We start from the raw sequence: 57,671 nt of genomic DNA on the forward strand, positions 1-57,671 counted from the left end.
AGTTCTCCGATATCCGTTACGACTTCGCACTCGCCGGTGGTGCCACCATGGACGCCGGCTGCTACGCGATACACATGTTGCGGACGCTCGGTGGATCTACGCCGAAAGTCGTGGCGGCCCAGGCCAAACTGCGCGCCGCGGAGGTGGACCGCGCGATGACCGCCACGCTGCACTTCGCGGACGGCCACACAGGTTCGATGCACTGTTCGATGTGGTCGGCCTCGCTGCTGCGGGTGAGCGCCACGGTGATCGGCGACCGTGGACAGCTTCGGATGATCAATCCGGTGCTGCCCCACCTTTTTCACCGGCTCACCATCCGGTCCGCCGAAGGCGTACGGACCGAACGCTTCCCGCGGCGCACGTCGTATGCCTACCAACTCGACGCGTTCGCCGCGGCGGTCCTGCACGGCGAACCCATCAAGACACCGCCACAGGACGCGATCGAGAACATGGCGGTGATCGACGACATCTATCGCGCCGCCGGTCTGTCGCCACGCCGTCCGGCGTGAACGCGGGACGGCGCATCAACGGACGGCAATCTGGCTGGGGAGATCGGCGTTTGCGAGCCAGCACCGTACGGTGCGACTGAACAGTTCAGGATGCCTCAGCGGCCAGTCGTGGCGCATACCCACGGCGACAGCGTTGACTCCGCGCGGCATCGTGCGGGCGAGTTCGGCGGCACTGCGGTGAGCGGGCCAGTATTCATCGGCTCCGGTGATGAACAGCGCTGGCACCGGCGATTTTTCGAGACCCTTCGGCACCGTGAAGCCGGCTGACTCGGAGACGATGTGGGCGGCATCCTCGCTGAGGGCCAACCGCATGTCCTCGCGGTAGTCCGCCGCCCTGGTCGCCGCGAGCTCCGGTGGATGGGCATTCCACAGCTGGGAGAGCAGCCGCCGGGACCAGGCCATGCGGGCCAGGGCGCCCACGAACCGCTGAGAGGGACCCACCCACGGAAAGCTGTTGACGAAGGTCCCGCACAGCACCGCGCTGGCGAACAGCGCCGGTTCCCTCGCCAGTAGGTCGATCCCCACCTGAGCCCCGAGGGAGTATCCGACGAGGTGCAGGCCTCCCGCGCCGAATCCAGACCGGATCGACGTCGCGACGGCCTGTGCGGCACGATCGATCCGGAACGGCCCCAGCGCAACGCTTTTCCCGAACTGTGGCAGGTCCGGGGCAACGCAGCGATACCCGGGCAATCTGTCGATCACCGGCTCCCAGGACCAACCGCTCAGCCGTCCGCCGTGGAGGAACACGACGGTGGGGGCCTGCAGCGGACCTGTCTCGCGTACGAACAGATCCATATCGGCGATGGTACGTCCGCTTCACGGAGAGTGTGATCTCCCTTGCACTTTGGCGTCGACAAAGATCGGCCGACAGCGCCGGCGAACTGCTAGCGTCACACCCATGCCTGACAGCTTGGGGCCGGTGCGCATCGGTGTTCTCGGCGCATCCAGCTACGCACCGACCACGATGCTCAACCCTGCCAAGGACAACCCGGATGTCGTGGTCGCGGCGGTCGGCGCCCGCGACGACGAGAGCGCCGAGGCCTTCGCCGCCACGCACGGAATCGCCCGTGCCCACGGCAGCTACGAGGCGCTGATCGACGATCCCGAACTGGACGCGATCTATGTGTTGGTGCCCACCAGCATGCACGGGCGGTGGACGCGCGCTGCACTGGACGCGGATAAGCACGTGCTCTGCGAGAAGCCTTTCACCGCCAACGGTGATGAGGCCCGGGAAGTGGCCGAACTCGCCGCGACGTCGGACCGGGTGGTGATGGAGGCGATCCAGTTCCGCCATCACCCGTTGACGCTGCGGGTCGAGGAGATCCTCGCCTCAGGGGAGTTGGGCAGACTCGAACGCGTCGACATCACGCTGTGTGTGATGCTCTTGCCGTTCAGCGCCAACTGCTACAACTACTCGATGGCCGGCGGAGCCATGATGGATGCCGGCAGCTATGTGGCCAACATGGCGAGAACCTTCGGCGGCTCGACGCCCAAAGTGGTCTCCGCCGAGGCGAAGTTGCGTGACCCCCGGGTGGACGCGGCGATGACCGCCGAGGTGCAGTACGCCGAAGGGCACACCGGCAGGCTCAAGTGTGCGCTGTGGTCGTCGGACCTGTTCCGGGCGCGCGCCAAGATCATCGGTGAGCACGGCGAGATCAACGTGCTCAGCCCGGCCGCACCGCACCTCCTGCCCCGGCTGTCGATCCGATCGAACGGGCGCAAACGGGTGGAGTGGTTTCCGCGGCGCGCGACCTACGCCTATCAGCTGGATGCGTTCGCATCCGCGGTGCTGCGTGGCGGACCGATTCGGAATACGCCGCAGGAGGCGGTGGAGAACATGAGTCTGATCGACGACATCTACCGCGCGGCAGGGCTTCCCGTGCGCCAACCCAGCTGATCGCGGGCGACGGGGCGATCAGTTCGCGAAGTGGGCGTCGTCGATGTGCGCAGCCACGCGCAGTGCGTTGGCGGCGACGGTCAGGCTCGGGTTGAGGCCCGCGCTGGACGGGAAGAACGACGTGTCGACGACGTAGAGGTTGTCGACCTCGTGCGCCCTGTTCTGGGCGTCGAGAACACTCGTAGCGGGGTCGGTTCCGAAGCGGCATGTCCCGCACACGTGACCCAGATTGGCGTTGTCTCTGCCGTTGCCCAGGCGACGGGTGCGAAACGGTGCGACCATGTCGGCGAACAGACGCATGAACGCCTTGTGCCGTTCGATCTCGCCGGCGTGCAGGCGGTAGTGGATGCGCATCCGCTGGCGCCCGTCGGAACCGGGGCTCGGACTCGGTGTGACCCGATTGTCGAGATAGGGAAGGTCCTCCATCATCGCGGCCAGCACCAGGCCGCCGGTGAAGAAGCGGTTGTACACCTGACGCACCATCGGCGACATCGCGCGCAGCAGGCGGCCCCGCGCGCCCGGCCGGTTGACAAGCCACTCCATCGGCGGTATCGCGCCGAATGACTGTACTGTGCCGTACTTCTGGCCGTCGAAGAGATAGAAGTCGTTGAGCCCGATCTCCTTGTTGGCGGCGGTGATGGCCGAGTCGGCGTGTGGCCAGATCTCTACGGGATCGAGCAGGTGCCGCATCAGATTGCGCCCCACGTAGTCCGAGCCGTTGGCCAGGCCGCGCGGCCAGTCACCCGACCGGGAATTGAGCAGCAGAGTCGGCGTGGCCAGCGCCCCTGCCGCGAGCACCACCAGCCGCGCCTTCAGGGTCAGGATCTCGCCGCGGTGCTCGCAGATCACCGACTGCACCCGCCGGTGATCGGCGTCCAGGCGCAGGACTCGGCACTCGGTCAACAGCGCGGCACCGTATTCGGTGACGGCGGGCAGCACGCAGTTGCCCGCGGCGTCGTTCTTACATCCGCGGTCGCAGAGATAGGTCTGGCACGTCGTGCAGCCGTCGGTGTAATCGCAAGCCATCGGAAGGTGGTACGGGTGCAGACCCCGATCCCTCAGATGGTCGACCAGGGGTTGGTTATCGGACGAAAACGGGGGTGCGGCGGGTAAACCCACGGATGCGGCCTCAGGCCGGAGGGGATCGGCCTGACCGCGCACTCCGAGCAGTCTCTCGGCCTGTGCGTACCACGGCGCCATCTCGTGGTAGTCGATCGGCCACGACTCGGGCACCGAGGAGTCGCCGGGGTCGGCGAAGTTCTGCCGCGGTGTGAAGTCCGCGGCGAAGAATCGCTCGCACACCATGCCGTAGAGCGCCGAGGATCCGCCGGTGCCGCTGCCGATGAACGGTGTGAAGCGTTTCGTGAAACGACCGCTGATGTCCTCGACCTCGTCGGTGGTGCGGCCGGACCGGGCCAGCGCGTCGTAGTACGCGGTCGGCGTCCGGGCGGCCTCGGGTTCCGCGAGCTCGGCGACGGCCCCGCGGATCGTTCCCGGTGTTCCGGGCAGAGTGGATCGCCCCTTCTCCACGAAGAGCACCTTGCGCCCCGAGCGTGCCAGCCGATGTCCCAGAACGCCGCCACCCATCCCTGCGCCGATGACGATGACGTCCCACGCCACGCGTTCTGCGGCATGAGCGTCCAGATCGCCGTCAGCCAAGTCGTACTCCTCCGGGTATCGGCCCGAAATGGTGTACCACCTGGGCGATTCGGGATCGTATCAACGTTGCCGCGGCCACATCGCCCGAACGCTTACTCATGCGTCAAAATGAAGCGATAATGGCCGGACTCCGTCGGGCGCTGCGACGAACGAAAGGCCGGCAAGTCCAGATGAACTCCCCGAAGAACCTTGTGCTGTCCAGCTACGGCGGTCGCGGGGACATCGAACCCGCGGTCGTCGTCGGCCGCGAACTCCTGCGTCGCGGTCACGATGTGCTGATCGCGGTTCCGCCCAACCTGGTGGGCTTCGCCGAGGCGGCGGGCCTGCCGGCCGTCGGCTACGGCCTGGACTCCGGCCCGATCCTCGAACTGCAGCGCGAATACTTCACCTGCTACTCCCGGACACCGTGGAAGCTCCGGGAGATCAGCCGGATGGCGCGCGAGACCGAACAGTTCGCGGCCGAATGCTGGGCGGAGATGACCAGGACGCTGCACCGGGTGTCCGCGCGCGCCGACGTCCTGCTCACCGGCCTGATCTTCGAGCAGCCCGCCGCCAATGTCGCAGAAGCGCACGATATTCCGTTGGCAGTGCTGCAGTACTTCCCGTGCCGGCCACACGGGCAGCTGCTGCCGTTCCTGCCTGCTCCGCTGAGTCGGCTGCTGATGGCGGGAAACGACTGGGCGGCCTGGCGGGGCACACGCCGCGCCGAGGACGCGCAGCGCCGCGAGATCGGATTGGCCCCCGCGCGCGCCTCTGCGCCGCGGCGTATCGCAGACCGTGGTTCACTGCAGATTCAGGCCTATGACGTGCTGTGTTTCCCCGGGCTGGAAACCGAGTGGGACACGTGGAATCGGCAGCACCCCCCGAAGCGGCCGTTCGTCGGCGCGCTGGCGATGGCGTCACCCACCGAGGCGGACGACGACGTCGCCGGGTGGATCGCGGACGGGACGCCGCCGATCTTCTTCGGGTTCGGCAGCGTTCCGCTGGGCTCGCCCGCCGACACGATCACGATGATCGCCGAAGCGTGCCGGCAGTTGGGGCATCGCGCCGTAATCGGGGCCGGTGGAACCGATTTCGGCGCGTTGCCGCAGTTCGACCACGTCAAGGTGGTGGGCCAGGTCAACTACGCGACGATCTTCCCGCTCTGCCGGGCGGTGGTGCACCACGGAGGTTCGGGGACGCTGGCCGCCTGCCTGCGTGCGGGTGTGCCCCAACTGGTCCTGTGGACACTGCCGGATCAGCCGTTCTTCGCCGCACAGTTGAAGCGCCTGAAGGTAGGGGCCGGCCGGAGATTCTCGACCACGACCCCGAGGACGCTGGTGGCCGACCTGCGCCGGATCCTCGCCCCCGACTACCTGCAGCGGGCCCGCGAGCTCGCTGCGCGGATGACGACGCCTGCGCAGAGCGCCGCCGCGGCGGCTGATCACGTCGAGGACTTCGCGAAGCTGGCGAGCACACTCTGACGATCTCGGTGCCCGGGGGACGTACCCCCGGGTTTGCCGAGCCGCGCCGCAGGCTCAGTTCCGGATCATGAACCCGTTGGTTGCGAACGTGAATCCGAATTTGTCCTCGCGTTCTGCGTCGTGCGTGTAATCGTCCGGGAACTCCTGTTCGTATGCCTTGATGGCCTCAAAAGGTCCCGGTCCCCACCCGGGCAGAACAGGATGGCCGTTGACGCAGGAATCCTCGACAAGCAGATAGTCACCGGCCGAAAGCAAAGGGCGCAGCAACTTCATTTCCGCCAGCACATGATCTTTCGAATGATCGCTGTCCAGAATGGCGAAAATGCGGCCCGGATATTCCTCTTTGAGTTTCTTGATCTGCTCGGCGATCGCCGGTTCGATCGACGACGACTCGACGAACAGGATGTCGGGGTCGCTCTTGGCCACGGGGTCGAGACGCTGGTGGCTGATGTCCACCGAGAGCACCTTGAACGGTATTCCCACACGCTGCATGACGTGGGCGAAGAACAACGCGGATCCACCGCGGTTGGAACCGAATTCGATGATCAGCGAAGGCTTCAGGTCGAACAGGATTTCCTGGTAGTTCCACATGTCGGCGACCGACTTCCAGCATTCGATGCCGAGCCAGGTCGTCTTGTTCCACACGAAGGTGTTGTAGTACCACTTGTGGTACTCCTCGCCTTCGGTCCCTTTGGGTTGGTAGAGAAATATGGACACCGCGGAATTCGTCACACGGCGCAGTGATTTGAGCGTATTCACCGCGATTCGCCCGAGGGCTTTCATGTCCATTTCGCCGGGCTTGTAGGCGGGTCCCTCACGCCTCAATGCCAGGTTCGTGCGACCGGGAGCCTGCTCTTCATTTTTTTGACGCCATTGCACGGGCGCAGAGTAGCAGCACGAGTCTGCGCCGGCGGCCGTCTGAGCGAACTCGATCAGACGAAGAACGTGCGGCGGCCCGGTCCGTTCCTCGCCGCGCGCAGCGCGGGCCGGGATCTTCGCCAAAAATCTGATTCCAAGACCATTGACGCCTACGTTAGTTAGACTGCCGCCGGTAGCCGAACCTCGCGGAGGGGCTGAAGGGCACCGAACGGCACCGAACGGCACTGGAAGGCACCGGAAAGGCTTGGTACCGCATGGCTAGGGGCGCGTTCGGACGCAGCGACGCCGAGATCGATCTGTTGGTGCGCGGCATGCGGTCGGGGATCGCCGTCGTCGGTTTCGGCTATATCGGCACCGTGATCGGTGCCGTGCTCGCCGACCGAGGTTGGCCGGTGACCGGAATCGATGTCCGGCAGAGTGTCGTCGACGACATCAACATGGGCAGGACTGCGGTCGCCGAGCCCGGGCTCAGCGAGATGGTGGCCAACGCCGTGCGGATGGGCCGGTTGCGCGCCACAACGGATTTCAGCGCGATCGCCGACAACGATTTCGTCATCGTGAACGTCGGCACCCCGCTGGGCCCCGACTACGAACCCATCGTCGACGACATCAAGGCAGCGGCGCGCGCCCTTGGTGAGCACCTGCAGCCCGGCCACGTGGTGATCCTCAAGAGCACAGTGCCCCCGGACACCACCGAGACTCTCGTCCGTCCGATCCTCGAAGAAACCTCAGGTTTGCGCGCCGGTGTCGACTTCGGCCTCGCGTTCTGCCCCGAGCGGCTCGCCGAAGGCCAGGCGATCCATGAGCTGACCTCGATACCGGTGGTCGTCGGCGCGGTGGACGAGTGCAGTGCCCGCGCCTGCGCCACGTTGTGGCGGCACGCCCTCGGGGTGGAATCTGTCATCGTCGAGGACCCGCGTACCGCCGAGATGGTCAAGCTCGCCGACAACGTCTGGGTTGATCTGAACGTCGCCCTGGCCAACGAACTCGCGAAAATCTGCGACAAGCTCGGGATGGATGCCCTTCAGGTCATCGACGCGGCCAACACCATGCCCAAGGGGAGCGGCCCGGTCAACATCCTGCGTCCGAGCATGGGGGTCGGGGGGTATTGCCTGACCAAAGATCCGTGGTTCGTCAACCACCTGGGACAGTCGCTCGGGCTGGACCTGTCGATCCCGCGTACCTCCCGGACCGTCAACGACACCATGCCCGGCTATTCCTACAGCCTGCTCGAACAGCTTCTCGCCGACCAGGGCAAGACCGTGGCGCAGAGCAGGGTCGCGGTGTTGGGAATCGCGTTCAAGAACAACACCGGCGACTGCCGGCTCACACCGACGAAGTACATCGTCTCGCTGCTCGAGGAGTCGGGCTGCGAACTCTCGATCCACGATCCGTGGGTGGCCGACGAGGAAGCGCTGTCGGTGACCAGCATTCCGATGACCGCTGACATCGAGTCGACGGTCAAGGATGCCGACGCGCTGGTGGTCCTTGCCGGACACCGTGAGTTCCACCGCATTCCGTTGACGCGGCTCGCGGAGCTGACCACACCGAAGTGTGTGTTCCTCGACGGGCGCAACAGCTTCGACCCAGCGGCGGTGCGCGCGGCCGGTTTCATCTACAAGGGGATCGGCCGCTGACGCGGCACCCTCTGCGAACGGAAAGAGAAAGCATGTCCAACGTCGTCGTCACGGGCGGCTACGGTTTCGTCGGTACCCACCTGGTCACCGCGTTGCTCAAGCGCGGAGACTCGGTCACGGTCTTCGACTACGCGAAGAACACCCGCGACACCAGCCTCGGCTTCGACGGGCATCCCGGCTTCCGGTTCGTCCAGGGGGATGTGACCGATCCGCAGGCACTCGCCGCGGCGATCACACCTGATGTCGACACGGTGTTCCACCTGGCCTCGGTGGTCGGCGTCAACAAGTACGTCGAGAACCCGTTACGGGTCGTCGATGTCAGCGTGATCGGCACCCGCAACGTCCTTGAGCTGTGCCACAAGCACGGCGCCAGGCTGGTCTTCACCAGCACCTCCGAGGTGTTCGGGAAGAATCCCAACACACCATGGGCCGAGGACGACGATCGTGTACTCGGCTCCACCAGAACCGCCCGGTGGAGCTACAGCACCAGCAAGGCGATGGCCGAGCACATGGTGTTCGGCATGCACGACGCCTACGGGTTGCCGGTGACCGTCGTGCGCTTCTTCAACGTGTATGGGCCGCGCCAGAATCCGATCTTCGTGATCTCCAAGAGCATCCACCGGATCCTCAACGGCCGTGAACCGTTGCTCTACGACTCTGGCGACCAGACCAGGTGTTTCACCTACGTCGACGATGCGATCGCCGGCACACTGCTGGCCGCCGACAGCGATGCGGCGATCGGCGAGGTCTTCAACATCGGCAGCATGACCGAGACCACGATGCGTGACGCCGTCGATCTGGCGATCAAGATCGCCAATGTGGATTCGGTGTCGAGCACCGCGGCCTTCGACACCGTGAAAAGCTACGGTGCGCGCTACGAGGACATCCCGCGCCGCGTCCCCGATTCCACGAAGGCACAGCGCGTCCTCGGTTGGCGGCTGCAGGTCGACCTCGAGGAAGGACTCCGCAGGACCATCGACTGGGCGCGCGCCAATCCGTGGTACCTCGAGGAATCCGGCGCGGACACCACCTGACTCCAGCGGACATGGGTTTGACATTTGAGGGGGGACTTCCGACTTCGTCCGCCACGTATAGGCGCATTCGGTACCGGACGCAGGTGCTGTGTCGGCAGCCTTCGCCTGCGTCGCCGCGTGGCCGGGGAGTGAAGGGGACGACGTCTTCGCGATGAAAGTATTGCTGGCAAGCTGGGGGAGTCGCGGCGAGATCGAGCCGGTGGCAGCTGTTGCCCGTGAGCTGACGTACCGCGGGCACGATGTGCAGATCGCGGTTCCGCCGGATCTGGTCGAGTTCACGGCGTCTGCGGGCCTAAATGCGGTCGCATACGGGCCGCACTGGCATCCGTTCAGTGACGCGTACCGCGACTACTGGTCGTCGTTCTTCCGCCAGCCGTGGCGAATTCCGAAGTTGGGCCGGATGTGGCGAGAGGTTTCGGATCCTCTGATGAAGGCCCGGCCACAGATCAGTGACCGGCTCTGCGCGCTCGCGCAGGGAGCCGACCTGCTCCTCACCGGGATGAACTTCGAAGAGACAGCGGCCAACGTCGCCGAGTATCACGGCATTCCGCTGGCGACCTTGCACTGGTTCCCATTTCGTCCCAACAGGTATCTGATGCCGTTCCTGCCGTCGACGCTGGGCGCACCCGCGATGATGACGTTCGAATGGCTGTCCTATCTGGGGGCGAAACGAACCGAGGATGCCCAGCGACGCCGACTGGGGCTGACGAAGGTCAACACCCCTTGGCAGTCGCGCATCGCCAGGCGCGGGTCCTTGGAGATCCAAGGCTATGACGAGGCGTGCTTTTCGGGGCTGGCCGACGAATGGTCACAGTGGAACGCACAACGCCCCCCGCGCAGACCGTTCGTCGGGACGCTCGCGCTTGAGCTCGCCACCGATTCCGACGAAGAGGTCCTGTCGTGGATCGCGGCGGGCGCTCCGCCCATCTTCTTCGGGTTCGGCAGCATGCCCCTGACGTCGCCCGCCGACACGATCCAGATGATCGCGACGACGTGCTCGCGACTGGGTCAGCGTGCCCTGATCGGCACCGCGGGTGGCGATTACGGTGACCTACCTCAGTTCGAGCATGTGAAGGTCGTCGGTGTGGTGAACTTCGCAGCCATTTTCCCGGTCTGCCGCGCTGTGGTGCACCACGGCGGGGCGGGTACCACCGCCGCGAGCCTGCGCGCGGGGGTACCGGCGCTGATCTTGTCGATGGACCTCAACCAGGCGCTTTGGGGCAGGCAGATGAAGAAGCTCGGCGTGGGCGCCACGAGGTTGTTCTCGAACACCACCGAGGAGTCGCTGCTCAAAGACCTGCGCCGCATCCTGGCCCCCAAGTATGCGAAAGCGGCCCGCGATGTCGCGTCCCAGATGACCAAGCCCAACGAGAGCGCGGTGGTCGCGGCCGATCTCGTCGAGGAGTATGTCCGCGCGAAATCGGTCGGCTCATCATGACGGCTGCCTCGGTTCTGCCGCCGCGCTCTGTTCTGCGGAGTGCATACGACAAGCGAAAGGCCTCTGACGGGTCATGAAGTTCGTACTCGCAAGTTGGGGAAGCCGCGGGGAAGTGGAGCCGTGTGCCGCGGTCGGGCGCGAGCTGGTGCGCCGGGGTCACGAGGTTCGCATGGCTGTTCCGCCAGATCTGGTGAGCTACGCCGCGGCGGCGGTGCCCGACACCGTGGGGTTCGGCTCAGATCTGCAATCGATGATGGACGCCTACCGCGATTTCTGGACGGGATTCTTTCGGCGGCCCTGGCAGATCCGCGAGATGAACAAGCTGCTGCACGAGATGTGGCAACCCCTCAACGAGAGTTGGGGCGAGATGAGCAGGACGTTGACCACGCTGACCGACGGCGCTGATCTGCTGCTCACAAGCAACGTCGGCTTCGAGGTGCAGGCCGCCAATGTCGCCGAATACCAGCGGATCCCGCTGGCGACACTCCACTGGTACCCGATGCGGCCCAACGGACAGTTGGCACCATTCCTGCCCGCGCCGCTGGCACGCTCGGCCATGGCCACCTACGACTGGCTGTCCCGCGGCGGGTGGGCGAGAAAGGTCGAGGCCGAACAACGCCGTGAACTTGGGTTGCCCAGAGCGGGCGGTCCGTGGCCACAGCGGGTTGTCGACCGGGATCCGCTGGAGATCCAGGCCTACGACGAGGTGTGCTTCCCCGGTCTGGCCGACGAGTGGTCGAAGTGGCGTACCCAGCGTCCGTTCGTCGGTGCGTTGACCCTCGAACTGGACACCGACGCCGACGACGAGGTCGCGTCCTGGATCGGTGCGGGCACTCCGCCGATCTTCTTCGGCTTCGGCAGCATGCCGGTGGAATCGCCCTCGGAGACGTTGGCGATGATCGCGTCCGCGTGTGCGCGACTCGGGGAGCGCGCTCTGGTATGCGCCGGATGGGACGACTTCGGGAGCATCGACCAGTACGACCACGTCAAGGTGGTGGGGGTGGTGAATTTCGCGGCGATCTTCCCACTGTGTCGCGCCGTCGTGCACCACGGGGGTTCAGGGACGACGGCGTTGGGGTTGCGCGCCGGGGTCCCGACACTGATCCTGTCGACCGACGCGAACCAGGCTTTGTGGGGCTCGCAGATCAAGAGACTCAAAGTCGGTACCGGACGGCGATTCTCGGGTGCCGACGAGGAGACGTTGGTCTCCGACCTGCGGACGATCCTGCAACCCCGATACCGCACCCGCGTCCGCGAGCTCTCCACTCAGATGACCAAACCCGCCGAGGGGGCAGCACTGGCGGCCGCCCTGGTCGAGGACTTCGCACGATCGAAAACGGTGGGGGTTCGATGAGATTCGTTTTGGCAAGCTGGGGTAGCCGCGGTGAGGTCGAACCGTGTGCAGCCGTTGGGCGTGAACTGCTGCGGCGCGGTCATGAGGTGCAGATGGCGGTCCCCCCCGACCTCGTCGGGTTCACCGAGTCCGCCGGCATCCCCGCCGTCGCGTACGGCCCTGTCTTGCAGGACATCATGGATGCCTACCGTGACTTCTGGACGTGCTTGTTCCGTAGTCCCTGGCGGCTGCGTGAGTTGGGGCGGTTGGCGGGCGAGATCTCCACCCCGCGGAACAGCTGGGCCGAGATGAGCACGACTCTGACATCTCTGACCAAGGATGCCGACCTACTCTTCACCAGTAATCTGGCATTCGAGCGGCTCGCCTCCAATGTCGCCGAGCACCATGACATTCCGCTGGCCACTTTGCACTGGTTTCCCACTCGCGCCAACGGCCAGGTGGTGCCGTCGATCCCGGCGCCGGTGCTGCGTTCTGCACTCTCCGTCTACGAGTGGTTGTCGCGGGGCGGCTCCGAGCGAAAGGTCGACGCCGCGCAACGCCGGGCGCTGGGCTTGCCGAAGGCCCAGGGGCCGTGGCCCTGGTGGATCGCCGCCCGGGGAGGGCTGGAGATCCAGGCCTACGACGAAGCCTGTTTCCCAGGCCTGGCCGCCGAATGGGCGAAATGGGGTGACAGGAGGCCGTTCATCGGCACGTTGACCATGGAACTGCCCACCGACGTCGACGAGGAGGTGGCGTCGTGGATCTCCGCCGGGACACCACCGATTTTCTTCGGGTTCGGGAGCATGCCGATCAAGTCTCCGGCGGACACCATCGCGATGATCGCCGGCGCATGTGCACAACTCGGTGAGCGGGCGCTGGTCGGCACCGCCGGTGTCGACTTCGAGGACGTTCCGGCCTACGAGCACGTCAAGGTCGTGGGCGCGGTGAATTACGCGTCGGTTTTCCCGGCGTGCCGGGCCGTCGTACACCACGGCGGCACGGGCACTACCGCGTTGGGTCTGCGTGCTGGGGTGCCGACGTTGATCCTGTCGACGGACATGCATCAGACGTTGTGGGGAGCCCAACTGAAGCGACTGAAAGTGGGCGCAAATCGGCGCTTTTCCGGGACGAACGAGAAAACCTTGACCGACGACCTGCGCACGATCCTCGCCCCGCAGTACAAGGTGAATGTCCTCGAACTGTCCAAGCAGCTGGCTACGCCCGCCGAGAGCGTGACCAGTGCCGCTGACCTCCTGGAAGAGTTCGCTGACCGCTACCTGCGGACCAGATAGCCTCGGGGGGCCCAGGTCCACCCGAACTTTTCCTCGCGCTCCTGATCGTGGATGTAATCGTTCGGGAACTCGGCCTCGTACGCCTCGATGGCTTCGTACGGACCAGGACCCCAGCCGGGTGCGACCGGATGCCCGTTGAGCACCGAGTCTTCGACGACCAGGTAGTCCCCGGCTGACAACAGTGGTCGCAAGGCCTTCATCTCGGCCAATACATGGTCCTTGCTGTGGTCGCTGTCGAGGATCGCGAAGATCTTGCCCGGGTATTCCTTTTTCAGCGCGCGGATTCGGTCCGCGACCGCGTCGGCAGTAGAGGACGACTCCATGAAGATGACGTCGGGATCCTGTTGTGCTTCCGGCTTCAACCGGGCGTGATCGATGTCTACCGACAGAATCTTGAACGGCTGACCGATCTCCCGCATCACGCTGGCGAAGAAGCGCGCAGAACCGCCGCAGAATGTGCCGAACTCGATGACCAGAGCGGGCTTCTGGGCGTGCAGGATCTCCTGGTAGTTCCACATGTCGCTGACCGACTTATAGCACTCGATACCCATCCAGGTGGTCTCGTGCCAGACCAGCTTGTTGAAATACCACTTGTTGTACTCGTCCGGCTCCGAACCCGTGGAGTCATAAAGGTACAGCGAATACAGTTCCGGGTTGTAGTAGATCACCCGGAGGCGGTGCACCTTCTTGGATATCTCCCGGAACGGCTTCGTTACCCGAGCCACGACAGCACCGGAAATGCGCCGAGCCGCACTCCTGACATCGGTTTCGGCCGACGGCAGCGGCTCCACGTATTCCTTGCTCTGCGAGGTCATTCCAGCATCCTAACTGCGGCGAGGATGGACATATCCCCGTACATCGATATGGAACTAACTGTCGACAAGCGACGCGCTGTCGGCGATCTCCGGCCGTCCGTCGATCCAGTTCAGAAGGGCACGCAGCCCGTCCTCGAGGAACCATTTTGGGCGCCAGTCGAGTTCGGTTGTGGCCGGTGCGATGTCACACCGCGCAGCACGGACATCTCCGTCGCGGAACTTGCCGACCACGGTCGGATCTGGTGCGCCGCAGAGTGCGGCGGTCATCGCGGCGAGTTCGTGGATAGTGGTCGGTACCCCGGATCCGATGTCGACGCGGCGTGTCAGGGTCGCGGGACGCCGGACCGCCGCGAACAGGGCATCGACGACGTCGTCGATGAATACGAAATCGCGCAGTATCCGACCGTCTTCGTACACTTCGAGGGGAAGGCGGCGACGCGACATGCGTGCGAACAACGCCACGATCCCCGTGTACGAATTGGTCAGGGATTGTCCGGGGCCATAGACGTTCTGCAGTCGCAGCACGCTCACGTTGCTGTCGTGTGCCGCCGCCCATGCGGTGAGGATGTGTTCCTGCGCGAGCTTGGTCGACGCGTAGACGTTGGTCGGTCGCGGCTCAGTCCGTCCCGCTGAGCTCGAAATCGGCTCAGCCGCTTTGCCTGTCGGACCTTTCGGATCCCAGATGCCCGCGAGCAGTTGTGCGTGGCTGCGTGGCGGGGGGTAGAAGATATGCCCGTCGGACTCCCATGCCCCTTCGCCGTAGACGGCACGCGAGGACGCCAGTACGAATTGCTCGGGTACATGCTCGGCACGGCTAAGGGCGTCGAGGAGCTGAGTGGTACCGACGACGTTCACCGATCCGTGCCGGGTGGCTTCAGAAAGCGACTGTGCCGTACCTGTTTCCGCGGCCAGGTGGACGATCTGCGATGGCTGGATCAGCCGCAGGACGGCATCCCAGTCTGGGGCATGGGTGACGTCACCGGTGAAGAAGCGCACGGCCGATGGCAAGTCGACGGTCGAATTTCGGCTGTGTACCTGCGGGTGTAGGACGTCCATGACCGCCACGTCGTAGCCGGCATCGACGAGTCGGCGGGCGAGGGCAGAGCCGATGAAACCCGCGCCACCTGTGATAAGCACCGATGTCGTCAACTGTCATCCCTCCAGTTGGTGCGCACGATCAGCTGCGCAGCTAGGCGCAACCCCTCGATCCTTCTCGACACTGCGCGTGCGAACCCCGGCGTCGCGAGCAGAAATTAGCACATCCGTCAGTATCTGAGGGCGACTGGACCAAAAGTCCGGCTCGACGCCCTAGTCTGCTAGCCGAGAGCTTGGAGGAGAACGGTGAGCGTAGTCGACGGACACACAGCGGACCGCACGAGCAAGCGGCCCGTTGATCGGACCACGCTTCATCGCGTGTGGCACGGGCTGCTCGCGGTGATCGTGCTCGCGATCGCCGCGCTGTGCTATTTCTTCCCGATCCTGCTGGCCGTCCTCGGCGGGCTTGTCCTGCTGCTCGGCTGTGCCCGGCTGATCTACCGGGGCCGGGACCGCTACATCCCCAACCTTTATGCCCGTGACACCCGGGTCTACGACGATGACTACCGCGGCTTCATCGCTGAGACGATGGCAAGTCTGCGGCGGTGTAAGACACCGGACCACGTGCTGCTGCGTGAGGCGGCGCAACTGCCGGCCCCGTCCGGCGCGAACCCCGAGGAACTGCTGCTCGATCTGGGCGTGTGGATCGGATGGTCGACCCGACTGGCCGCGGACGCCAGCGGCAGGCCGGTCTACGGATTCGACACATTCGAGGGTCTGGTCGAGGACTGGCAGGTCGACGACCAACTCGTCATCAAGCGCGGAACCTTCTCGCTGGCCGAGCCTCTCGCGCAACGGTTCATCGCCGATACCGGCGTGACCCTGCAGGACGGTCTGCCGCCGGCATTGGGCCGCAAGGTCGAGTTCATCAAGGGGATGACCTACGACACGCTGGCGCCGTTCCTGGCCGAGCACCCAAATGCTCCGATCGCGTTGTTCCACATGGATCTCGACACCTACGAGAGCTGCCTGCACGCACTGGAGACCTGCAAGGACCGCTTCGTCGAAGGGTCGGTCCTGGTCTTCGACGAGTACCTGGTGACCAACGGTGAGATGCGGGCGTTCTACGAATTCCAGCGCAAGTACGGGCTGCAGTGGCGTTATCGCGCGTGGGGCCTGGAGATCTGGGAGATGAACGTCGAGATGGTCAGATCTCGCTGGAAGCGTTTCGCGTACTACCTGATCCTGATCACCGGGTACTGGACGCTCGGCGACGGGCGGTACGTGTGGGCGTTCTTCGACAAGCGGTTCTGGCGGTTCTGGCTGGGCGCTCCGCTCGGCGACATCGCGTTCATGCTCGGCGCCGCGGGTCAGCGCAAGTCCGTGAGCCTGGAGATCACCGGGCTCGGTGGGCTCGGCGCGGAAGGCCGATAGTCCACGGCGTCAGCGGTTCTCGCCGATCCAGGTGGTGGTGAAATCCATCACCGACGGGATGTTGCGGGCGAGGTCGGTGCCGATGGCCTTCTCCAGGTTGGCGCCCATCAGCGGGATCTTGACCTCGACGCGGCCGTCGAACCGTAGCGCGGAACCGGTGGCGGTCGGCTCGAGCCTCGTGGTGGCGTTGCACGATCCCAACCCGCCGGAGACCGACACCGCGATGCGGCCCGCGACCACCCGTTCCGTCGGTGTCCACGTCTCCTCGTAGCGCATCGTGACGTCACCGGGCAGGAGTCTGGCCACCATCCCCGGCAGCAGCTGACGGCCGACGTCGAGGGTGTAGCGCACCACGATCGACCCGTCATCGCCGACATCGAGATCGTCGAGGGTTGTCACGGCCTCGCTGGTGGCGAGCCGGTCACGCCAGTAGTCCTCGCTCCCGAACGCGGCGTGGATCTGGTCGACCGCAGCCGTGGAGTCCGCTGAACCGGTGAACGCTCGTGCCATCGGTACCTCTCCTTGAGTTGGGCAGTTGAAGTTGGACGCTTCTGAGTTGGATACAGTTGGCGTGTTTTATGAACAGGATCGTCAATTTACGGGCAGGATCGTCGCGTGAACATCAATAACGGGCTGGTGATGTTGGCAGACGCGCTGCCGGGCATGAATCGGATCAGGGCTGTGCAGCGCGCGCTCCACGGCCGCGAAAATCCGGTGTACCTGGAGATCGGCGTGTCGCGGGGCCAGGCGTTCCAGAAGATCAGCGCCGATGTGAAGATCGCGGTCGACCCCGCGTTCCGGCTGACCCGGCGCACCCGTGAACTCGCCGATGCGAAGGGCCGCGAGACCCATTACTTCGAGACCACCAGCGACGACTTCTTCGAGACCCAGGCCGACTTCCTCGAACGGCATCCCGTGGACGTCGCGCTGATCGACGGCCTGCACACCTACGAACAGGTGGTGCGTGACGTCGAATACACGGTGCGCCACCTGCGTGAGGACGGCGTCATCTTCCTGCACGACTGCAATCCACCGTTCGAACTGGCCGGCAGGCGCGCGGAGTCCTGGGAGGAGTTCATCGCCCAGCAGAAGGGGCCGCTGGTCATCGGCCTGTGGAACGGCGACGTGTGGAAGGCGATCGTCCACCTGCGCAGCACCCGTCCCGATCTGATGGTCGGTGTGCTCAAGTGCGACCAGGGCGTCGGCTTCGTCCGCAAGGGGACTCCGGAATCGACCCTGTCCTACACACCCGAGCAGGTCGCGGCGCTGACCTACGACGACCTCAAGGCCGACCGGAAACGCCTGCTCAACCTCAAGCCGCCGCGGTACGTCGACGAGTTCCTCGCTGCCGCCGCGTCGTCGACATAGGGCCGGCCACGCGATGAGATTCGTGCTGGCGACCTGGGGTAGCCGCGGGGACATCGAGCCCTCGGCAGCCGTCGGTCGCGAGTTGGTGCGCCGCGGCCACGACGTGACGATGGCGGTGCCGCCCGATCTGGTCGGTTTCACCGAGTCGGCCGGGATCGAGACGGTCGGGTTCGGCCCGAAGGCCGAGAGCATCCTCGATGCGCACCGCGATTTCTGGACCTGCTTCTTCAGCACTCCCTGGCGGTTGCGGCGGATGTTCCGGTCACGCGTCGAGATCGCCGGACCGCTGCTGGAGGGCTGGCAGGAGATGAGTGACACCCTGGTGAAGTTGGCGGACGGGGCCGACCTGATCTTCACCGGGATCAACTTCGAGGACGCCGCAGCCAATGTCGCTGAGCATTACGACATTCCGCTGGCCACCCTGCATTATTTCCCGCTGCGCCCGAACAGCCGGATCCTGTCATCCCTGCCCGCGCCGCTGGCGAAGGCCGCGGTGCGGGCGTTCTGGTGGCTGTCGTGGCGGGTGACCAAGAAGGTCGAGGACACCCAGCGCAGCGCGCTGGGGCTGCCGCAATCGACCGGATCGGCGCCGCGGCGTATCACCGAACGCGGATCACTGGAGATCCAGGCCTACGACGAGGCCTGCTTCCCCGGTCTGGCCGAGGAGTGGGCTGACCCGGATGGGCGTCCGGCCCGCAACAGACCGTTCGTCGGGACACTGACGCTGGGGTTGGCGACAGACGCCGACGCGGACGTCGTGTCGTGGATCGACGCGGGGACGCCGCCGATCTACTTCGGCTTCGGCAGCATCCCTGTCGAATCGCCCGCCGACACCGTGGCGATGATCAGTTCGGCATGCGCGCGGCTTGGCGAACGAGCACTGATCGGGGCAGCAGGCAGCGATTTCAGCAAAGTCCCCGTCGCGGACCACGTCAAGGTGGTGAGCACTCTCAACTATCCGGCGATCTTTCCCAGGTGCCGCGCATTGGTCCATCACGGCGGATCGAGTACCACCCCGATCGGCATGCGCGCCGGTGTCCCGCAATTGATTCTCTTCTGGGATATGGTGCACGCGGTCTACGGCGGGGCGGTCAAGCGGCTGAAGGTCGGTACCGCCCGCCGGTTCTCGACCGCGACCGAGGAAACCTTGGTGGCGGATCTGCGCGCGATCCTCGCCCCCGACTACGTCGCACGTGCCCGCGAGCTCGCCACCAAGATCACCGAACCCGCCAAAAGCGCAGCTTCGGCCGCTGATCTGCTGGAGATGGCGGTCCGGACCCAGCGTGTCGAGTAGCGCCGTCGGGCGTGGCGGCGCGGATTAGCTCGCGGGTGAAGAAAATCTTCGAGAACGTGAATATTTGGCAGCCGCACCGCTACCATCCGTAGCGGAAGTGAGCGATAGAACGCGCTGACAGACCCGATTCCGCAGCCGCCGCGGCAATGGCCCCACCAGCGCCGCGGCGTAGACGACCGATACGGAAAGCGAATTAGCTGAAACCAGCCGAATGTGCGCAATTGCCGGTGACAACGGTCACAGTCAGTGACAGGGGTCACAGGCGGCAGTAAAGTTGGCAAACTGTTACTGGTACGTCAATAACGAGTATGGAGACGCGTTGAGCACCAATCCGTTCGACGACGAGCAGGGCAGCTTCTTCGTCCTGGTCAACGACGAAGGGCAGCACAGCCTGTGGCCCACCTTCGCCGACGTTCCCGCCGGCTGGCGGGTGACGCACGGCGCGGCCGGCCGCGTCGAGTGCCTGGAGTACATCGAACAGAACTGGACAGACATCCGGCCCAAGACTCTGCGTGAACGGCTGGCAGCGGGCGGAGTGTCCGATAAGTAGAGCGGGTGGCTCGGGGAGACCGATGGAGAGTAACGATCGCGCATTTCCGCTGACGCGCGCACAACTGGACATCTGGCTCGAGCAGGAAATGGGCCACTTCGGCGCGGAGTGGCAGTTCGGGCTGATGGTGCGGATCGAGGGGCCGGTCGAGATCGACGCGCTCCAGTGGGCGATCACCCGGGTCATCCAGGAAGCCGAACCGGTCAGGGTGGCGATCTTCGAAGACGACGGTCGCGTCCTGCAGAAGGTGGTCGACCATCCGGACGTCGAACTCGAGTACCACGATCTCAGCGCGTCGCCGGACCCGGACCTCGCGGCTCGCGAACTGGCGCTGACGATGCAACGCACCCAGTTGCCGTTCGACGGCCCGCTGTTCAGGTTCGCGCTGCTGGAAACGGGATTCGACGAGTACTACCTGTTCGGCTGCTTCCACCACATCGTGACCGACGGCGCCGGCCTCGGCCTGATCGGGAACCGGATCGCCACCGTCTATTCGGCGATCGTCGCCGGTGAACCCGTCCCAGCCGCATTCTTCGGCACTCTGGCCGACCTCGTGGACTGTGAGGCCGAATACGAGTCATCCAGCGACTACCGCGCCGACGAGGCGTACTGGTCGGCCCATCTGCCGTCGGCCGGCCAACCCGGCCAGCTGTCCGAGGCCCGCACCGACGCTGACCCGAATGTGCTGTCCACCCCGGTCCAGTTGGACCCCAACGTGATTCGTCGGACCCAGGAACTGGCCGACAGGTGGGACATGCCACGCGCCTCGGTGCTGACCGCCGCGTGCGCGCTGATGATCCCCGGGCGCGGCGCCGCCGACTCCGAGGTCGTACTCGACTTCCCGGTGAGCCGGCGGGTGCGCCCGGAGTCGAAGACCCTCCCCGGCATGGTGGCCGGTGTGGCGCCCCTGGTGTTGACGGTCTCGGCGGCGGCGTCGGTCACCGAGTTCTGTGCGCACACCGCCGCACAGATCCGTGACGCGCTGGCGCACCAGCGTTTTCCGGTACATGCCCTGGAGCGCAAGTCCGGCGGCGCCGACCAGCGATCGAGCCGGGTGGTACTCGACTTCCTTCCGCACGCGTTCTCGCTGGACTTCGGCGGAGTCGCCGCGTCGGCGTCGATGACGAACTCCGGCTTCGTCGGCGGCTTCGGCATGATCTTCTCCGGCACCGGCGACGACGTCTTTCTCAGCACGCTGGGAGCGGGCGAACTATTCCCGGACTCCGACATCGCCGGGCTCGCGCGCCGGTTGGAGCGGGTGCTGATCGCGATGGCCGCCGATCCGGAGCGGCCTCTGTCGTCCATCGACGTCCTCGACGAGTCCGAGCGCACCCGGCTGCAGCAATGGGGCAACCGCGCCGCACTGATCCGCCCCGCCGCGGATCCCACCTCGATCGCCGAACTGTTCGAGGCCCAAGTCACCCGCACGCCCGACGCCGTCGCGGTCACTTTCGACGGATCGTCGCTGACCTATCGCGAACTCGATCAGCGCGCCGGGCATGTCGCCCGGGTGCTGGCCGGTCGCGGGGTGGCCCCCGGGCAACGCGTCGGGCTGTTGATACCGCGTTCGCTCGACGCGGTCGTCGCGATGCTGGCCGTCGTGAAGACCGGGGCGGCCTACGTGCCGATCGATCCGGCGGTCCCGGCTGCCCGTCGCGAGTACGTGCTCGAGGACTCCGCACCCGCGGCCGTGCTCACCACCGCCGAACTCGCCGATCAGCTGACCGGACAACAGGTTCTCGTGCTCGACATCGCGGCCGTCACGAACGATCCGGCCGGCATCCCGGATGTCGTGCTGCCGCAACCACACCCGGACGACACCGCCTACCTGATCTACACCTCCGGCACCACCGGGAAGCCGAAGGGCGTGGCGATCCCACACCGCAACGTGAGCCGTCTGCTGGCCACCCTCGACGCGGACATGGGCCTGGCCGGGCATGTCTGGTCGCAGTGCCACTCGCTGGCCTTCGACTTCTCCGTCTGGGAGATCTGGGGAGCCCTGCTGTTCGGTGGCCGCGTGGTCGTCGTGCCCGACACGGTGGTGCGCTCGCCGGAGGACCTGCACGCGCTGCTCGTGGCCGAACGGGTCACCGTGCTCAGCCAGACCCCGTCCGCGTTCTACGCGCTGCAGGCCGCCGATGCGCTGGCGCCCGACGTCGGTCGCGAACTCGCGCTTGAGGCCGTGGTGTTCGGCGGCGAGGCGCTCGAACCGCACCGGCTCACGTCGTGGTTGGAGGCGCATCCGGATTCGCCGCGGCTGATCAACATGTACGGCATCACCGAGACAACGGTGCATGCGTCGTTCCGGGAGATCTTCGCCGGCGATGTCGCGGGCTCCGTGAGTCCGATCGGCGTGCCGCTGGCACATCTGGGCTTCTTCGTGCTCGATGGTTGGCTGCAGCCGGTGCCGCCCGGGGTGGTCGGGGAGCTCTATGTCGCCGGTGCCGGCCTGGCCGACGGCTATGTCGGCCGCGCCGGGCTGAGCGCGACGCGGTTCGTCGCGTGTCCGTTCGGGGCGCCCGGGGAGCGGATGTACCGCACCGGCGACCTGATGTGCTGGGGTGCCGACGGCGAACTGCGTTACATGGGCCGCTCCGATCTGCAGGTCAAGATCCGCGGGCACCGCATCGAACTCGGCGAGGTCCAAGCCGCGCTGGCCGCGCTCGACGGGGTCGGGCAGGCCGAGGTGATCGCGCGCGAGGACCGGCCAGGTGACAAACGGCTCGTCGGGTACGTCACGAGTTCGTCAGCCGCGTCCTCGGTGGCCCTCGATCCGGCGGACCTGCGTGCCCAGCTGGCGGAGCGGCTGCCCGCCTACATGGTGCCCGCCGCCGTCGTGGTGATCGACGCCATCCCGCTGACCGTCAACGGCAAGCTCGACACCCGCGCGCTGCCCGCCCCCGAGTACCGCGACACCGAGCGCTACCAGGCCCCGGCCGATGCCGTCGAGGAGATCCTGGCAGGCATCTACGCCCAGGTGCTCGGTCTCCAGCAGGTCGGCGTGGACGAGTCGTTCTTCGAGTTGGGCGGCGACAGCATCCTGTCGATGCAGGTGGTCGCCCGCGCGCGGGCCGCGGGCGTATTGTGCCGTCCGCGTGACGTTTTCGCCGAACAGACCGTCGCCCGGCTCGCCCGGGTGGCCCGGGTGGTCGACAGCGGCGCCGAAACGATCGACGACGGTGTCGGCCCTGTCCTGGCCACGCCGATCATGCGCTGGCTGGCGCAGTCCCCGGGCCCGGTCGACCAGTTCAACCAGACCGTCGTGGTCCAGGCGCCCGCCGGCGTCACCGAAGCCGACGTCGCGGTGCTGCTTCAGGCGTTGCAGCACCGGCACCCGATGCTGCGGCTGCAGGCCACCGGCGGCGACGGCCAGTGGACCCTCGAGGTGCCTGAGGCCGGTGCGGCGCAGGGGCATTCATGCCTGACCACGGTCGAGGCGCTGACCGCCGACGCGGTCGATGCCGCTCGGGCGCAGCTCGATCCGGCCGCCGGACGGATGATCAGCGCTCTGTGGGTGCCCACCACCGGGCAGCTCGCCGTGATCGCCCACCATCTGGTGGTAGACGGCGTGTCGTGGCGAATCCTGTTGGAGGACCTGAACCTCGCCTGGACCCAACATCGATCCGGGCAGCAGGTGGCACTACCGGAACCCGGTACGTCGTTCGCGCGGTGGGCCGAGCTGCTCGCCGAGTACGCGCACCGGCCCGATGTGGTCGCCGAGGCCGGTATGTGGCGCCGGATCGCCGCCGTTCCGGCAGAACTTCCGCCGCCGGACCGAGATTCGGACACCTACGCCACCGCGGGCACGCTGTCGGCCGAACTGGACGCCGACACGACAGCCATGCTGCTCGGCGAGGTTCCGTCGGCATTCCACACCGGGGTCAACGACATCCTGCTGATCGCGTTCGGCCTGGCCTACGCCGAGTTCTTCGGCGCACTGGGCGCGGTACCGGCACCGGTGTGCATCGACGTCGAGGGCCACGGTCGGGATGAGGAACTCGGCGGCGACGGCGCCGAACCCGACGACGCGGTCGACCTGTCGCGTACGGTCGGCTGGTTCACCGCGAAGTACCCGGTCGCGATGGAACTGGGCGGGCTGAGCTGGCCCGAGGTGGTCGGCGGTGACGCGCGGCTGGGTGCCGCGGTCAAGGCCGCGAAGGAACAGCTGCGTAGCATCCCCGACGGGCTGACCTACGGGGTGCTGCGTTACCTGAATCCCGACGTCGACCTGGACGCCGCGGATCCGCCCGTCGCATTCAACTACCTTGGCCGCCAAGGCGCCTCGGGCCGTCACGACGTCGGTGACGAATGGCGGATCCAGCAGGACGGCTGGGCGGTCACCGAGGCGGCGGCGGCGATACCGATGCCACTGCCGCACACCCTGGAGCTCAATGCCGCGACCGTCGACACCGGTGACGGGCCGCGGCTGCGCGCGGGCTGGACGTGGGCGGCCTCGGTGCTCAACCAGGCCCAGGTGGGCCGGTTGAACCAGCTGTGGTTCGACGCCCTGGCCGGGATCTGCGCGCACGTGCGCGGTGGCGGAGGCGGTCTGACACCGTCGGACATCGCGGTCGGCCTGACCCAGGCGCAGATCGACGAGCTTGCACGGCAATATGCGGATCGCTGACGTACTGCCCCTGACACCTTTGCAGCAGGGGCTGCTGTTCCTTGCCGGCACCGCCGAGACCGGCGACGACGTCTACGCCGTCCAGCTGTACATCACGCTGCGCGGCCCGCTCGACCGCGAACGGTTGCGTGACGCGGTGCAGTCCGTCGCGATCCGGCACCCCAACCTGGCAGCGAGGTTCTCGCAGAAGTTCGCCGAACCCGTCCAGATCATCCCGGCCGATCCCGACGTGCCTTGGCAGTTCGTCGATCTCGCCGAGACCGACGCGCGAGACAGGGACGCGCGGATCGACCGGCTGTGCACCGAGGAGCGGATCGCGGTGTGCGATCTGGCCGACGAGCCGGTGTTCCGCGCCGCGCTGATCCGCACCGCGCCCGACGAGCACCGTTTCGTGCTGACCAACCATCACATCGTGCTCGACGGCTGGTCATTGCCGATCTTGTTGGGGGAGTTGTTCGCCGGCTACTACGGCAGGCGACTGCCTCCCGCGGTGCCCTACCGGCGGTTCGTCGGCTGGCTGGCCGGCCGCGACCTCGACGCGGCCCGCGCGGCCTGGGCCCGGGTGCTGTCCGGATTCGAGACACCGACGCTGGTCGGCCCCCCGGGACAGGTTCAGCAGGGGCCGCGTGAGGTGGCCACGTTCGAGGCCTCCGAACAGCTCACCGCGGCCCTGGGCGAGCTGGCCCGGTCGTGTCACACCACCGTCAGCACGGTGCTGCAGGGTGCGTGGGCACGGGTGCTCGTCGCGCTGACCGGTTGCGCCGATGTCGCATTCGGCACCACCGTGTCCGGACGTCCCGACGAGATCTTCGGCGCGGACGCCATCGTCGGGTTGTTGATCAACACGGTTCCGGTGCGGGCCACTGTCACCGCGTCGACCACGACCGCCGATCTGCTGAACCAACTGCAGGACGCGTACACGGCCACCCTCGACCATCAGCATCTGGCGCTCAACGAGATTCACCGGCTCACCGGCCAGGACCACCTGTTCGACACCTTCTTCGTCTACGAGAACTATCCCGTCGACGCCGCGACGCTGCCCAGCGACGACGGCCTGGCCGTCGCCGACTTCGCCCACCGCGAGTACAACCACTACCCGCTGGCGGTGCAGGCGCTGCCCGGAGAACGTCTGCGGCTTCGCGTCGAGTACGACACCGAGGTGTTCGGTGCGGCTGACGTCGCGACGGTGATGGACCGGCTGCTGCGGGTGCTGTCGGCGATGGCCACCGATCCTGCGCGGCCGCTGGCGACGGTCGACATCCTCGATGACACCGAACTGTCGCGTCTGGACCAGTGGAGTAACCGCGCCGCACTGACGTGCGGTACCGCCGACCCAGCGACGATTCCCGCGCTGTTCGCCGCCCAGGTGAGCCGTGTCCCGGACGCCCCGGCGCTGACGTGGGGTCAGCAGACGTGGACGTACCGGGAACTGGACGAACTCACGGAGCGTTTCGCCGGCGCGCTCGCGGGCAGAGGCATCGGCCCAGGGCAGCGGGTGGCGCTGCTGTTGCCCCGCTGCGCCGATGCGATCGTGTCGATTCTCGCGGTCCTGAAGACCGGTGCGGCGTACGTGCCGGTGGACCCCGCGGCGCCGGCGGCCCGGATGCAGCTCATCCTCGACGACGCGGAGCCGATCGCCGCGATCACCAACGCCGAGTTGGCCCCCCGGTTGGCCGACCGGGCGATGTTGATCGTCGATGCCGACGAGATCCATTCGCCGACAACGCAATCAGGTGAGATACCGGCCGGCCCGGCACCCGATGACATCGCGTACCTGATCTACACCTCGGGCACCACCGGCGTGCCGAAGGGGGTGGCCATCGTCCACGACAACGTGGCCCAGTTGCTCGGCGCGTTGGAGCCGCACCTCGACATGACCGGGCAGGTGTGGTCCCTGTGGCACTCGCTGGCGTTCGACGTGTCGGTGTGCGAGATGTGGGGAGCGCTCCTCTACGGCGGCCGGCTGGTCGTGGTGCCCGAGTCGGTGGCGCGGGTGCCCGAGGAGTTCCACGCGCTGCTGGCGGCCGAACAGGTCACCGTGCTCAGCCAGACCCCGTCGGGTTTCTACGCGCTGCAGACCGCCGACGCGCTGGCCCCCGACCTCGGCAGCCGGCTCGCCCTCGACGCGGTCATCTTCGCCGGCGAAGCCCTTGAGCCGCAACGGCTCCGGACCTGGCTGGAGCGCCATCCGGACAGACCGCGACTGCTGAACTTGTACGGCACCACCGAGACCACGGTGCACGCGTCGTTCCGCGAGATCTTCGCCGACGACGCCGAGGCCGATGTCAGCCCCGTCGGGGGACCGCTGAGCGACCTCGCGTTCTTCGTGCTGGATCAGTGGTTGAGGCCGGTGCCGGCCGGTGTGGTCGGCGAGTTGTACGTGGCAGGCCCACAGGCCGGCCTCGGGTATTGGCGCCGCTCGGGGTTGTCGTCCACGCGGTTCGTGGCGTGCCCGTTCGGCGAGCCCGGCGGACGGATGTATCGCACCGGGGACCTGGTGTGGTGGGGCGCCGACGGGCAGCTGCGCTATGTCGGCCGCGCCGACGAACAGGTCAAGATCCGCGGCTACCGGATCGAGATCGGTGAGGTGCGCGCAGTCCTGGCCGAGGTGGCGGGCGTCGAACAGGCCGTGGTGATCGCCCGCGAGGACCGGCCCGGGGACAAGCGTCTGGTCGGTTATGTCACGGGAGCGGCCGGCCCGCTCGATCCCGCCGCGGTGCGCGCCGCGGTGGCGCAGCGGCTGCCCGAGTACATGGTGCCGGCGGCGGTGATGGTGATCGACGAACTACCGTTGACCGTCAACGGCAAGCTCGACCGGCGGGCACTGCCTGCCCCGGAGTACCAGGGCGCCGACGGTTATCGCGCCCCTTCGACCGCGGTCGAGGAGATCCTGGCCGGCATCTACGCACGCGTGCTGGGCCTGGAACGGGTCGGGGTGGACGACTCGTTCTTCGACCTGGGCGGGGACTCGCTGTCGGCGATGCGGCTGATCGCGGCGGTCAATTCCGGTCTGAACGCCAATCTTTCGGTGCGCACGCTGTTCGAGGCGCCCGCGGTCGCCCAGCTTGCGCCGCGCATCGGCGGCGACACCGGCGGGCTCGCACCGTTGACCGCGGTCGAGGAGCGGCCCGCGGTGGTGCCGCTGTCGTTCTCGCAGAACCGGTTGTGGTTCCTCGATCAGTTGCAGGGGCCCTCGCCGACCTACAACATGCCGGTGGCACTGCGGCTGCACGGGCGGCTCGACGCCGACGTGCTCGGCGCAGCGCTGGCCGACGTGGTCGGCCGCCACGAGAGCCTGCGCACCCGGTTCGCCGCGCCGGACGGTGTGCCGCAGCAGGTGGTCGTCCCGACCGAGGACGCCGATTTCGGTTGGCAGATCGTCGATGCAGCCGGCTGGTCGGAACCCGACCTGGACAAGGCCGTCAACGACGTCGCCCAGCATCCGTTCGACCTCGCCACGGAGATCCCGATGCAGGCGCGGTTGTTCCGGATCAGCGACGACGACCACGTGGTGGTCGCCGTCGCCCATCACATCGCCGCCGACGGCCTCTCGGTCGGCCCGCTGGTGCACGACCTCGGGGTGGCCTACCTGTGCCGGCTGGCGGGACTGCCGCCGATGTGGTCGGCGCTGCCGGTGCAGTACGTCGACTACACGCTGTGGCAGCGCGCGCAGTTCGGCGCGTTGGAGGACGAGCACAGCCTGATCGCCCGGCAGCTCGCCTATTGGCAGGACGCGCTGGCCGGGGTCCCCGAACGGCTGCAACTGCCCACCGACCGTCCCTATCCGCCGGTCGCGGATCAGCAAGGCGCCAGCATCTCGTTCCGCTGGCCGACCGATGTCCAGGAACGCATCGCCAAGGTCGCTCGCGAGCACCACGCGACGAGCTTCATGCTGGTGCAGGCGGCGCTGGCCGTGCTGTTGTCCAAGCTCAGCGCGAGTCCCGATGTCGCGGTGGGCTTCCCGATCGGCGGCCGCCGGGACCCGGCACTCGACGAGCTCGTCGGCTTCTTCGTCAACACGCTCGTGCTGCGCGTCGACCTGACCGGCGATCCGACCGTCGCCGAGGTGCTGGCCCAGGTCCGGCAGCGATCGCTGGCCGCCTACGAGCACCAGGACGTGCCCTTCGAGGTGGTCGTCGACCGGCTCAGCCCCAGCCGTTCGCTGACCCACCACCCACTGGTGCAGGTCATGCTGGACTGGCGCAACCTGCCCGCCGAAGCCAGCGACCAGATCGTGATGGCGCTGGGAGACCTGCAGATCACCCAGATTCCGCTCGACACCGGAACCGCCAGGGTGGATCTGGCGTTCTCGTTGAACGAGCGGTGGACCAAGACCGGTGAACCGGTCGGTATCGGCGGTGCAGTCGAATTCCGCACCGACGTGTTCGACACCGCAAGCATCGAAGGACTCGTCGACCGATTGTTGCGGGTCATCGAGGCGATGACCGCCGATCCCGCGCAACGGCTTTCGACGGTGTCGGTGCTCAGCGACGACGAGCGTGAACACCTGGACACCATCGGCAACCGCGAGGTGCTGACCGCGCCGGCGCCCGTCCCGAGGTCGATCCCGCAGCTGTTCGGGGCCATCGCCGCCGCGACCCCGGACGCGATCGCGGTCAGCGACGGCGATCGCCACATGACCTACCGCGAACTCGAGGACTCCGCCGACCGGTTCGCCCGCCTGCTGGTCGGTCGCGGGGTCCGCCAGGGCGGTTGTGTGGCACTGCTACTGGAGCGCTCGGCCGATGCGGTGGTCGCGATGCTGGCGGTGCTCAAGACCGGTGCCGCCTACCTCGCGATCGACCCGGCGCTGCCGGATTCCCGGATCGGGTTCATGATCGGCGACGCCGCCCCCGGCGCGGTCGTCACCGACGCGGCGCTGGAACCCCGGATCCGCGACTACGCCCTGACGGTCGTCCAGATCGACGAGACCGTCGCCGGCGATCCGGCGACGGTGCTGCCGGTGCCGCATCCCGACGACATCGCCTATCTGATCTACACCTCGGGCACCACCGGAACGCCGAAGGGCGTCGCGCTGGCGCACCGAAACCTGGCTCACCTCGCCGACTCCCCGCCCGAAGGGCTACCCGCCCAACAGGTGTGGACGCAGTGCCATTCGTATGCGTTCGACTTCTCGGTCTGGGAGATCTGGGCCGCGCTGCTCGGCGGTGCGCGGCTGGTGGTCGTCCCGGACACGGTGGTGCGCTCGCCCGAGGACTTCCACGCGCTGCTGGTCGACGAGCAGGTCAACGTGCTCACCCAGACCCCGTCCGCGGTCGCGGCGTTGCGGCCCGACGGACTGGATTCGGTGGCCCTACTGCTCGGCGGTGAGGCCTGCCCGCCGGAAGTGGTGGAGCAATGGGCCCCTGGGCGGGTGGTGATCAACGCCTACGGCCCCACCGAGGCGACGGTGTACGCGTCGATGAGCGCACCGCTGCGCGCCGGCGCCGACGTGCCGATCGGTTCGCCGCCGCCGACGGTCGCACTGTTCGTCCTCGACGAGCGCCTCGGCCTGGTCCCCGAAGGCGTGGTGGGGGAGCTGTACGTGGCCGGCCGCGGTGTCGGAGTGGGCTATCTGGGTCGCACCGGGCTGACGGCGTCGCGGTTCGTGGCATGTCCGTTCGGGCAGGCCGGGGCACGCATGTACCGCACCGGTGATCTCGTGCGCTGGCGCGCCGACGGTCAGCTGGAGTACGTCGGACGTGCCGACGAGCAGGTCAAGATCCGCGGCTACCGGATCGAGCCCGGTGAGATCCAGGCCGTGCTGGCCGGACTCGACGGTGTCGAGCACGCGGTGGTGGTCGCACGCGAGGACCGGCCCGGCGATCCCCGGTTGGTCGGCTACATCACCGGAACCGCGGCACCCGCGGCGGTGCGTACCGCGCTGACCGAACGCCTGCCCGCCTACATGGTCCCGGCCGCGGTGGTGGCACTGGACGCACTGCCGCTCACCGTCAGCGGCAAGCTCGACCGGCGGGCCCTGCCCGCGCCGGACTACCAGGACGCCGACAACTACCGGGCACCGGGCACCGTGACCGAGGAGATGCTTGCGGGCATCTTCGCCGAGGTGCTGGGTGTGGAGCGGGTCGGGGTGGACGACTCGTTCTTCGATCTCGGCGGCGATTCACTGTCGTCGATGCGCCTGGTCGCCGCGGTCAACGCGACGATGGGCGCATCGCTGGCGGTGCGCACGGTGTTCGAAGCACCCTCGGTGGCCCAGCTGGCCACCCGGCTCGGCGGCGCGGCGAACCAACTCGAACCGCTGACGCCGCAACAGCGCCCGGAGATCATCCCGCTGTCCTTCGCGCAGAGCCGCCTGTGGTTCATCGACCAGTTGCAGGGCCCGTCGCCGGTGTACAACCTCGCGGTGGCCCTGCGGTTGCGGGGTCATCTCGACGCCGCCCTGCTCGGTGCGGCGCTCGCCGATGTGGTCGACCGCCACGAGAGCCTGCGCACGTTGTTCGAGGCGCCCGACGGCATTCCACGGCAGGTGGTGCTCGACAGCGAGTGTGCCGACTTCGGCTGGCGGGTGGTCGACGCCACCGGCTGGCCGGCCGACCGGCTGGAGCAGGCGGTCGAGGAGAGCGCACGCCGGACGTTCGACCTGTCCGCCGAGATCCCGTTGCGCTCCGAACTGTTCCGCGTCGCCGATGACGAACATGTCTGGGTCGCGGTGGTCCACCACATCGCTGCCGACGGATGGTCGATCAGCCCGCTGGTGTCCGATCTCGGCACCGCCTACTCCGCGCGGTGCGCGGGACACGCGCCGCGCTGGTCCGATCTGCCGGTGCAGTACGTCGACTACACGCTGTGGCAGCGCACGCAGTTCGGCGAACTCGCCGACGGCGAGAGCAGGATCGCTGCGCAGCTGGACTACTGGCAGCGAACACTCGCGGACCTGCCCGAGCGGCTGGCATTGCCGACCGATCGGCCCTACCCGCAGGTGGCCGACCAGCGCGGCGCGACGGTTTCCGTGGACTGGCCCGCCGACCTGCAGCGGCAGGTGGCCCGGGTGGCCAGGGAGCGCGGCGCCACCAGCTTCATGGTCATGCAGGCCGCGTTGGCGGTGCTGCTGTCCAAGCTCAGCGCGACGTCCGATGTGGCGGTGGGCTTCCCGATCGCCGGCCGGCGTGATCCGGCGCTCGACGGGCTGGTCGGATTCTTCATCAACACCCTGGTGTTGCGCCTCGACCTGGCCGGAGACCCCAGCGTCGCCGAGGTGCTCGACCAGGTGCGCACCCGCTCGTTGGCTTCCTACGAGAACCAGGACGTGCCGTTCGAGGTCGTGGTCGACCGGCTCAACCCGACCCGGTCGCTGACCCATCACCCGCTGGTCCAGGTCATGCTGGCCTGGCAGAATCTGCCCGCCGGCACCACCGACCCGGCAACCGCCGGTCTGTCGCTCGGCGAGCTGGAGGTCAGCCAACTGCCGATCGACACCGGCGCCGCACGGATGGACCTGTCGTTCTCGCTGGCCGAAAGATTCTCCACCGCAGGGGAACCCGCGGGCGTCGGCGGGTTCGTCGAGTTCCGGACCGACGTCTTCGATGCGTCGACCATCGAGACGCTGATCGACCGGCTGCGCCGGGTGCTGGACACGATGACCGCCGATCCGGCGTCGCGGTTGTCCTCGATCGACGTGCTCGACGACGACGAGCACGCCCGGCTGGACCGGTGGGGCAACCGGGCTGCGCTGACGGCGCCGACGGCTCCCGCGCCGTCCATCCCGGCATCGTTCGCCGCGCAGGTCGACCGCACGCCCGATGCGGTCGCGATCCGGTGCGGAAACCGGTCGTGGACCTATCGCGAGCTCGACGACGCGTCGAACCGGTTGGCGCACCAGCTGATCGAGCGAGGAGTGCGGACCGGGCAGCGGGTCGCGCTGCTGATGCCGCGCACGGCCGAAGCGGTGCTCGCGATCCTGGCGATCGTGAAAACCGGAGCGGCCTACGTGCCGATCGATCCGGCGGTACCGGCGGCGCGCCGGGAGTTCGTGCTCACCGACTCCGCCCCGGTGGCCGCGGTCACCACCACCGCGCTGGCAGGCGAACTCGCCGGCCGCGACCTCACGGTCGTCACCTACGACGATCCCGCGCTCGCCCGACAGTCCGGTGCCGCGCTCGCCGCGCCGGACGCCGACCAGGTCGCCTACATCATCTACACCTCGGGCACGACCGGCACGCCGAAGGGCGTGGCGATCCCGCACCGCAACGTGACACGTCTGCTCCAGACGCTCGACGCCGATATGGGGCTCGCCGATTCGGTGTGGACGCAGTGTCATTCGCTGGCGTTCGACTACTCGGTGTGGGAGATCTGGGGCCCGCTGCTCTACGGCGGCCGGGTCGTCGTGGTGCCCGACCCGGTGGTCAAGTCCCCCGAGGACCTGCACACGCTACTGGCCGCCGAGCAGGTGACGGTGTTGAGCCAGACCCCGTCGGCGTTCTACGCACTGCAGGCCGCCGACGCGTTGCAGCCCGAGGTCCAGCTGGCCCTGCAGGCCGTGGTGTTCGGTGGGGAAGCGCTTGAGCCGCAACGCCTCACGTCGTGGGTGGAGGCGCATCCGGATTCCCCGCGCCTGATCAACATGTACGGCATCACCGAGACGACCGTGCACGCGTCGTTCCGGGAGATCTTCGCCGGCGACGTCACCAGCATCGTCAGCCCGATCGGGGTGCCGCTGGCTCACCTCGGGTTCTTCGTCCTCGACGAGGCTCTGCGACCGGTGGCCCCCGGCGTGGTCGGCGAACTCTACGTCGCCGGTGCGGGCCTCGCCTACGGCTACTTCGGTAGGGCCGGCCTGAGCGCCACCCGGTTCGTCGCGTGCCCGTTCGGGGCGCCCGGGGACCGGATGTACCGCACCGGAGACGTGATGTGCTGGGGGCCCGACGGCGAGTTGCGCTACCTGGGCCGCGCCGACGAGCAGGTCAAGATCCGCGGATACCGCATCGAACTCGGCGAGGTGCAGGCCGCGCTGGCCGCCCTGGACGGCGTCGGCCAGGCGGAGGTGATCGCGCGCGAGGACCGCCCCGGCGACAAGCGGCTGGTCGGCTACGTCACCGGCGCCTCGGCCGTCCTGGATCCGGTCGGGCTGCGCGCCGCGTTGTCCGATCGCCTGCCGGAGTACATGATCCCGGCGGCGATCGTGGTGGTGGACGCGATGCCGTTGACGGTCAACGGCAAGCTGGACAAGCGCGCGCTACCCGCGCCGGAGTATCAGGACGTCGACTCCTACCGTGCCCCCGCCGACGCCGTCGAAGAGATCCTGGCCGACATCTACGCCCAGGTGCTCGGGTTGGCCCGGGTCGGCGTCGACGAGTCGTTCTTCGAGCTCGGTGGAGACAGCATCCTGTCGATGCAGGTGGTCGCCCGTGCCCGGGCGGCCGGTGTGTTGTGCCGTCCGCGTGACGTTTTCGTCGAACAGACCGTCGCCCGGCTGGCGCGGGTGGCGCGGGTCGCCACCGGTGGCGACGCCGCCGTCGACGAGGGCGTCGGAACCTTCGCCGCGACCCCGATCATCCACTGGCTGCGCCAGGTGCAGGGCCCCGTCGACCAGTTCAACCAGACGGTGGTGGTGCAGGCTCCGGTCGGCGCCACCGAAGCCGATGTGGTGCTGGTGTTGCAGGCCGTGCTGGATCGCCACGCGATGCTGCGGTTGCGGGTCACCGACGGTGACGAAACCGACCGCCGTGATTGGACATTGGAAGTGCCCGACGCAGGCACGGTCGACGCGCACGACTGCCTGCACTCGGTCGACGAGCTGTCCGACGATGCCGTCGTCGCGGCCCGATCGCGCCTCGATCCGGCGGCGGGGCGGATGCTCAGCGCGCTGTGGGTACCGGGCACCGGAACCCTGGTGATCATCGCGCACCACCTCGTCGTCGACGGGGTGTCGTGGCGCATCCTGCTGGAGGACGTCAACCTGGCCTGGGCGCAGATCCGCGGCGGCCAGCCGATCGAGCTGCCCGCACCCGGCACCTCCTTCGCGCGCTGGGCCTCGGTGCTCGCCGACCTCGCCCATCACCCCGACGTCGTCGCGACGGCACAGGCATGGCAACAGATCACGGCGGTGCCGCCGCGGCTGCCCGCAGTGCAGCCTGAGCTCGACACCTACGCCAATGCGGGCAGCCTCACCGTCGAGATGGACAGCGAGACGACCCGTCTGCTGTTGGGGGAGGTGCCCGCGGCCTTCCACGCCGGCATCAACGACATCCTGCTGATCGCGTTCGGGTTGGCGCTGGCGGAGTTCTCGGGGAGTCTCGGTGACCCCTGCGCCGCGCCGATCGTGATCGACGCCGAAGGGCATGGCAGGCAGGAGGATCTCGTCGGCGACGGTGCCGGCGACTCAGTCGACCTGTCGCGAACGGTGGGATGGTTCACCACCAAGTACCCGGTGTCGCTGGCCGTCGGTGGCGGTCTGACGTGGGAGCAGGTGCGGTCCGGCCACCGCGACCTCGGCCGGGTCATCAAGGACGCCAAGGAGCAGCTGCGCACCCTGCCCGACGGGATCACCTACGGGCTCCTGCGCTATCTGAACGACGGCGTCGATCTCGATGGCGCGGACCCGCCGATCGGGTTCAACTACCTGGGCCGGATCGGTGCCGGCGCCGGCGAGGTGTCAGGCGACATCTGGGAGATCAGGCAGGACGGCTGGACCGTGACCGGTGCGGCCGCGGCGATCCCGATGCCGTTGATGCACACGGTGGAGCTCAATGCCGGGACCGTCGACACCGAACACGGACCGCGGCTGCGCGCCGGTTGGTCGTGGGCGCTCTCGGCGCTCGACCACGGCCACGTGAACCGGTTGAGCGAGCTGTGGTTCGACGCGCTGGCCGGCATCTGCGCTCACGTGCGCGAGGGCGGTGGCGGCCTGACGCCGTCGGACATCCTGCCCGCCAAGCTGTCCCAGGCGCAGATCGACGAGGTGTGCCCGCCGCGTCAGGTGGCCGACATCCTGCCGCTGACGCCGCTGCAGCAGGGTCTGTTGTTCCACGCCGGCGTCGCGCACGGGTGCGGCGACGACGTGTACGCCGTGCAGCTGGACGTGACGCTGACCGGCCGCCTCGACCCACACCGGCTGCGCGACGCGGTGCAGCTCGCGGTGCAGCGACACCCGAACCTGGTGGCCCGGTTCTGCGGAAGGTTCGCCGAGCCCGTCGCGCTCATCCCGGCGGATCCCGAAACACCATGGACGTACCTGGATCTGCGCGACCGCAGCACCGGCTCGGAGTCCGACAGGGACGCCGAGCTCGTGCGGGTCTACGCTTCCGAACGCGCCGCGGTCTGCGATCTGACCGCCCATCCACCGTTCCGTGCCGCGCTGATCCGCACCGCGAACGACGAGCACCGGTTCGTGCTGACCAACCATCACATCGTGCTCGACGGGTGGTCGCTGCCGGTGCTGCTCGGCGAGATCTTCGCCAGCTACTACGGGCAGTGGCTGCCCGCCGCGGTGCCGTTCCGTCGCTTCGTCGGGTGGCTGGCCGAGCGCGACGTGGCCGCCGCCCGTGCCGCGTGGTCCGAGCAGCTCAGCGGTATCGGTGCGCCCACCCTGGTGGGCCCGCCCCGGCTGGCCGCGGCAGGCCCGCGTGAGGTTGTCGCACAACGGCTTTCCGAGCCCACCAGCCGCGCGCTGGAGGAGCTCGCCCGGACCCACCACACCACCGTCAGCACGGTGCTGCAGGCGGCCTGGGCGCAACTGCTGGTCTGGCTGACCGGACAGCAGGACGTGGCGTTCGGCGCGGTCGTGTCGGGCCGGCCCGACGACCTCGTCGGTGCGGATTCGATGGTGGGCCTGTTCATCAACACGGTCCCGGTGCGGGCGGCGATGACCTCGACGACCACCACCGCCGATCTTCTCGACCAGCTTCGCAACGCGCGCAACCGCACGCTGGAGCACGAACACTTCGCGCTGCACGAGATCCACCGCGAGACCGGGCACAAGCAGCTGTTCGACACCGTCTTCGTTTACGAGAACTACCCGACCGACGCCGCGAAACTCTCGGGGGACGACGGGCTGGCCGTGACCGACCTGTTCAACCGCGACTACTACCACTATCCGCTGGCCGTTCAGGCGGTCCCGGGCCCCGAACTGGATCTGCGCATCCAGTACCGCGCCGATGTGTTCGACGATGACCGCATCGGGGCGTTGATCGAGCAGTTCAAGCGGATCGTGGTCGCGATGATCACCGATGCGAGCGCACCGCTGATGTCGGCCGAACTGCTCGACGGAGCCGGATCGCGAACCGCCCATGGCGCGGTCGGCAACGGGACTCCGGTGAGCCGTCGCGCTCCGGAGCCCGGCGTGGAACAGGTGCTGGCCGGGGTGTTCAGGGAGGTGCTCGGCGTCGATCAGGTTGCGGCCGAGGAATCCTTCTTCGACCTCGGCGGTGACTCGCTGTCCGCGATGCGGGCGGTGGCGGGCGTCAATGCGACGCTGGGCACCGAGCTGCCGGTCACGGTGCTGTTCGACGCGCCGACCGTCGCCGCGTTGGGCCGGGTCGTGAACTCAGCGGGCTGAAAAGCTCACCACACGCATGGAACGAGGCGGTAGCGCACCTTCTGGGTGTAGTCGCGGTATCCGGTGAGTTCCTGCGCGAGCAGGGTCTCCTCGTCGCGAATACGGGAGGCCAGCACGAGTAGGCCGGGGATGACGAAGACCAGCGCCCAGTAGGAGCCGAGCGCCAACGGGATGCCGACGAGCATGATCGTGTTGGCGGTGTACATCGGATGCCGGACCAGGCCGTACAGCCCGGTGGACACGACGTTCTGGCCCGACTCCACCTGAACGGTCGTCGACGCGTAGTGGTTCTGGGTGATGACAAGGACCACCGCACCGATGCCGATCGCGACCAGCACCGCGCCGACCACGCACAGCGCGGCCGGCATCGCCGACCAGCCGAACCGGCGGTCCAGGCCGCTGACCACACACATCGCCCCGAGCGACAGGTACAGCCCCGCCATCACCAGCTTCTGCACCGGTCGGCCCTCGGCGACCGGACCACCGCGCATCCGTCGTTGCAGCGCATCGGGATTCGTCACCTGCAGGTACACGCTGGGGAGCACCGCCGACAGTACGAAAACCGTCAGGAACAGCCACGCCTGCCAATAGTCGACGGTGCCCGCGGGAACGAACACCAGAAGGCCGAGCGCGACCGCCTGGAACAGCCCGGACAGCAACACCTTAGAGAGGGCTTTCATCGTTCTCCTGCGTCGGTGCGAGCTTGTCGCACAACAGTTCCGCCAGGCCCCGGATCGTGCCGACGGCAAGGTCACTGGAGGCCAGCCGGATACCGGTCTCGGCCTCCAGTCGGGTGCGGAGCTCGAGGGCACCCAGCGAGTCCACACCGTACTCGGCCAGCGGCCGATCGGGGTCGACATTGCGGCGCAGCACGAGGCTGATCTGTTCGGCGATCAGCTTCCTCAGTCGTGCGGGCCACTCCTGCGGTGCGGCGTCGCCGAGAACGGCACGCAATTTGTCGGTGCCGGAGCCGTTGTCCGTGGCGCGGAACGCCTCGGCGAACGGGGAGCGCTGCGTCTGCCCCGCCGGCCACGACGTCCCGGAGACGGGCACATAGCCGCTGTAGGTGCGGTCATGGCGCAGCAGCATCTCGAATGCGTACGCACCCTCGTCGGGGGTGATGTCGGCGCCGGACGGCTCGGTCCCGCGGCCGATCCGATCCCACGCACCCCACGCGATGACCGTTGCCGGTTGCCCCTGGGCGCGGCGCCACCGTCCGAATGCGTCGAGCCAACTGTTCGCCGCGGCGTACGCGGCACGCCCGGGTGCGCCGATCAGCGCCGCCGCCGAGGAGAACATGCAGAACCAGTCCAGCGGTTGCCCGGCGGTGGCCGTGTGAAGATTCCACGCACCGTAGACCTTCGGCGCCCAGTCCTGCTCGATCACGTCGTCGGTGAGTTTGGCGACGGTCACCTCCGCGGCCGTGGCCGCCGCATGCAGAACGCCGCGCACCGGCAGGCCCGTCGCCGTCGCGGTCTCGACCAGCCGCGCGGCGGTGGCCGGGTCGGCGATGTCGCCGCAGTGCACCACGACGTCGCCGCCCATCACCCTGATCATCTCGATGGTCTCGAGCGCCTTGAGTGTGGGCTGCGAGCGCGAGGTCAGCACGATGCGTCCGCAGCCGGCGTCGGTCATCTTCTCGGCGAGGAACAACCCGAGGTCGCTGAGCCCGCCGGTGATGAGGTAGGCGCCGTCGGCGCGGAACACCGGGGCGTGCGCCGGCGGGGTCACCGCTTCGCTGTGTCCGGTGCGCGGCACCTCCAGGATGAGCTTGCCGGTGTGCCGCGCGGCGCCCATCTCGCGGATCGCCGCGGCGGCCTCGGCCAGCGGATAGTCCGTGTGCTGCGCTGGCGGCAGGTCACCGTCGGCGACCAGCCGGTACACGGTCCGCAGCAGGTCCCCGGCGCGCTGCGGATGATGCAGCGACATCAGCGCCAGGTCGACATAGGAGAACGTCAGGTTGCGCCGGAACGGGAACAGGTCGACCTGGGTGTTGCCGTAGACGTCGCGTTTGCCGATCTCGACGAACCGGCCACCGACGGCCAACAGCTCGATGCCCGCGCGCTGGGCGGCGCCGGTCAGTGAGTTGAGCACGATGTCGACGCCGTAACCGTCGGTGTCCTGCCGGATCTGTTCGGCGAAGTCGACGCTGCGGGAATCGTAGACGTGCTCGATTCCCATGCCGCGCAGCAGGTTCCGGCGCTCCTCGCTACCCGCCGTGGCGAAGATCTCGGCACCGGCGGCGCGGGCGATCGCGATCGCCGCCTGACCGACCCCCCCGGTGGCGGAGTGGATCAGGACCTTGTCGGCCGCGGTGATCCTCGCCTGGTCGTGCAGGCTGTGCCACGCGGTCGCGGTCGCCGTCGCCACGGCCACCGCCTGGTGGTCGGAAAGGCCGGTCGGCAGCGGCACCGCCAGGCGCGCGTCGCATGAGACGAAGGTGCCCCAGCACCCGCTGGGGGAGAAGCCGCCGACCCGGTCGCCGACGCGATGCTCGGTCACACCCGAGCCCACCGAGGTCACCACCCCGGCGAAATCCATTCCCAGCTCCGGCATCTCGCCGTCTATGCCGGGGAATCGACCCATCGCCACCAGAACGTCGGCGAAGTTGATCCCCGACGCGTGCACGGCGACTTCGATCTGCCCGGGTCCCGGCGGGATCCGCTGGCAGGAAACCAGTTCCAGGGTTTCGAGATCGCCGGGCGTGCGGATCTGCAGTCGCATCCCGTCGGTGTCGTGGTGGGCGACGGTCGTCTGGCGTTCATCGGGGCGCAGCGGCGCCGGCCGCAGCCGGGCGGTGTACCACGCACCGGCGCGCCACGCCGTCTCGTCCTCGTCGGACTCGCCGAGCAGCTGCGTGGCCACCAGATCGGTCCCGGTGGCCCCGTCCACATCGATCTGGCTGACCCGCAGGTGCGGGTACTCGGCGCCGATCACCCGCACCAGACCGCGCAGCGCGCCCTGCTCGAGATTCGGTACGTCCTCGGGCAGCACCGGCTGCGCGTCCCGGGTGACCACGACGAGGTGGGGGAGCCGCCCTTCGCACCTGGGGACCTCCCGGGCGATACGCACCAGGTGCTGGGCATACTCCAGCGCCGCCGACGGACACCGCGCGACGTCACCACCGGTTGTCGGGCCGGCCACGATCACCACACCGGCGAGCTGCCGATCGCGCAGGTGTCTGGCGAGCTCCGCGGCGTTCGCGACGTGGTCGGCCTGCGCCGGCCAGCACATCGTGGTGCACTGGGCGGCGCGGTTTTTCAGCGAGTCCGCCAATGCCGCGGCCGTCACGTCGGCGGTGGCGCTGGTGCTGACCAGCAGCCAGGCGCCGGTGGCGTCCGTGGTGTCGATGGGGTCGGGCAGCGTCCGCCGCTGCCAGTCGATGCCCATCAGCCGTTCGTCGAGGATCCGGTCGCGGCGGGTGCTGTCGGCGGCACCGGTGTCGAAGGTGAGCCCATGCACGCTGAGCAGCACGGCGCCGTCACGGTCGAGCACGTCGAGGTCGGCCCGTACGCCGTCGCCGTCCACCTTGGTGACCCGGGTATAGCAGTAGCGGGCGGCGCGTGCCGAACCGTGCAGGCGCAGCCGCTGGACGCCGACGGGCCGGCCCAGCACCTCGTCGCCGAGGGTATCGACGTGCGGGCTGGCCGCGACCGATTGGAAGCACGCCTCCAGTAGCGCCGGATGGATACCGAAAGCGGCCTGCTGTGAACGGATCTGGTCCGAAGCGGTGAGTTCGGCCAGTACCGAACCCGCGGCGTCGCGGCCGACGTGGACGGTGCCGAGTCCGGCATTCGCCTCGGCGCCGTCGGCCGGTTCCGGATGTGCGGCCAGCAGTGCGGACACGTCGTAGCCGGGCGGCGCCACCGCCTCGACGACGCGCAGCACCGCGGTGGCGTGACGTACGTGGTAGCCGTCGTGGCCGGATTCGGCGACGAAGCCGGCGACGCCGGGAGCGGACAGGGTGGTCGACGCCCCGACCGTCGTGTGGTCGTCCAGCGGAAGCGGCCGGATCAGCTCGAGGTCACTGACCTCGGCGGCCTCCCCGAGCGCGACACGCGCCGCGGTGAGTGCCATTTCGCAATAGGCCGCTGCCGGCAGCACCGCGGCCCCGTGGACGCGGTACTCCGCGAGCCAGGGTTGCGCCGATGTGCCCACCTCGGCCTGCCAGACGTATCGCTGCGGTTGCTGCGTGAGACGCACGTGCGGGCCGAGAAGCGGATGCGCGGCAACGCTGTACCCGCCGACGGTGGCGTCCTGCTCACCGTCGCCGCCGAGTCGCAGCATCCGGTGTGTCCACGTCGGCAGCGGGACGTCCACCAGCGCACCGGACGGATAGGGCACGGCGAAATCCACTGCGGCGCCGGCACTGTGCAGCGCAGCGAGAAACCCGGCGGGCCCGGTGTCGCCGGGACCGGCCAGGGTGGCCAGCGGTACCTCCAGGCTGCGGGCGGTCTCCATGAGGGCGTCGGCGAGCAGCTGCTGGGGGGCGAGCTCGGCGAAGACCCGGTAGCCGTCCTCCATCGCGGCGCGCACCGCGGCGGCGAACCGCACCGTGCGGCGAAGGGCCTGCACCCAGTAGCGGCCGTCGCATCTGGGCTGTTCGCGGGGATCGAATCCGGTGGCCGAATAGAAGGGCAGGACTGGAGTGCGCGGTTCGATGTCGGCGAGCGCGGCGGTGAGTTCCTTGACGATGGGATCGAGTTGCGGGGAGTTGGCCGCCACGTCCACGGGGATCTCCCGGACCGCGACCCCGCGGTCCGCCCACTCGGCGACCATCTCCTGCACGCGGGTGCGGGCACCGGCGATCACGGTGGTCTGGGGCGCGGCCACCACGGCGATCGCCGCGTCCTTGGCAGAACGCATCGTGAGCTCGGAAAGTACCTGTTTGGCAGGCAGTTCCACAGCCGCCACGGCGCCGGAACCGGCGACCGTCGCCATCATCCGGGCGCTGCGGCAGACCACGCGTACCCCGTCCTCAAGGGAGAGCGCCCCGGCCACCACCGCCGCGGCGATCTCACCGGTCGAATGACCGATGACCGCACCGGGTACCGCGCCGAGTTCCGCGAGCAGGGCGGCCACCGCGACCTGGATGGTGAACACCGCCGGCTGCATGCGGTCGTAACCGGCGGATCCGTCGCGCCCGGTGATGACCGCGGTGACGGAGAAGCCGGACTCCGCCGCCACGAGCGGCTCGATCCGGGCCACGGTGGCTGCGAAAACCGGTTCGGCGGTAAGGAGTTCGGCACCCATCCGAGACCATTGCGCGTCCTGCCCGGAGAACACCCACACCGGTCCGCGGTCGTCGCCGCCGACCGCAGGCCGGAAGTCGTCGTGGCCCTCGGCGATCCCGCGCAGCGCGTTGATCAGCTCGGTGCGGTCGCCTGCACACACGGCGGTGCGCACCGGGCGGTGCGCACGGCGGCGCGCGAGGGTGTATCCGAGGTCCGGCAGCGCCGCCTGCTCATGGGCCTCGATCCAGTCGGCGAGACGCCCCGCCGTCCGGCGCAGCTCCGTGGCCGACGTGGACGAGAGCGGGAACACCAGAGGTGTCCGGGCATCCGCCGGGGAGGGTGCGGCCGGATCCGGCTCGGGGGACTGTTCGAGGATGGCGTGGACGTTGGTCCCCGACGTGCCGTACGAGGAGACCGCCGCGCGGCGCGGGTGTTCGGTACCCGGCCATTCGCAAAGTTGTTGCGGCACGAACAGATTGGTCTCGATCCTGGCCACGGCATCCGGCAGCCGGGTGAAGTGCAGGTTCTGGGGTACCGCGGCGTGCTGCAGCGCGAGGACCGCCTTCATCAAACCGAGCAGTCCGGACGCCGACTGCGCGTGACCGACATTGGTCTTCACCGACCCCAGCGCGCACGGGCCTGCGGTGCCGTACACCTCGGCCAGACCCGCGTACTCGATCGGATCGCCGTCCGGGGTGCCGGGACCGTGCGCCTCAACCATTCCGATCGTGTCCGCGGCGACGTCGGCGGTCTCGAGCGCGGCACGGTACAGCGCGGTCTGTGCAAGAGCGGACGGAGTCGCGCGGTCGTCGGGGGTGCCGTCGTGGTTGACGGCCGTTCCGCGGATCACCGCCAGGATCCGGTCGCCGTCGCGTTGGGCGTCGGGCAGGCGTTTGAGCACCACCACCGCGACGGCCTCGCCGGGAACGTAGCCGTCGGCGTCGACGTCGAAGGCATGGCAGCGCCCGGTCGGGGACAGGGCGCTCTGCGCGGTGCCCGCGACGAACTTGCGGGGTTCGAGCATCACGAACGCTCCGCCGGCGAACGCCAACGCACTCTCGCCGTCGTTGAGGCTGCGGCACGCCATGTGCACGGCGGTGAGCCCGGACGAACATGCGGTGTCCAGTGTCAGCGCCGGTCCACGCACTCCGAGGGCGCGGGCGATGCGCCCGGAAGCCATCGCGAGGGTGTTGCCGTCGAAGCCGTGCGGGCCCGCCATCGCCTCGGAGTCGGCGTTGACGAGTTGGTAGTCGATGTGGCTGAGTCCGACGAACACCCCGGTCGGTGAATCCGCCAGGGCGGCGGGCCGCAGCCCCGCGTGCTCCATCGCCTCCCACGAGGTCTCCAGCAGCAGGCGGTGCTGAGGATCGAGGGCCGAGGCCGCATCGTCGTCGATGCCGAAGAACTCGGAGTCGAATCCGTAGATGTCGTCGAGGAAGGCGCCCCATTTGGTCGCGGTGCGGCCCGGCACCCCCGGCTCGGGGTGGTAGTACTCATCGGCATCCCAGCGTTCCCGCGGGACGTCGGTGACGAGGTCGTCGCCTCGCAGCAACGCCTCCCAGAGCTTTTCTGGGGAGTCGATGCCAGCGGGTAACCGGCAGGACATGCCGATGACGGCGACCGGGGTGAACGGGCTCCTGGTCATCGCGGGGGGAGGATTCGGCGCACCGGGCGATTTGCCCGTTCCTGCATCGCGTCGAATGTAGCCATTTCGTCTCCTCACAAGAGCGACTGCGGCGTTTCGCTGTCGATCCCTGCTCTGGGCCCCCCGACCCAGAGCAGGGATCAATTGACGCAGACGTAGGTTACACGCTCTCTTCGGCGTTGATCACTCGCTCGGCGGTTGTTGCGACCCGGACCCGAGATTCAGCAAGCTTGCCGCACCCGAGGGTCAGGCAACTTCTGTTTTCGAATATGCAGCATTGACGCCTACGGTAATTTGCTTCGCGTGACAGAGGTCGTTGAGACATCCATCCCGGCGCTATTGCGTGAGCGGGCCAGCCTGCAACCCGACGACACGGCGTACACGTTCGTCGACTACGAGCGGGATCCGGCGGGCGTCGCCGAGAGCCTGACCTGGCCGCAGTTGTACCGCCGGGTGTCGAACGTGGCACGCGAACTGCGTTCGTGTGCCGCACCCGGCGACCGGGCGGTGATCTCCGCGCCCCAGAGTCTGGACTACATCGTCGGCTTCCTCGGTGCCTTGGAGGCCGGGCTGATCGCGGTCCCGCTGTCGGTGCCGCAGGGCGGGGTCGCCGATGAGCGCGTCGATTCGGTGTTGCGTGACGCGGCGCCCGCGGCGATCCTGACCACCTCGTCGGTCGTCGGCGACGTGGCCGCACACGTCACCGCGGCGCCGGGGGAGTCGGGCCCGGCGGTGCTGGAAGTCGATCGCCTCGACCTCGACGCGCCCGGTGCCGGGTCGTTCGGCGGATTCGACGACGACGAGGACTTCCAGAGCACCGCGTATCTGCAGTACACGTCGGGTTCCACCCGCAGCCCGGCCGGGGTGATGATCTCGTACAAGAATCTGCTGACCAACGTCCAGCAGATCACCACCGACTACGCCGTCGACCACGGCGGTGTCGCGCCACCGGACATGACGGTGGTGTCCTGGCTGCCCTTCTACCACGATCTGGGTCTGATCATGGGGATCTGCACCCCGGTCTACGGTGGCTATCGCACCGTGCTGACCAGCCCGATCGCGTTCCTGGAGCGTCCGGCGCGCTGGATGCAGCTGCTGGCGAGCAACCCTGCGGCGTTCTCCTCGGCGCCCAACTTCGCCTTCGAACTGGCGGCGCGCAAGACCGCGGACGCCGACATGGACGGGCTCGATCTGGGCGACGTGTTCATCATCCAGAGCGGGGCCGAGCGGGTGAACCCGACGACCATCAAGCGGTTCACCGACCGGTTCGCCGCGTTCAATCTCGACGAGCGGGTGATCCAGCCTTCCTACGGACTGGCCGAGGCCACGCTGTACGTCGCGACCGTGCGACCCGGCCTGCCCCCGAACGTCGTGAACTTCGAGCCCGAGGAGCTCACCGAAGGTGTGGCGAAGCGGTCGCCGAACGGCGGCGGGACGCCGTTGGTCGGCTATGACACCCCGCTGTCGCCGCTGTCGCCGACGGTGCGCATCGTCGACCCGGACACCAGGACCGTGGTGGCCGACGGTAAGACCGGCGAGGTCTGGGTGCACGGTGACAACGTCGGTGTGGGCTACTGGCACAAGCCCGAGGACAGCGAGCGAGTCTTCCGGGCATCCCTGGCGGCGCCGTCACCGGGCACCCCGGAGGGGCCGTGGCTGCGGACCGGCGACCTGGGATTCATCTCCGAAGGCCAACTTTTCATCGTGGGCCGGATCAAGGATCTGTTGATCGTCTACGGGCGCAATCACGCACCCGATGACATCGAGGCGACGATCTCCGAGATCACCAAGGGCCGGTGCGCGGCGATCGCGGTTCCGCGCGACGGCGTCGAGGAACTGGTCGCGATCGTCGAGTTCAAGAAGCGCGGCGATTCCGACGAGCAGTTCGCCGTCGCCATCCGCGAGATCACCTCGGCGATCTCACATGCGCACGGTCTGGCGGTCGGGGACCTGGTGCTGGTCGCGCCGGGTTCCATTCCGGTCACCACGAGCGGCAAGATCCGCAGGCAGTCGTGCGGACAGCTGTACCGACAGAACGGATTCACCCGGCTGGACGGCTGAGCGCCGGCCGGCGGCGGTCAGCAGTCGGCCTGGATGCGGAACTTCGCGGCCACCTCGGCACTGGGCTTGTCGTCGAAGGCCCCGTCCGCGGTCCCGGTGATGGTGAAGGAGCCGTCGGCGCCGGTGACCTCGGCGTTGCCGACGTTGTCGGCCCAGTAGGAACCGGTGAAGCCGCCGAACCCGCGGAATTCGACGGCTTTGGCCGTCACGCCGCCGCCGGTGGCCAGTATCGCGGTGAATCCGTGCTCTTTCTCCGGCGTTTCGATGTACCACGACCACCCCGACTGGCGGCAACGCACCGCATGGGCCCCGCCGGTGTCGTTGCCGTCGATCGACACGGTTGCGGTGGTGCCGCCGAGGGCGGGCTCCGGGGTCGAGCAACCGGCAGCGCCGAGGACGACGGCGCTGCCGGCGGCGGCCGCCATGAGATGTCGGGTCTTCATGGCGCCCGACTTTAAACGCTATGGCGCTCCTGTCCGGCCGGAATGCCGGTGTATTCCGGATTGGGTGGCACCGACAGCGCGATCCCGATGCGATTGGTCGCGCCGATGAAGGCCGCGATCGAGATAGCTTGGAGGATCTCGTGGTCGTCCAGGCCGAGTGTGCGTAGGTGCTCGAAGTCGTTGTCCCGCAGCGCCTGCGGGTCGTTGTTGACGGCGACTGCGAGGTCGGCCAGCGCACGCTCGCGTTCGGTCAGCTCGGCGACCTGGTGGTGGTCGATCGCGACCCGCTGGCCGAACGACCAGTCGCCGGCGACCTTGCCGAGCTTGTTGGCGTGGTTGGTGTGGCAGTAGGCGCAGCGGTTCTCACCGGAGACGACGGTGGCGATCACCTCGCGTTCGCGGGCGCTGAGCCCGCCGCGGCCGTCTGTGCCCAGCAGCGGCAGCAGGTAGGCGTTGAGTCGTTCCAGGTCGGATTCGTTGAGCGACAGGGCGCGGAACCAGTTGGAGGTCAGCCCCTCCTCGCGCAGTTGGCGGTTGAAGAACCCGCGGACCCCGGGGGAGCTCAGCTCGTCGAGGTCGGGGACGGCCAGGCGGGAGATCCGGACCGGGGTCAGTGGCGGGGCGGGGCGGATGTCTGCTGTTGCGGTCATGGGCACACGGTCGCGCACCGTCGCGCGCCGGCCAAGAGTTCTGCACGTCGCGATGCGAATTACTCGCGGCGTCACCGGAGGGCGGCGGCGGTGGCATCGTCGGCGGGCAGAAACGCCTCGATGCTGAGCTCGGCCGCGGTCAGGTCGAGAGCGGTTCCGAATGTCGTGACCATGCTGAGGAAGCGCAACGTCCGTCCGTCGGTGGTGTCGAGTACCAACGGCACCGCGATCCCACCCAGATCCTGCGAGGGTTCGAATCCGCCGGGATAGGACTCCAGCTCGGCGAGCAGTTCGCTCACCTCGGCGCGGTGGTCGGTGGCGACCTCACGGCGCAACCGCGCGATCAGGTGTGTCCGCCATTGCGTGAGGTTCGCGATCCGCGGCGCCAACCCGTCCGGATGCAGTGCGATCCGCAGCGCGTTGGGGCGCTGAAGCAGGTGCGGTGCGACCCCGTCGAGGAGCACCCCCGCACCGTCGTTGACCTGCCGGATCCACCAGCCGCGGTCGACGACCACGCACGGGAACGGATCGTAGGCGTCCAGCACCCGCTGCACACCCGCCCGCACCGCGGCCATGTCGGGCGCATCCAGCGGACGCTCGGCGTAGGCCGGCGCCAACCCCGCCGCGATCAGCATCCGATTCTGTTCCCGCTGCGGTATGTCGAGGGCGTCGGCGAGCCGTAACACCATGGCGCGACTCGGTTTTGACCTTCCGGTCTCGACGAAACTGACGTGTCGCGCCGAGACGTCGGCCAACAGCGCGAGGTCCAGCTGGCTGAGCCGCCGTCGCTGCCGCCAACTGCGCAGCAGGCCACCGAAATCCACGGCTGTCGTCTCCTGGACCGGGTGCTCGACCGATGTCACCAGCCCAGTGTGGCCAAACTTCCTCCGCCAGGCCATTACCCGAGAGGTAATTGCCGCGGCTACCCGCGGCGCGGACGCTGAGAAGCGGGGGGCCTGGGGCATCGAGGAAGGAGTCCGGATGGCACCGAAATCCGCAAGGCTCTCGGGCGGGACGTCTGGGCCCGAGGCGACCCCGAAGTGGTTGCGGCTCGTGCTGATCTGCGATCGGGCCGGGTCGTCGTGGTACGTCGGTACCGGGTTCTTTTTCGCGCCGGTGCTGATGCTGGTGTCGCCCTGGCCTGCCCTGACCGCCGTGCTGTGGGTGGTCATCGCGCTGGCCGGACTGTGGCTCGGGCTGCTCGGAGTCGCGATGGCCACGGGCCTGGCGATCGTGCTGCGCAGCGGCGCCGAGATCCCCGAGGACTATTGGCGCAGCGTCATCGACTATCCGCGACTCACGGGCTGAGCAGCCGACGTAGCAGCGCCGAGGACGTGACCGGTCAGTGCGTGACCGGGCAGCCCTGTCCGGTGTAGTCGACCTGCCAGTGCTTGATGCCGTTGAGCCAGCCGGAGCGCAGCCGGTCGGGTGTGCCGATCGCGCTGAGGTCGGGGATGTGGTCGGCGATCGCGTTGAACATCAGGTCGATCGTCATCCGCGCCAGGTTCGCCCCGATGCAGTAGTGCGCCCCGGTGCCGCCGAAGCCGACGTGCGGATTCGGGTCGCGCAGGATGTCGAAGCGGTTCGGGTCGTCGAAAACGTCCTCGTCGAAGTTCGCCGACCGGTACGACATCACCACCCGCTGGCCCTTCTTGATCTGCACCCCGGACAGTTCGTAATCGGTCAGCGCCGTGCGCTGGAAGGACGTCACCGGGGTCGCCCACCGCACGATCTCGTCGACCGCGGTGACCGGCCGCTGCGCCTTGTAGAGCTCCCACTGGTCCGGGTGCTCGGTGAACGCGATCATGCCGTGGGTGATCGAGTTGCGGGTGGTCTCGTTCCCGGCCACCGCGAGCAGCACCATGAAGAAGCCGAATTCGTCGTCGGAGAGCTTGTGTCCGTCGACGTCGGCTTCGATGAGTTTGGTGACGATGTCCTCACCGGGGTTCTCCGCCCGCTCGGCGGCCAGCTGCATCGCGTACATGATGAGTTCGGTTGCCGCGTTGCGATTGTCATGGTGCGCGTATTCGGGATCGTCGTCGCTGACCATCTGGTTCGACCAGTCGAAGAGCTTTCTGCGGTCCTCGATCGGCACACCGAGCAGCCCGGCGATCGCCTGCAGCGGGAGTTCGCACGACACCTGCTCGACGAAGTCTCCCGCTCCCTCGGCGGCGGCGGCCTTGGCGATCGCCTGCGCGCGGGCATCGAGGTCGTCGCGCAATCGCTCGACCGCGCGGGGGGTGAAGCCACGGGAGATGATCTTGCGCAGGTGGGTGTGCCGGGGGGCGTCCATGTTCAGCAGGACGAGGCTCCCGGTCTCGATCTGCTCGCCGGTCGAGCCTTCCGGGTAGCGGGGGAGTGCGGTCTTGACCTCGCTGGAGAACACGTCGCTGCGTTTGGAGATCTCCTTGACGTCGTGGTGGCGGGTGACCAGCCAGAAGCCCCCGTCGCCGAATCCCCCGACGCCGCCGGGTTGTTCGTTCCACCAGATCGGCGCACTGCGCCGCAGCTCGGCGAGTTCCTCCACGGGGAGTCGCTCGCGGTTGAGGTCTGGGTCGGTGAAGTCGAAACCGGGGGGCAGAGTAGGAGTCGCCATACGTTTCGCTCCTCATGGTCACGTGGCCGTACAGCATTGCTACCACCGCGACGTGCCCGGCGAGCGAGGTTCGGGGAACGTCGACGCGTCGTTGTAACGAAAGCCGGGCGGGATCTGATGCATCCTGTGACAAGAGATCGGTCCGGGAGGGTGCATCGTGAAGTTCGGGTTCCGCGCAAGCACTGTGTCGATGGTCCGCGCAGGTGTCGCGCCGGTGATCGGGGCCGCCGCGTTCGCAGCGCTGATCGCCGCCGCGCCTTCGGCGCTGGCCGATCCGGCGGTGCCGCCGGCGCCGCAACCCGTGCCGGGGCCGTCGGTGGCGCCCGCCCCCGCGGCTCCCGCGGCCGGGATCGATCTCGCGGCTCCCGCCGCCGAAGGCGTCCCGCACCTGGCCAGCCCGGACAACCTCCCGCCCGGCACCACCGGCGCTCCTGCCGCAACGCCGGGCAAACTCGGTTACCTGCGCGAGCTGTGGCATGCGATGCGTACCCAGGAGGTCAGCGGCGGCGACGCGCTGCTGCTGTTCACGCAGCGGCCTCTCAGTTCGGGCCCGCAGCAGCTCAGAACTCCTGTGCCGGCCGCCGAGGCGGCCACGGTGCCGGCCCCTGTGCCGGCCACCGCCCCCTAGGGCTGCGCCTCAGCCATTTTTTCGATGCGAGCCGGCACGTGCTTGTGCCACGGCGTCCCGGCGTACGCGTCGCGCCACGTAGTCGCCGTCAGCGAGTTCGGCGCCACCCCTGGGCGCTGCGCAGAGCCGTCGGGGCCGACGAAGTCCAGCCCGTAGCCGTTCGGCAATGACATGTGCCCATGCAGCATCGCGGCACTGACCTCGACCGTCGCCTCGGCGGTGCCCGCGGCGGTGGTGATCCGCACGCGGTCCCCGTCGGCGAGTTCGAGTTCCCCGGCGTCCTCGACGCTGATGCGCAGGGCCCCGCCGGTGTCGCGTTTGCGCCATCCGGGATCGCGGATGATGTCGTTGGCGGTGAACGCGCGTCGCTCACCCGCCGACAACACCATCGGGAACTCGGCGTCGGTGAGTCGGGTCGGTGCACCCGTGAGTCCGCGCAGTTCGGTGAGCAGCTCGGGAATCTCGATCGCGATCTTGTGGTCCGGGCGGCCGATCAGCGCGAAATCGTCGTCGTACTCGTGCACGGTGAACGTCACCCCGGAACGACCCTCCAGGATCGCGGTGAACAACGCGTTGCCGTCGGCATGCCCGGCGCGGCGCACGGCGTCTGGATATGCCATCGCGGTCTTCTGCGCGAGCCCCCACAGCGCCGCGGCGCCCGACAACCCGTGGGGGAGCGCGGTCCCGAGCGTTTCGTACAGCACGAACGGCAGCACCTTGTTCAGATTGGGATTGGCGGTGACCGCGGCCACGAACGCGTCGGTGAACGCGGGAAGTCCCTGGCCCGCCGCGGAGCGCAACGGCGCGAGCTCGGACTCGTCGACAACGCCGAGCGCACGGGTCAGCCTCGCCCAGATCTCGGGTTCGGGCAGAGTGCCGGGCAACGGTTCCATCAGCGGGTGGCGCAGGTGAAAGGTGTTGTGCGGGAACTCGAGATTGAAGAACGTCGCCTCGGCCTTCTCGAACTGACTCGCCGCGGGAAGCACGTAGTCCGCCAGTCGGGCGGTCTCGGTCATCGCGACGTCGATGACCACCAGCAGCTCCAGCGAGGTCAGTGCCCTGGCGACGGCGCTGGAGTCCGCGATGGAGTGCGCGGGGTTGCTGCTCTCGACGACCATCGCGCGGAACCGGTCGGGATGGTCGGTGAGGATCTCCTCGACGACGACGTTGGCCGGCATCAGTCCGCCGATGATCGGGGCGCCCGTCACCGGGGTGCGACCGACACCGCCGCTGCGGAACAGCGGCGCGAACGACGAATGCAGGTGTTGTCCGCCGCGTTTGGCGAAATTGCCGGTCAGGATCCACAGCATCTTGTTCAGGTACGAACACAGCGTGCTGTTCGGGGACTGCTGCACACCCAGATCCTCGAACACCGCCACACTCTGGGCTGCCGCGATTCGGCGGACCGCGGTGCGCAACTGGAACTCGTCGACGCCGCAGTGGCGCGCGTACTCACCGACGGAAACCTCGGCCAGCGCTGCGCGCACGGCGTCGACCCCCGTCACGTGTTCGACGAGAAAGGTTTCGTCGCAGAGGTTTTCCTGCACGAGTACGGCGGCCATCGCCGCCAAGCACCACGCGTCCGTTCCTGGCCGCACCCGCAGGTGGAAATCGGCCATCTTCGCGGTGTCGGTGACGACGGGGTCGATCACGATCATCGACCGCTGCGGATCCTTGGCGATCTCGTTGAGCACGACCCGCGCGCGCGGGATGCTCTGCGACATCCACGGGTTCTTCCCGACGAATACCGACACCTCGGCGTGCGCGAACTCACCGCGGGTGTGTCCGCCGTAGAACTGCGCGTCGACCCAGTGCTCGCCGGTCTTCTCCTGGGCCAATGCGTTCGACCGGTGACGGGAACCGAGGGCTTTGAGGAAGGCTCCGCTGTAGGCGCCGCCGAGATGATTGCCCTGGCCGCCCCCACCGTAGTAGAGGATCTTGTCCCCGCCGTACGCGGCCGCGATCCCCTGGAACCCCGCGGCGATCTCGGTGACGGCGGTCTCCCAGTCGATCGGCTCGTACGTTCCGTCGGGACGGCGGCGCATCGGGGAGGTCAGCCGGTTGCGGTTGTTCTGGTAGTGGTCGAGCTGCAGGGCCTTGTTGCACGTGTAGCCCTGGGATGCGGGATGAGATTTGTCGCCGCGGATGCGTGCGAGTCTGCGGTCCTCGACCTGGACGACGATGCCGCAGTTGCATTCACACAGGATGCAGGCGCTGGGCTGCCATTCCGGCTCGGTCACCTCGATGTTCCCCCGCGGGTCTGGGCCTGGATCAACGAGCGAAGCTGGGCCTGCACTTGATCCAGCGGTGTCACGTCGCGGCAGGCACGGGCGACGACGATCGCGCCTTCGAACGAGGACAACACGAGTGTCGCCAGCGCGGCCGCATCCGGCTCGGCGACCCCGTCGCCGGCCAGCCGCCGCGCGATGATCTGCCGCCAGCGTTCGAACGCGGCCGCGGCGCGCTCGATCAACGGCGTCGTCTGCTCGGGCTTGTCCGGGTCCCCGGCCTCGACCGCGACCGCCACCACGGGGCAGCCCGCCCGGAACTCGGTGCGCCGCAACTCGTTCCGGTAGAAGTCGAAGAGCTCGTCGAGGACCTCGACGGCGGACGTCGCGCCCTCGAGCCGCTCGGCCATGAACTGGGCCGCATAGTCGACGGCCTCGCACAACAGCTGTGTGCGCCCGCCGGGAAAGTAGTGATACGCCGATCCGCGAGGGGCTCCGCTGTGGGCGAGCACATCGGCGATGGCCGTCGGGTGTGCGCCGCGCTCGCGGATGAGCAGGGCCGCGGACACCACCATCCGCTCACGGGGACTCACCACCGACGTATCCCTTCGTCGCGCGCCTATGTATGGAACTCTACATAACGCGTGGGTCATCGTGGCCCTTTTGCACTTCGTCCGTGCGAACCCCGGCGCGAATTCCCATTGGGCGTCGCGTCGCCGAGCGGCGGTCGCGACGGCGGACCAGTCGTGCGGTTGACGATGTCGGCGTGGAGATCTCCGCTGGGCGGTGATCTCCACGCCGACTTCAGGCCGACGGCCTAGACGCTGGCGGCCTCGTTGAGGTCGTTGAGCCGGCCGGTTGCCTCGAGGTACTCCTGGACCCAGCGCTCGATCACCGTCGCGGTCTTCTCGACCTTGGTGAACTGGCCGACCACCTGGCCGATCGGGTTGAACGCGACGTCGACCGACTCGTTCGGGTATTTGTGCGTGGCGGCCACCGCCATACCCGAGACCATGTACTGCAGCGGCATGCCGAGCGGCTTCGGGTTGTTCGGGTCCTCCCACGCCTCGGTCCACTCGTTGCGCAGCATCCGCGCCGGCTTGCCGGTGAACGAGCGGCTGCGCACGGTGTCGCGGCTGCCGGCCTTGATGTAGGCCTCGTGCTGAACCGGGGTGTTCTCCGACTCCTCGACCATCACCCACTGCGAACCGGTCCACGCGCCCTGCGCGCCGAGCGCCAGCGCCGCGGCGATCTGCTGGCCGCTGCCGATGCCGCCGGCCGCCAGCACCGGCACCGGTGCGACCTCCTTGACCACCTGGGGCCACAACACGATCGACCCGACCTCGCCGCAGTGGCCGCCGGCCTCGCCGCCCTGGGCGATGATGATGTCCACGCCGGCATCGGCGTGCTTGCGGGCCTGGGACGGCGAACCGCACAGCGCGGCGACCACCCGGCCGGCCTCGTGGATGTGCTTGATCATGTCCGCGGGCGGGGTGCCGAGCGCGTTGGCGATCATCGTGACCTTCGGGTGCCGCAGCGCGACCTCGACCTGCGGGGTGGCGGTCGCCTCGGTCCAGCCCAGCAGTTGCAGCGCATCGTCGTCGCTGTGATCGACCGGCACACCGTGGTCGGACAGGATCTTCTTCGCGAAGTCGATGTGCTCGTCGGGGACCAGGTCGTTGAGCGTCTTCTTGAGCACCTCGGGATCCATGTCGGAGGCATCCATGCCCTCGTACTTGTTCGGGATCACGATGTCCACCCCGTACGGGTGGTCGCCGATGTTCTCATCGATCCAGTTCAGCTCGATCTCGAGCTGCTCAGGGGTGAAGCCGACCGCGCCGAGCACGCCGAAGCCGCCCGCCTTGCTGACGGCGACGACGACGTCCCGGCAGTGGGTGAACGCGAAGATCGGGAATTCGATGCCGAGTTGGTCGCACAGGGGAGTATGCATAGTCCGCTCCTGGTATGGCCATGGGGAACACAAGTAGGAAAACTGAAACGTGTTCTACTTTATTACACCGAGTAGGCCGCCGTGATTGCCCTTGCCCGGATTGACCACCTTGAGCACCGGCCAGCCCCGTTCGGCCGCCATCGCCGCCAGTTCGCGCCGCGGGTTGACCGGGCGCGGATAGCCCACCAGCGTCATCAGCGCGATGTCCTCGTTGCCATCGGCGTAGAAGTAGCTGTTCTCCAGCGTCACGTCGTGCTGCTCGCAGAATCCCTGCACCGCGGCGGCCTTGCGGCGCCCCCAGATCACCGGACGCGCGATACGGCCGGTCAGCCTGCCGCCTGCGTCGACCTCGAAGTGGTTGCACAGCACGTGGTCGATCTCCAGATATCGGGCTACCGGCTCGGCGTGGATGGTCAACGCCGACGAACTCATCACGACGGTGTGCCCGCGGCGCTGATGGGCCAGCACGATCTCGTGCATCGCCGGGAACAGCCGCGACTGGACCCGCTCGGTGAACAGTCGCTCGCCGACGACGTCGAGATCTTCCAGCGATTCCCCGCGCAGATATCCGGCGGCGCGCTCGAGCAACCTGGCGAAGTTCACTCTGCCCAGCCGGTACCGCATCGCCGCCTCGATCACCCCGGTGACCTCTCCGATGCGGGCCTGTCTGCGCCGGATGCGATCCCCGGCGTGCGCGGTGGCGGTGAATCCGTCGACGAGCGTGCCGTCCAGGTCGAAGAACGCGCCGATCGCGGGTCCGGCCGGACCGGCCTCGATCTCGGCGACCGGGTCGATCGAGGTCGCCGCGTCTGACGGGCCCATATGCTCCTCACGTAGGGTCCCCATGCTGCCTCCGGGGCGGTGACCGGCGTATATCGCGTAGCCACCCGCCACGTGACAAGCCATGCTACGGGCGTCACGAGGGGTCCTGGTTTAATCTGTGGCCTGGTCGCCGCAACCGCCACGGTAGGTTGGTCTTGCCGGGTTCAGGATGCAGCCTGCGCGAGTGCACTGATCTGTGCTCTCGCAGAATGCGACGAGCGGCCTGACATGGAAGGTGAACCTTGGACGAGCAAGCAGCCGAAGGCACGAACGCCTCAGCGGCTTCGAATTGTGTCGTCACGCAGCGCTGGGTCGACCGGACGGCTGTCGTCGCGGTGGCCGGCGTCGTCGACATGCTGACCTCCCCGCAGCTGGAGACGGCGATCGACGAGGCACTGGAGCAGAAGCCCGGCGCGGTCGTGATCGATTTCACCGAGGTGGAGTTCCTCGCGTCGGCCGGTATGGGGGTTCTGGTCGCCGCGCACGATAAAGCCGGTTCAGAGGTCGCGATCAGCGTGGTCGCCGACGGTCCCGCCACGAGCCGCCCGCTCAAGCTGGTCGGCATCGCCGACATCGTCGCGCTGTACGCCAGCCTCGACGAAGCCCTCGCGGCCCGCGACACGTAGGAAAGCCGCTTAGGAACGTGTCGGGTGGGGTAGCCAGCGACTGCCATGATCGATGCCATGCCTCCGACTGAGGTCGCCAACGCCGAACGCTTCGAACGGTTCGGCCTCGACGCCGATGCCGGAGTCGTGGCGCGTGTCCGCCAGGAGTTCACCGACTGGCTGCGCCAGTTCTTCACCCTCGACGATGTGCGCCGTAGCGACATGGTGCTCGCGGTCAACGAGGCGCTGGCCAACGCGGCCGAGTTCGCCTATGTGCAGAGCGACCGTCCTGGCACCATCGATTTCCAGGCCGAGTACGACGCTGCCACGCAGACGCTGTCGGTGTGCGTCGAGGACCGCGGCATGTGGCGCAAGCGCCAGACCGAACCGGCCCCCAGAACCCGCGGGCGGGGGATCCCGCTGATGGAGACGCTGTCCGACCACGCGGTCATCGAACCCTCGACCAGCGGCACCACGGTCAAGATGCAGTGGCAGGGTGTTCCCCGCCGCTGATCACCGAGGCCGGTAGGTGCCCTTACCCGTCACCAGCGGCAGGTCCAGCGTGGTGCGGATCCCCGGGGCGGCGTCGATGACGTCCGGGATCGCGTTGACGATGCGCCCCGCGGCGGCCAGGATCGCCGCATAGTTGTGGTCCCCGTTGCGGCTGGTCGGACAGATGTCCATCACGTAGGACGGCTCGCCGGTGATCTCGACCCGGTACGACCCGCCCTGCTGTGCCGGCTGGGCCCAATCGGGTCGCAGGTCCCCGCGGAGCCGGGTGATGTGTTCGACCACGATCACCGGCTCCCCGTCGACGAGCCCCTCGATCAGGAAGCGCACCGCGGCGACCGTGCCCTTCTTGATGGTGCCGACCGCGACGTCGAAGTCTTCCGGGGCGGGTTCCTGTTCGACCGAGTCACGGATCTCGTCGACGGTCACGCCCAGTCCCGCGGCGAGCTGCCGGATCCCGACACCCCACGCGGCGCTGAGCATGCCGGGCTGGTACAGGAACGGCAGGTCACCCACCTCGTTCCCGAAGCCCATCACGTCGAACATCACGGTGGCCCCGTCGTAGGTCGCGTAGTCGGCGATCTCCATGGTGCGGATCTGGGTGATGCTCTGGCAGGTGCTCGCCAGCGCCAGCGGCAGCAGGTCGGTGACGAAACCGGGGTCGACACCGGTGATGAACAGGCTCGAATCACCTTGCCGGGCCGCGGCTTCGACCTTCTCGATGGTGTGGTCACCGATGACACCCCACGGGTAGGACAGGAACCCGGGGGAGGAGCCGACGACGTTGATGCCGGCCTCGAGCAGCCGTCGCACGTCGGCCAGCGCCTCGCGGGGACGTACGTCGCCCATCGCGCAGTACACCGCGCAGTCGGGGTCGGCGGCGATCACCGCGTCGAAGTCGTCGGTCGCCGTGACGCCGGTGGTCACGTCGAGGCGGGCCAACTCGCCGGCGTCCTTACCGACCTTCGCCGCGGAGGACACCCAGACCGTGGTCAGGTCGAACCGCGGGTCCTCGATCAGCTGTCGCAGCGCCAGGCTGCCGCAGTTACCGGTTCCGATGAGTGCCACACGAATAGCCATGCGCAGCAGTATGCGTGCTCCGAACCTGGATTGGAACAGGTTCTAATTTCTGTGCACCAGGTGCGGTAACCTGACGCCCCATGGGACGCGTGGACGGAAAAGTGGCACTCATCAGTGGCGGCGCGCAGGGTATGGGCGCCGCCGATGCGCGGGCCCTGGTCGCCGAGGGCGCCAAGGTCGTCATCGGCGACATCCTCGACGACAAGGGTCAGGCGCTCGCCGACGAGATCAACGCCGAGACGCCCGACTCGGCCCGCTACGTCCACCTCGACGTGACCCAGGCCGACCAGTGGGAGGCCGCCGTGGCCACCGCCGTACAGGACTTCGGCAAGCTCAACGTCCTGGTCAACAACGCAGGCACGGTGGCGCTCGGCTTGATCGGCCAGTTCGACATGGCCAAGTGGCAGAAGGTGATCGACGTCAATCTGACCGGCACC

General features: G+C 68.0%; 37 protein-coding genes (2 of these 37 cut by a window edge). 20 read left to right on the forward strand and 17 right to left on the reverse strand.

Annotated features, from left to right (window positions below):
• On the forward strand, positions 1 to 509 hold the 3' portion of the coding sequence (locus NTM_RS20605; protein WP_163767442.1) for a Gfo/Idh/MocA family protein. 490 nt of this gene lie to the left of the window's left edge; the window shows 509 of its 999 coding nt (coding positions 491–999); its start codon lies beyond the left edge, outside the window; the stop codon is at positions 507 to 509.
• 15 nt (positions 510 to 524) lie between these two features.
• On the opposite strand, the gene NTM_RS20610 is transcribed toward NTM_RS20605, so the two are convergent.
• The gene (locus NTM_RS20610) at positions 525 to 1,304 is read right to left on the reverse strand and encodes an alpha/beta fold hydrolase (RefSeq protein ID WP_163767444.1); all 780 of its coding nucleotides are present in this window, start codon (positions 1,302 to 1,304) and stop codon (positions 525 to 527) included.
• Positions 1,305 to 1,407: 103 nt separating this feature from the next.
• Here NTM_RS20610 and NTM_RS20615 point away from each other — a divergent pair, with 103 nt between their 5' ends.
• Positions 1,408 to 2,406 (forward strand): Gfo/Idh/MocA family protein, encoded by a 999-nt coding sequence (locus tag NTM_RS20615; protein WP_104861150.1) that lies wholly within the window; start codon positions 1,408 to 1,410, stop codon positions 2,404 to 2,406.
• 18 nt (positions 2,407 to 2,424) lie between these two features.
• Here NTM_RS20615 and NTM_RS20620 read toward each other — a convergent pair whose 3' ends face one another.
• Positions 2,425 to 4,065, reverse strand: a complete 1,641-nt coding sequence (locus tag NTM_RS20620; protein ID WP_232079783.1) for a GMC oxidoreductase — start codon at positions 4,063 to 4,065, stop codon at positions 2,425 to 2,427.
• A gap of 170 nt (positions 4,066 to 4,235) precedes the next feature.
• Here NTM_RS20620 and NTM_RS20625 point away from each other — a divergent pair, with 170 nt between their 5' ends.
• A complete protein-coding gene (locus NTM_RS20625; RefSeq protein WP_163767446.1) occupies positions 4,236 to 5,528 on the forward strand; it encodes a glycosyltransferase in 1,293 nt (430 codons plus the stop codon).
• Between the two features lie 54 nt (positions 5,529 to 5,582).
• Here the strand turns inward: NTM_RS20625 and NTM_RS20630 are convergent, their stop codons facing one another.
• Positions 5,583 to 6,311 carry a rhamnosyl O-methyltransferase gene (locus tag NTM_RS20630; RefSeq protein ID WP_104861536.1) on the reverse strand — a complete coding sequence of 243 codons (729 nt, stop codon included), beginning with the start codon at positions 6,309 to 6,311 and terminating at the stop codon, positions 5,583 to 5,585.
• A 350-nt stretch (positions 6,312 to 6,661) separates the two neighbouring features.
• On the opposite strand from NTM_RS20630, the gene NTM_RS20635 reads away from it, so the two are divergent.
• From NTM_RS20635 to NTM_RS20655, 5 genes are all read left to right on the forward strand, one after another.
• On the forward strand, positions 6,662 to 8,044 hold the full coding sequence (locus tag NTM_RS20635) for a nucleotide sugar dehydrogenase (protein WP_104861148.1): 1,383 nt from the start codon (positions 6,662 to 6,664) through the stop codon (positions 8,042 to 8,044).
• 32 nt (positions 8,045 to 8,076) lie between these two features.
• Positions 8,077 to 9,078 (forward strand): NAD-dependent epimerase/dehydratase family protein, encoded by a 1,002-nt coding sequence (locus NTM_RS20640; RefSeq protein WP_163767449.1) that lies wholly within the window; start codon positions 8,077 to 8,079, stop codon positions 9,076 to 9,078.
• Between the two features lie 151 nt (positions 9,079 to 9,229).
• Positions 9,230 to 10,516 (forward strand): glycosyltransferase, encoded by a 1,287-nt coding sequence (locus tag NTM_RS20645; protein WP_163769572.1) that lies wholly within the window; start codon positions 9,230 to 9,232, stop codon positions 10,514 to 10,516.
• A 73-nt stretch (positions 10,517 to 10,589) separates the two neighbouring features.
• The gene (locus tag NTM_RS20650; protein ID WP_163767451.1) at positions 10,590 to 11,870 is read left to right on the forward strand and encodes a glycosyltransferase; all 1,281 of its coding nucleotides are present in this window, start codon (positions 10,590 to 10,592) and stop codon (positions 11,868 to 11,870) included.
• Complete coding sequence (locus NTM_RS20655) at positions 11,867 to 13,141, forward strand: glycosyltransferase (RefSeq protein WP_104861145.1); 1,275 nt, start codon at positions 11,867 to 11,869, stop codon at positions 13,139 to 13,141. The genes NTM_RS20650 and NTM_RS20655 overlap by 4 nt, the downstream gene beginning before the upstream one ends.
• Here the strand turns inward: NTM_RS20655 and NTM_RS20660 are convergent.
• Positions 13,123 to 13,956, reverse strand: a complete 834-nt coding sequence (locus NTM_RS20660; protein ID WP_163767453.1) for a rhamnosyl O-methyltransferase — start codon at positions 13,954 to 13,956, stop codon at positions 13,123 to 13,125. The genes NTM_RS20655 and NTM_RS20660 overlap by 19 nt on opposite strands.
• 54 nt (positions 13,957 to 14,010) lie before the next feature.
• A complete protein-coding gene (locus NTM_RS20665; protein WP_163769573.1) occupies positions 14,011 to 15,093 on the reverse strand; it encodes an NAD-dependent epimerase/dehydratase family protein in 1,083 nt (360 codons plus the stop codon).
• Positions 15,094 to 15,297: 204 nt separating this feature from the next.
• On the opposite strand from NTM_RS20665, the gene NTM_RS20670 reads away from it, so the two are divergent.
• Positions 15,298 to 16,425, forward strand: a complete 1,128-nt coding sequence (locus NTM_RS20670) for a TylF/MycF/NovP-related O-methyltransferase (protein WP_104861142.1) — start codon at positions 15,298 to 15,300, stop codon at positions 16,423 to 16,425.
• A 9-nt stretch (positions 16,426 to 16,434) separates the two neighbouring features.
• Here the strand turns inward: NTM_RS20670 and NTM_RS20675 are convergent, their stop codons facing one another.
• The gene (locus NTM_RS20675; protein ID WP_104861141.1) at positions 16,435 to 16,935 is read right to left on the reverse strand and encodes a DUF2505 domain-containing protein; all 501 of its coding nucleotides are present in this window, start codon (positions 16,933 to 16,935) and stop codon (positions 16,435 to 16,437) included.
• A gap of 105 nt (positions 16,936 to 17,040) precedes the next feature.
• Here NTM_RS20675 and NTM_RS20680 point away from each other — a divergent pair, with 105 nt between their 5' ends.
• The 5 genes from NTM_RS20680 to NTM_RS29020 all read left to right on the forward strand — a co-directional run bounded on the left by NTM_RS20680 (position 17,041) and on the right by NTM_RS29020 (position 36,781).
• Entirely contained in the window at positions 17,041 to 17,793 is a 753-nt protein-coding gene (locus tag NTM_RS20680) for a class I SAM-dependent methyltransferase (protein ID WP_232079785.1), read from the forward strand.
• Positions 17,794 to 17,806: 13 nt separating this feature from the next.
• Positions 17,807 to 19,087, forward strand: coding sequence for a glycosyltransferase (locus NTM_RS20685; protein WP_104861140.1), 1,281 nt, complete (start codon positions 17,807 to 17,809; stop codon positions 19,085 to 19,087).
• Between the two features lie 319 nt (positions 19,088 to 19,406).
• The gene (locus tag NTM_RS20690) at positions 19,407 to 19,637 is read left to right on the forward strand and encodes an MbtH family protein (RefSeq protein ID WP_083146184.1); all 231 of its coding nucleotides are present in this window, start codon (positions 19,407 to 19,409) and stop codon (positions 19,635 to 19,637) included.
• Between the two features lie 22 nt (positions 19,638 to 19,659).
• Complete coding sequence (locus tag NTM_RS29135; RefSeq protein ID WP_170311989.1) at positions 19,660 to 24,264, forward strand: non-ribosomal peptide synthetase; 4,605 nt, start codon at positions 19,660 to 19,662, stop codon at positions 24,262 to 24,264.
• A complete protein-coding gene (locus NTM_RS29020; protein ID WP_435405103.1) occupies positions 24,251 to 36,781 on the forward strand; it encodes a non-ribosomal peptide synthetase in 12,531 nt (4,176 codons plus the stop codon). The genes NTM_RS29135 and NTM_RS29020 overlap by 14 nt, the downstream gene beginning before the upstream one ends.
• A gap of 5 nt (positions 36,782 to 36,786) precedes the next feature.
• Here NTM_RS29020 and NTM_RS20700 read toward each other — a convergent pair whose 3' ends face one another.
• Positions 36,787 to 37,461 carry a methyltransferase family protein gene (locus NTM_RS20700; protein ID WP_104861139.1) on the reverse strand — a complete coding sequence of 225 codons (675 nt, stop codon included), beginning with the start codon at positions 37,459 to 37,461 and terminating at the stop codon, positions 36,787 to 36,789.
• Positions 37,445 to 43,660: a sulfolipid-1 biosynthesis phthioceranic/hydroxyphthioceranic acid synthase gene (gene pks2, locus NTM_RS20705; protein ID WP_163767455.1), complete on the reverse strand. Its 6,216-nt coding sequence runs from the start codon at positions 43,658 to 43,660 to the stop codon at positions 37,445 to 37,447. The genes NTM_RS20700 and pks2 overlap by 17 nt, the downstream gene beginning before the upstream one ends.
• A gap of 303 nt (positions 43,661 to 43,963) precedes the next feature.
• Here pks2 and NTM_RS20710 point away from each other — a divergent pair, with 303 nt between their 5' ends.
• The gene (locus tag NTM_RS20710; RefSeq protein WP_163767457.1) at positions 43,964 to 45,721 is read left to right on the forward strand and encodes an AMP-binding protein; all 1,758 of its coding nucleotides are present in this window, start codon (positions 43,964 to 43,966) and stop codon (positions 45,719 to 45,721) included.
• A gap of 17 nt (positions 45,722 to 45,738) precedes the next feature.
• Here NTM_RS20710 and NTM_RS20715 read toward each other — a convergent pair whose 3' ends face one another.
• The 3 genes from NTM_RS20715 to NTM_RS20725 form a co-directional block, all read right to left on the reverse strand.
• Positions 45,739 to 46,164: a lipoprotein LpqH gene (locus tag NTM_RS20715; protein WP_104861136.1), complete on the reverse strand. Its 426-nt coding sequence runs from the start codon at positions 46,162 to 46,164 to the stop codon at positions 45,739 to 45,741.
• A gap of 11 nt (positions 46,165 to 46,175) precedes the next feature.
• Positions 46,176 to 46,814, reverse strand: coding sequence for a peroxidase-related enzyme (locus tag NTM_RS20720; protein WP_163767459.1), 639 nt, complete (start codon positions 46,812 to 46,814; stop codon positions 46,176 to 46,178).
• A gap of 71 nt (positions 46,815 to 46,885) precedes the next feature.
• Complete coding sequence (locus NTM_RS20725) at positions 46,886 to 47,677, reverse strand: helix-turn-helix domain-containing protein (protein WP_232079786.1); 792 nt, start codon at positions 47,675 to 47,677, stop codon at positions 46,886 to 46,888.
• Positions 47,678 to 47,795: 118 nt separating this feature from the next.
• Here NTM_RS20725 and NTM_RS20730 point away from each other — a divergent pair, with 118 nt between their 5' ends.
• Positions 47,796 to 48,122: a hypothetical protein gene (locus NTM_RS20730; RefSeq protein ID WP_163767463.1), complete on the forward strand. Its 327-nt coding sequence runs from the start codon at positions 47,796 to 47,798 to the stop codon at positions 48,120 to 48,122.
• A gap of 34 nt (positions 48,123 to 48,156) precedes the next feature.
• On the opposite strand, the gene NTM_RS20735 is transcribed toward NTM_RS20730, so the two are convergent.
• Positions 48,157 to 49,410 (reverse strand): cytochrome P450, encoded by a 1,254-nt coding sequence (locus NTM_RS20735; protein WP_104861132.1) that lies wholly within the window; start codon positions 49,408 to 49,410, stop codon positions 48,157 to 48,159.
• 157 nt (positions 49,411 to 49,567) lie between these two features.
• On the opposite strand from NTM_RS20735, the gene NTM_RS20740 reads away from it, so the two are divergent.
• A complete protein-coding gene (locus NTM_RS20740; protein WP_435405104.1) occupies positions 49,568 to 50,038 on the forward strand; it encodes a hypothetical protein in 471 nt (156 codons plus the stop codon).
• Here NTM_RS20740 and NTM_RS20745 read toward each other — a convergent pair.
• From NTM_RS20745 to NTM_RS20760, 4 genes are all read right to left on the reverse strand, one after another.
• The gene (locus NTM_RS20745; RefSeq protein ID WP_163767465.1) at positions 50,035 to 52,278 is read right to left on the reverse strand and encodes a molybdopterin-dependent oxidoreductase; all 2,244 of its coding nucleotides are present in this window, start codon (positions 52,276 to 52,278) and stop codon (positions 50,035 to 50,037) included. The genes NTM_RS20740 and NTM_RS20745 overlap by 4 nt on opposite strands.
• Positions 52,275 to 52,862 (reverse strand): TetR/AcrR family transcriptional regulator, encoded by a 588-nt coding sequence (locus tag NTM_RS20750; protein ID WP_163767467.1) that lies wholly within the window; start codon positions 52,860 to 52,862, stop codon positions 52,275 to 52,277. Before NTM_RS20750 ends, NTM_RS20745 begins: the two co-directional genes overlap by 4 nt.
• Positions 52,863 to 53,083: 221 nt before the next feature.
• Entirely contained in the window at positions 53,084 to 54,217 is a 1,134-nt protein-coding gene (locus tag NTM_RS20755; RefSeq protein WP_104861130.1) for a nitronate monooxygenase, read from the reverse strand.
• A 54-nt stretch (positions 54,218 to 54,271) separates the two neighbouring features.
• Positions 54,272 to 55,039, reverse strand: coding sequence for an HAD family hydrolase (locus tag NTM_RS20760; protein ID WP_163767469.1), 768 nt, complete (start codon positions 55,037 to 55,039; stop codon positions 54,272 to 54,274).
• 242 nt (positions 55,040 to 55,281) lie between these two features.
• On the opposite strand from NTM_RS20760, the gene NTM_RS20765 reads away from it, so the two are divergent.
• Together NTM_RS20765 and NTM_RS20770 are read left to right on the forward strand one after the other, a co-directional pair.
• Positions 55,282 to 55,665 (forward strand): STAS domain-containing protein, encoded by a 384-nt coding sequence (locus NTM_RS20765; protein ID WP_104861128.1) that lies wholly within the window; start codon positions 55,282 to 55,284, stop codon positions 55,663 to 55,665.
• A gap of 45 nt (positions 55,666 to 55,710) precedes the next feature.
• Positions 55,711 to 56,157, forward strand: a complete 447-nt coding sequence (locus NTM_RS20770; RefSeq protein ID WP_104861127.1) for an ATP-binding protein — start codon at positions 55,711 to 55,713, stop codon at positions 56,155 to 56,157.
• On the opposite strand, the gene NTM_RS20775 is transcribed toward NTM_RS20770, so the two are convergent.
• Positions 56,158 to 57,234, reverse strand: coding sequence for an NAD(P)H-dependent amine dehydrogenase family protein (locus NTM_RS20775; RefSeq protein ID WP_163767472.1), 1,077 nt, complete (start codon positions 57,232 to 57,234; stop codon positions 56,158 to 56,160).
• Between the two features lie 80 nt (positions 57,235 to 57,314).
• On the opposite strand from NTM_RS20775, the gene NTM_RS20780 reads away from it, so the two are divergent.
• Positions 57,315 to 57,671, forward strand: partial view of a glucose 1-dehydrogenase gene (locus NTM_RS20780; protein WP_104861125.1) — the beginning only. It continues 390 nt past the right edge of the window; only the first 357 of its 747 coding nucleotides appear in the window; it begins with the start codon at positions 57,315 to 57,317; the stop codon falls past the right edge of the window.

The organism is Mycolicibacterium parafortuitum, from assembly GCF_010725485.1.
Taxonomy (GTDB): Bacteria; Actinomycetota; Actinomycetes; order Mycobacteriales; family Mycobacteriaceae; genus Mycobacterium.

Excerpts from the sequence above, each read along its gene's own strand:
- NTM_RS20610 (WP_163767444.1), bottom strand. The coding sequence starts at position 1,304 with ATGGATCTGTTCGTACGCGAGACAGGTCCGCTGCAGGCCCCCACCGTC.
- NTM_RS20615 (WP_104861150.1), top strand. The coding sequence starts at position 1,408 with ATGCCTGACAGCTTGGGGCCGGTGCGCATCGGTGTTCTCGGCGCATCC.
- NTM_RS20625 (WP_163767446.1), top strand. The coding sequence starts at position 4,236 with ATGAACTCCCCGAAGAACCTTGTGCTGTCCAGCTACGGCGGTCGCGGG.
- NTM_RS20630 (WP_104861536.1), bottom strand. The coding sequence starts at position 6,311 with ATGAAAGCCCTCGGGCGAATCGCGGTGAATACGCTCAAATCACTGCGC.
- NTM_RS20635 (WP_104861148.1), top strand. The coding sequence starts at position 6,662 with ATGGCTAGGGGCGCGTTCGGACGCAGCGACGCCGAGATCGATCTGTTG.
- NTM_RS20640 (WP_163767449.1), top strand. The coding sequence starts at position 8,077 with ATGTCCAACGTCGTCGTCACGGGCGGCTACGGTTTCGTCGGTACCCAC.
- NTM_RS20645 (WP_163769572.1), top strand. The coding sequence starts at position 9,230 with ATGAAAGTATTGCTGGCAAGCTGGGGGAGTCGCGGCGAGATCGAGCCG.
- NTM_RS20650 (WP_163767451.1), top strand. The coding sequence starts at position 10,590 with ATGAAGTTCGTACTCGCAAGTTGGGGAAGCCGCGGGGAAGTGGAGCCG.
- NTM_RS20655 (WP_104861145.1), top strand. The coding sequence starts at position 11,867 with ATGAGATTCGTTTTGGCAAGCTGGGGTAGCCGCGGTGAGGTCGAACCG.
- NTM_RS20660 (WP_163767453.1), bottom strand. The coding sequence starts at position 13,956 with ATGACCTCGCAGAGCAAGGAATACGTGGAGCCGCTGCCGTCGGCCGAA.
- NTM_RS20675 (WP_104861141.1), bottom strand. The coding sequence starts at position 16,935 with ATGGCACGAGCGTTCACCGGTTCAGCGGACTCCACGGCTGCGGTCGAC.
- NTM_RS20685 (WP_104861140.1), top strand. The coding sequence starts at position 17,807 with ATGAGATTCGTGCTGGCGACCTGGGGTAGCCGCGGGGACATCGAGCCC.
- NTM_RS29135 (WP_170311989.1), top strand. The coding sequence starts at position 19,660 with ATGGAGAGTAACGATCGCGCATTTCCGCTGACGCGCGCACAACTGGAC.
- NTM_RS29020 (WP_435405103.1), top strand. The coding sequence starts at position 24,251 with ATGCGGATCGCTGACGTACTGCCCCTGACACCTTTGCAGCAGGGGCTG.
- NTM_RS20700 (WP_104861139.1), bottom strand. The coding sequence starts at position 37,461 with ATGAAAGCCCTCTCTAAGGTGTTGCTGTCCGGGCTGTTCCAGGCGGTC.
- pks2 (WP_163767455.1), bottom strand. The coding sequence starts at position 43,660 with ATGACCAGGAGCCCGTTCACCCCGGTCGCCGTCATCGGCATGTCCTGC.
- NTM_RS20715 (WP_104861136.1), bottom strand. The coding sequence starts at position 46,164 with ATGAAGACCCGACATCTCATGGCGGCCGCCGCCGGCAGCGCCGTCGTC.
- NTM_RS20720 (WP_163767459.1), bottom strand. The coding sequence starts at position 46,814 with ATGACCGCAACAGCAGACATCCGCCCCGCCCCGCCACTGACCCCGGTC.
- NTM_RS20730 (WP_163767463.1), top strand. The coding sequence starts at position 47,796 with ATGGCACCGAAATCCGCAAGGCTCTCGGGCGGGACGTCTGGGCCCGAG.
- NTM_RS20735 (WP_104861132.1), bottom strand. The coding sequence starts at position 49,410 with ATGGCGACTCCTACTCTGCCCCCCGGTTTCGACTTCACCGACCCAGAC.
- NTM_RS20755 (WP_104861130.1), bottom strand. The coding sequence starts at position 54,217 with ATGCATACTCCCCTGTGCGACCAACTCGGCATCGAATTCCCGATCTTC.
- NTM_RS20760 (WP_163767469.1), bottom strand. The coding sequence starts at position 55,039 with ATGGGCCCGTCAGACGCGGCGACCTCGATCGACCCGGTCGCCGAGATC.
- NTM_RS20770 (WP_104861127.1), top strand. The coding sequence starts at position 55,711 with ATGATCGATGCCATGCCTCCGACTGAGGTCGCCAACGCCGAACGCTTC.
- NTM_RS20775 (WP_163767472.1), bottom strand. The coding sequence starts at position 57,234 with ATGGCTATTCGTGTGGCACTCATCGGAACCGGTAACTGCGGCAGCCTG.